Source organism: Variovorax sp. YR266 (assembly GCF_900107295.1).
Classification (GTDB): domain Bacteria; phylum Pseudomonadota; class Gammaproteobacteria; order Burkholderiales; family Burkholderiaceae_C; genus Variovorax.
This window is the reverse complement of the sequence record NZ_FNPM01000003.1, coordinates 554114-599553: the sequence shown is the minus strand read 5'-3', so window position 1 is coordinate 599553 and position 45440 is coordinate 554114. Positions and strand designations below refer to the sequence as shown.

45 protein-coding genes and 1 pseudogene (1 of these 46 cut by a window edge) are annotated in these 45440 nt (G+C 67.9%); 27 read left to right on the top strand and 19 right to left on the bottom strand.

Annotated features, from left to right (window positions below):
* Positions 1-213: 213 nt before the first annotated feature.
* Positions 214-756, bottom strand: a complete 543-nt coding sequence (locus BLW48_RS11970; protein ID WP_093056989.1) for a hypothetical protein — start codon at positions 754-756, stop codon at positions 214-216.
* A gap of 121 nt (positions 757-877) precedes the next feature.
* Between BLW48_RS11970 and BLW48_RS11965 the strand changes: the two genes are divergently transcribed.
* Positions 878-1858 (top strand): LysR family transcriptional regulator, encoded by a 981-nt coding sequence (locus BLW48_RS11965; protein WP_093056990.1) that lies wholly within the window; start codon positions 878-880, stop codon positions 1856-1858.
* Between the two features lie 10 nt (positions 1859-1868).
* On the opposite strand, the gene BLW48_RS34980 is transcribed toward BLW48_RS11965, so the two are convergent.
* Positions 1869-2087 carry a hypothetical protein gene (locus tag BLW48_RS34980; protein WP_093056991.1) on the bottom strand — a complete coding sequence of 73 codons (219 nt, stop codon included), beginning with the start codon at positions 2085-2087 and terminating at the stop codon, positions 1869-1871.
* 80 nt (positions 2088-2167) lie between these two features.
* On the opposite strand from BLW48_RS34980, the gene BLW48_RS11960 reads away from it, so the two are divergent.
* Together BLW48_RS11960 and BLW48_RS11955 are read left to right on the top strand one after the other, a co-directional pair.
* Positions 2168-2974, top strand: coding sequence for a metallophosphoesterase (locus BLW48_RS11960; RefSeq protein ID WP_093174887.1), 807 nt, complete (start codon positions 2168-2170; stop codon positions 2972-2974).
* Between the two features lie 99 nt (positions 2975-3073).
* Entirely contained in the window at positions 3074-4573 is a 1500-nt protein-coding gene (locus tag BLW48_RS11955; protein WP_093174886.1) for an amidase, read from the top strand.
* On the opposite strand, the gene BLW48_RS11950 is transcribed toward BLW48_RS11955, so the two are convergent.
* Positions 4570-5187 carry a TetR/AcrR family transcriptional regulator gene (locus BLW48_RS11950; RefSeq protein WP_093056993.1) on the bottom strand — a complete coding sequence of 206 codons (618 nt, stop codon included), beginning with the start codon at positions 5185-5187 and terminating at the stop codon, positions 4570-4572. The two genes, BLW48_RS11955 and BLW48_RS11950, sit on opposite strands and share 4 nt — an antisense overlap.
* A 92-nt stretch (positions 5188-5279) precedes the next feature.
* The gene (locus tag BLW48_RS11945; protein WP_093174884.1) at positions 5280-6014 is read right to left on the bottom strand and encodes a GntR family transcriptional regulator; all 735 of its coding nucleotides are present in this window, start codon (positions 6012-6014) and stop codon (positions 5280-5282) included.
* Between the two features lie 262 nt (positions 6015-6276).
* Between BLW48_RS11945 and BLW48_RS11940 the strand changes: the two genes are divergently transcribed.
* The 8 genes from BLW48_RS11940 to BLW48_RS11905 all read left to right on the top strand — a co-directional run bounded on the left by BLW48_RS11940 (position 6277) and on the right by BLW48_RS11905 (position 14036).
* Complete coding sequence (locus BLW48_RS11940; protein ID WP_093174881.1) at positions 6277-7611, top strand: aromatic ring-hydroxylating dioxygenase subunit alpha; 1335 nt, start codon at positions 6277-6279, stop codon at positions 7609-7611.
* An 11-nt stretch (positions 7612-7622) separates the two neighbouring features.
* A complete protein-coding gene (locus tag BLW48_RS11935; RefSeq protein ID WP_093174878.1) occupies positions 7623-9071 on the top strand; it encodes a glutamine synthetase family protein in 1449 nt (482 codons plus the stop codon).
* A 5-nt stretch (positions 9072-9076) separates the two neighbouring features.
* Positions 9077-9400, top strand: a complete 324-nt coding sequence (locus tag BLW48_RS11930) for a 2Fe-2S iron-sulfur cluster-binding protein (protein ID WP_093174876.1) — start codon at positions 9077-9079, stop codon at positions 9398-9400.
* 112 nt (positions 9401-9512) lie between these two features.
* Positions 9513-10703 carry an ABC transporter substrate-binding protein gene (locus BLW48_RS11925; RefSeq protein ID WP_093174873.1) on the top strand — a complete coding sequence of 397 codons (1191 nt, stop codon included), beginning with the start codon at positions 9513-9515 and terminating at the stop codon, positions 10701-10703.
* A 31-nt stretch (positions 10704-10734) separates the two neighbouring features.
* Complete coding sequence (locus BLW48_RS11920; RefSeq protein WP_093174871.1) at positions 10735-11595, top strand: branched-chain amino acid ABC transporter permease; 861 nt, start codon at positions 10735-10737, stop codon at positions 11593-11595.
* Positions 11592-12554, top strand: coding sequence for a branched-chain amino acid ABC transporter permease (locus BLW48_RS11915; RefSeq protein ID WP_093174868.1), 963 nt, complete (start codon positions 11592-11594; stop codon positions 12552-12554). The genes BLW48_RS11920 and BLW48_RS11915 overlap by 4 nt, the downstream gene beginning before the upstream one ends.
* The gene (locus BLW48_RS11910; protein ID WP_093057001.1) at positions 12551-13327 is read left to right on the top strand and encodes an ABC transporter ATP-binding protein; all 777 of its coding nucleotides are present in this window, start codon (positions 12551-12553) and stop codon (positions 13325-13327) included. The genes BLW48_RS11915 and BLW48_RS11910 overlap by 4 nt, the downstream gene beginning before the upstream one ends.
* Positions 13320-14036: an ABC transporter ATP-binding protein gene (locus BLW48_RS11905; RefSeq protein WP_093057002.1), complete on the top strand. Its 717-nt coding sequence runs from the start codon at positions 13320-13322 to the stop codon at positions 14034-14036. Before BLW48_RS11910 ends, BLW48_RS11905 begins: the two co-directional genes overlap by 8 nt.
* A 6-nt stretch (positions 14037-14042) precedes the next feature.
* Here the strand turns inward: BLW48_RS11905 and BLW48_RS11900 are convergent, their stop codons facing one another.
* Together BLW48_RS11900 and BLW48_RS11895 are read right to left on the bottom strand one after the other, a co-directional pair.
* A complete protein-coding gene (locus BLW48_RS11900; RefSeq protein WP_093076615.1) occupies positions 14043-15203 on the bottom strand; it encodes an ABC transporter substrate-binding protein in 1161 nt (386 codons plus the stop codon).
* Positions 15204-15308: 105 nt separating this feature from the next.
* Complete coding sequence (locus BLW48_RS11895) at positions 15309-16889, bottom strand: phospholipase D family protein (protein WP_093174866.1); 1581 nt, start codon at positions 16887-16889, stop codon at positions 15309-15311.
* A 72-nt stretch (positions 16890-16961) separates the two neighbouring features.
* Here BLW48_RS11895 and BLW48_RS11890 point away from each other — a divergent pair, with 72 nt between their 5' ends.
* Positions 16962-18191 carry a nucleoside recognition domain-containing protein gene (locus BLW48_RS11890; RefSeq protein ID WP_093174863.1) on the top strand — a complete coding sequence of 410 codons (1230 nt, stop codon included), beginning with the start codon at positions 16962-16964 and terminating at the stop codon, positions 18189-18191.
* A gap of 270 nt (positions 18192-18461) precedes the next feature.
* Here BLW48_RS11890 and BLW48_RS11885 read toward each other — a convergent pair whose 3' ends face one another.
* A complete protein-coding gene (locus BLW48_RS11885) occupies positions 18462-20438 on the bottom strand; it encodes an alkyl/aryl-sulfatase (RefSeq protein WP_093174861.1) in 1977 nt (658 codons plus the stop codon).
* Between the two features lie 61 nt (positions 20439-20499).
* Here BLW48_RS11885 and BLW48_RS11880 point away from each other — a divergent pair, with 61 nt between their 5' ends.
* From BLW48_RS11880 to BLW48_RS11870, 3 genes are read left to right on the top strand one after another with little or no spacing between them, the layout of a single operon-like run.
* On the top strand, positions 20500-21423 hold the full coding sequence (locus tag BLW48_RS11880) for a LysR family transcriptional regulator (protein ID WP_256330759.1): 924 nt from the start codon (positions 20500-20502) through the stop codon (positions 21421-21423).
* Between the two features lie 41 nt (positions 21424-21464).
* A complete protein-coding gene (locus BLW48_RS11875) occupies positions 21465-21974 on the top strand; it encodes a flavin reductase family protein (RefSeq protein ID WP_093174856.1) in 510 nt (169 codons plus the stop codon).
* Complete coding sequence (locus BLW48_RS11870; RefSeq protein WP_093174853.1) at positions 21974-22474, top strand: BON domain-containing protein; 501 nt, start codon at positions 21974-21976, stop codon at positions 22472-22474. Before BLW48_RS11875 ends, BLW48_RS11870 begins: the two co-directional genes overlap by 1 nt.
* 12 nt (positions 22475-22486) lie before the next feature.
* On the opposite strand, the gene BLW48_RS11865 is transcribed toward BLW48_RS11870, so the two are convergent.
* From BLW48_RS11865 to BLW48_RS11850, 4 genes are read right to left on the bottom strand one after another with little or no spacing between them, the layout of a single operon-like run.
* A complete protein-coding gene (locus tag BLW48_RS11865) occupies positions 22487-23296 on the bottom strand; it encodes an ABC transporter permease (RefSeq protein WP_256330758.1) in 810 nt (269 codons plus the stop codon).
* Between the two features lie 11 nt (positions 23297-23307).
* On the bottom strand, positions 23308-24063 hold the full coding sequence (locus BLW48_RS11860) for an ABC transporter ATP-binding protein (protein ID WP_093174848.1): 756 nt from the start codon (positions 24061-24063) through the stop codon (positions 23308-23310).
* A complete protein-coding gene (locus BLW48_RS11855; protein WP_093174846.1) occupies positions 24060-25025 on the bottom strand; it encodes an ABC transporter substrate-binding protein in 966 nt (321 codons plus the stop codon). The genes BLW48_RS11860 and BLW48_RS11855 overlap by 4 nt, the downstream gene beginning before the upstream one ends.
* Complete coding sequence (locus BLW48_RS11850; RefSeq protein ID WP_093174843.1) at positions 25022-26146, bottom strand: aryl-sulfate sulfotransferase; 1125 nt, start codon at positions 26144-26146, stop codon at positions 25022-25024. The genes BLW48_RS11855 and BLW48_RS11850 overlap by 4 nt, the downstream gene beginning before the upstream one ends.
* Before the next feature lie 114 nt (positions 26147-26260).
* Here BLW48_RS11850 and BLW48_RS11845 point away from each other — a divergent pair, with 114 nt between their 5' ends.
* From BLW48_RS11845 to BLW48_RS11835, 3 genes are all read left to right on the top strand, one after another.
* Positions 26261-27214: a LysR family transcriptional regulator gene (locus BLW48_RS11845; protein WP_093057013.1), complete on the top strand. Its 954-nt coding sequence runs from the start codon at positions 26261-26263 to the stop codon at positions 27212-27214.
* A gap of 66 nt (positions 27215-27280) precedes the next feature.
* Positions 27281-28189 (top strand): DMT family transporter, encoded by a 909-nt coding sequence (locus BLW48_RS11840; protein ID WP_093076603.1) that lies wholly within the window; start codon positions 27281-27283, stop codon positions 28187-28189.
* Positions 28186-29130: a glutaminase gene (locus tag BLW48_RS11835; protein ID WP_093174840.1), complete on the top strand. Its 945-nt coding sequence runs from the start codon at positions 28186-28188 to the stop codon at positions 29128-29130. Before BLW48_RS11840 ends, BLW48_RS11835 begins: the two co-directional genes overlap by 4 nt.
* Positions 29131-29134: 4 nt before the next feature.
* Here BLW48_RS11835 and BLW48_RS11830 read toward each other — a convergent pair whose 3' ends face one another.
* Complete coding sequence (locus tag BLW48_RS11830) at positions 29135-30121, bottom strand: NAD-dependent epimerase/dehydratase family protein (RefSeq protein WP_093174838.1); 987 nt, start codon at positions 30119-30121, stop codon at positions 29135-29137.
* A gap of 95 nt (positions 30122-30216) precedes the next feature.
* Between BLW48_RS11830 and BLW48_RS11825 the strand changes: the two genes are divergently transcribed.
* The 5 genes from BLW48_RS11825 (at position 30217) to BLW48_RS11805 (ending at position 35276) form a co-directional block, all read left to right on the top strand.
* The gene (locus BLW48_RS11825; RefSeq protein WP_093174835.1) at positions 30217-31155 is read left to right on the top strand and encodes a LysR family transcriptional regulator; all 939 of its coding nucleotides are present in this window, start codon (positions 30217-30219) and stop codon (positions 31153-31155) included.
* Positions 31152-31643 carry a hypothetical protein gene (locus tag BLW48_RS11820; protein ID WP_093174833.1) on the top strand — a complete coding sequence of 164 codons (492 nt, stop codon included), beginning with the start codon at positions 31152-31154 and terminating at the stop codon, positions 31641-31643. Before BLW48_RS11825 ends, BLW48_RS11820 begins: the two co-directional genes overlap by 4 nt.
* A 179-nt stretch (positions 31644-31822) precedes the next feature.
* Positions 31823-32860, top strand: coding sequence for an aliphatic amidase (locus tag BLW48_RS11815; protein WP_093174830.1), 1038 nt, complete (start codon positions 31823-31825; stop codon positions 32858-32860).
* Positions 32857-33675 (top strand): CbbQ/NirQ/NorQ/GpvN family protein, encoded by an 819-nt coding sequence (locus BLW48_RS11810; protein ID WP_093174828.1) that lies wholly within the window; start codon positions 32857-32859, stop codon positions 33673-33675. The genes BLW48_RS11815 and BLW48_RS11810 overlap by 4 nt, the downstream gene beginning before the upstream one ends.
* Positions 33672-35276, top strand: coding sequence for a nitric oxide reductase activation protein NorD (locus BLW48_RS11805; RefSeq protein ID WP_093174825.1), 1605 nt, complete (start codon positions 33672-33674; stop codon positions 35274-35276). The genes BLW48_RS11810 and BLW48_RS11805 overlap by 4 nt, the downstream gene beginning before the upstream one ends.
* Here the strand turns inward: BLW48_RS11805 and BLW48_RS11800 are convergent.
* Positions 35263-36153, bottom strand: a complete 891-nt coding sequence (locus tag BLW48_RS11800; RefSeq protein ID WP_093076592.1) for a LysR family transcriptional regulator — start codon at positions 36151-36153, stop codon at positions 35263-35265. The genes BLW48_RS11805 and BLW48_RS11800 overlap by 14 nt on opposite strands.
* Positions 36154-36259: 106 nt before the next feature.
* Here BLW48_RS11800 and BLW48_RS11795 point away from each other — a divergent pair, with 106 nt between their 5' ends.
* Complete coding sequence (locus BLW48_RS11795) at positions 36260-36454, top strand: YjiS-like domain-containing protein (RefSeq protein WP_093174824.1); 195 nt, start codon at positions 36260-36262, stop codon at positions 36452-36454.
* Between the two features lie 36 nt (positions 36455-36490).
* The gene (locus BLW48_RS11790; protein ID WP_093174949.1) at positions 36491-38146 is read left to right on the top strand and encodes a hypothetical protein; all 1656 of its coding nucleotides are present in this window, start codon (positions 36491-36493) and stop codon (positions 38144-38146) included.
* 28 nt (positions 38147-38174) lie between these two features.
* Here BLW48_RS11790 and BLW48_RS11785 read toward each other — a convergent pair.
* From BLW48_RS11785 to BLW48_RS11775, 3 genes and pseudogenes are all read right to left on the bottom strand, one after another.
* Positions 38175-38741 (bottom strand): annotated as a pseudogene (locus BLW48_RS11785) (uracil-DNA glycosylase family protein); the annotation flags it as partial.
* 6 nt (positions 38742-38747) lie between these two features.
* The gene (locus BLW48_RS11780) at positions 38748-39578 is read right to left on the bottom strand and encodes an isocitrate lyase/PEP mutase family protein (protein ID WP_093057024.1); all 831 of its coding nucleotides are present in this window, start codon (positions 39576-39578) and stop codon (positions 38748-38750) included.
* A gap of 49 nt (positions 39579-39627) precedes the next feature.
* Positions 39628-40545 carry a LysR substrate-binding domain-containing protein gene (locus tag BLW48_RS11775; RefSeq protein ID WP_093174821.1) on the bottom strand — a complete coding sequence of 306 codons (918 nt, stop codon included), beginning with the start codon at positions 40543-40545 and terminating at the stop codon, positions 39628-39630.
* A gap of 127 nt (positions 40546-40672) precedes the next feature.
* Between BLW48_RS11775 and BLW48_RS11770 the strand changes: the two genes are divergently transcribed.
* A complete protein-coding gene (locus BLW48_RS11770) occupies positions 40673-41539 on the top strand; it encodes a fumarylacetoacetate hydrolase family protein (RefSeq protein ID WP_093174819.1) in 867 nt (288 codons plus the stop codon).
* A gap of 33 nt (positions 41540-41572) precedes the next feature.
* On the top strand, positions 41573-42181 hold the full coding sequence (locus BLW48_RS11765; protein WP_093174816.1) for a VOC family protein: 609 nt from the start codon (positions 41573-41575) through the stop codon (positions 42179-42181).
* A gap of 12 nt (positions 42182-42193) precedes the next feature.
* Here BLW48_RS11765 and BLW48_RS11760 read toward each other — a convergent pair whose 3' ends face one another.
* The 3 genes in view from BLW48_RS11760 to BLW48_RS11750 are tightly spaced (at most 20 nt apart) and all read right to left on the bottom strand, a layout consistent with a single transcriptional unit that may run on beyond the window.
* Positions 42194-43579: an L-serine ammonia-lyase gene (locus BLW48_RS11760; protein ID WP_177142324.1), complete on the bottom strand. Its 1386-nt coding sequence runs from the start codon at positions 43577-43579 to the stop codon at positions 42194-42196.
* A 4-nt stretch (positions 43580-43583) separates the two neighbouring features.
* Positions 43584-44753, bottom strand: a complete 1170-nt coding sequence (locus BLW48_RS11755; RefSeq protein ID WP_093174811.1) for a M20 aminoacylase family protein — start codon at positions 44751-44753, stop codon at positions 43584-43586.
* Positions 44754-44773: 20 nt separating this feature from the next.
* A protein-coding gene (locus tag BLW48_RS11750; protein ID WP_093174809.1) for a DUF3100 domain-containing protein crosses the window boundary here: on the bottom strand, positions 44774-45440 show its end. It continues 674 nt past the right edge of the window; the window shows 667 of its 1341 coding nt (coding positions 675-1341); its start codon lies off the right edge, out of view — the gene reads right to left on this strand; the stop codon is at positions 44774-44776.

The window sequence follows — 45440 nt, the reverse complement described above, 5'->3', positions numbered from 1 at the left end:
ACCACCAACAATCAACGCCCCCAGAGAAGCACCAACTGCCTCGAACACCAGTGGCATTCATCAGCGAAGCCCACGAGTATATGACAGATTTGGGGTGCCATCAACCTCCACGAACTTTTTTCGCCCAAGTTCCGAGGCACCTCCTCGAAGACTACGCTCCCCCATAAAGAAAGCCGCCCGAGGGCGGCTTTCTTACATACAGCAAGTTGCTACTTAGTAATAGCGCGAGCTGTTCATGCGGCGCATCGCTTCATAGAGCGTGGGCATGCGCACTTCCTGCGAACGGGTGCTCATGCGGGCCAGCGCGTCGATCTTGGCGGCCTCAGCGGCAGGCACCGTGCCTTCCGATTGCTGGCGCCACATCGCAGCCTGCAGCTCTTGCATCACGCGCGGGTCGCTCTTGGCGGTTTCCAGGAAGCGGGCGTCGGCGCGGGCAGCGGCACGGCGTTCGGCTGCAGCGCGCCAGGCACCGGCGATGCTGCTTTGGCGCACCGAGCCTGCGAACAGCGCGAACAAGGCGATGGCTGCGACGCAGAACACAGTCCAGGCAGCGAGCAGACCGCCTTCGTTCCAGTTGGAAACGAGCGAGTCAGTCACCACCAGCACGGCCGCCGCGATGGCGACGATCAGCAGGGCAACGAGCGGACGGGCGCCATTGGCACCGGCGCGGGCGGCCTGGATCTGGCCGAACAGGACTTCGGCGCGACGCACGCCGGGGTGAACAGTAGGTTGGTCAACGTGAACGAAGCTAGTCATGATGCATCCCTCCTGGGACAGTGGTAATCAGTGGTGGCGAACAAGGCCGATGCAGTGATATTAGGGATTACCCCAGTGTTCGTCTACTTTATCTTTCTGATGTTTATCATTCACAGGACTGATGGACGTCAACTTTCGCACACTCGACCTCAACCTGCTTCGCGTCTTCGACGAGGTGATGGCGGAGCGCAACCTCACGCGCGCTGCCCGCAACCTCTCGATCACGCAACCGGCGGTAAGCAATGCGCTGCGGCGCTTACGTGAAGTACTGGGGGACGAGCTGGTGCGCCGCTCCGGCGCCGGCGTGGAGCCCACGCCACGGGCGCTGGCCCTCTGGCCGACCGTGCGCGATGCCCTGCGCCAGCTGCAGCACACACTGGCTCCCGGCGAGTTCGATGCAGGCACCGCCGACACCACCTTCCTATTAGCGATGGCCGACGCCACCGCAGCCGAACTCATCCCGGGCCTGGTGCAGATCGCCGAAAAGGAAGCGCCCGCCATTTCGTTGCGCGTGCTGCCGCTGACCACACGCGATCCGCGCCGCATGCTGGAGCTGGAAGAGGTCGACATGGCCGTCGGCTACTTCCCGGCGGTGATCGCCAGCCTCGCGGCGCGCGGGCAATCTGGGGTGGGGGTGCCGTTCGAGACCCAGCGGCTCTACCTGGGCCAATACGTATGCGTGATGCGGCGCGGCCATCCGCTGGCGAGTGCCCCCCTCACGCTCGATGACTACTGCGCAGCACGACACCTGCTGGTGAGTTTTTCGGGGAGGCCCTACGGCTTCATCGACCAGACGCTGGGCGCCTTGGGGCGCGAGCGGCGCATCGTGGTGACGGTGAACCAGTTCTTCACGGCCGGCCGGGTGGTCGCCAATTCAGACCTGCTGACCGTGCTGCCCCGTCACTTCGTGACGGTGACCGGCATCGACGATCAATTGGTGCTGCGCGACCTGCCCTTCGACCAGCCGCCGGTGCACGTGGATGCCATCTGGCATCGGCGCGCCCAGCATGGGCATTCGCACGAGTGGCTGCGCAATGCACTGTTGCGCTCGGCAGCCGCGGCTTTCGCCGGATCGGTCCTCGGGCAGAAAGTGCCCGGCTGACCGGGTTCGCTTAGCGGACGACGCTGAGCCAGGCGCTGGCTGCGGCGCGCAGTTCCTGCGCGTGGTGGGCTCCGCGGCCGGCGCGCATATCGGCGCTTTCCATCAGCGCTGCGGCGTGGCTGGCCGGAGCATTGGCGCTGGAAGAACGGAAGAAACGGGCCACTTGGGCAATGAGGCTGAACATGACGGTGCGCGGCTCGTGGCTGCGCTGGAGTGGTTGATGTTTCAAGAATAAGGGTTATCCCTAGTTAATCAAGCCAAACCTTATGCACTTCACGCATGGGGCAATTCACCTAGACTGGCCCGACGATGAAGCTGCAACTGCTCTCCGACCTGCATCTGGAGTCCCATCCCCGCTTCCATGCCGAGCCCGTGCCGGGCGCCGACATGCTGATCCTGGCGGGCGACATCGGCTCCTACCAGCAAGGCTCCCGCCTGACCGATACCGATTTCGGCCTGGGCCGCTTTTCGCCCCGCAACGGCTGGCCGGTGCCGGTTGTCTACGTGCCGGGCAACCACGAGTACGACAACGTCGACTTCGACGAGACCCACGACCGCCTGCGCACGCTCTGCGAAGAACTCGACATCCTCTGGCTGGAGCGCGAAACCCGGGTAATCAACGGCATCCGCTTCGTGGGCACCACGCTGTGGGCCGACTTCGACGCACTGGCCGAACCCACCGACAGCCTGGCCGAGGCGCTCAAGAAACGTGGCAAGGCCATGCGCGCGGCCGATTTCTATCTTGAAAAAGCAGCCACCATGCGTAACGGCGAACTCTTCCTCGCCGCGCAGCTGCGCGACCAGGCGCTGGCCTGCCAGACCTGGCTCACCCAGGCGCTGGCCGAACCTTTCGACGGGACCACGGTGGCCATCACCCACTTTGCGCCGAGCCTCGAAAGTGCTGACCCGCGTTACGGCCTGACACCCGGCACGGCCGGCTTCTGCAATGCGCTCGACGAGTTGCTGCCCCATGCGAAGCTGTGGCTGCACGGCCACCTGCACTGTCCGTCGGACTATGTGAAGAACGGTTGTCGCGTGGTGGCCAATCCGCTGGGCTACGCACGCAACGGCGAACAGGAAGGCTACAAGCCCCAGTTGCTTATCGACGTGCGCTGACCGGCCTCCCCGTCGCGCAGACGGTAACGGCCAGCAACGCGTTCGCCACCACGGCTGTGTAGACTGGCCGAGCCCATCTCACCGATGGAGGAGAGCGCCATGACGCAACAGCAACAACAACGACGCAACTTCCTGCAGCAGACCGCCGGCGCCGCCGCGGCCACTGGATTGCTCTCCTTGTGGCCCCGGGCCTTCGCCCAGGGACCGAACGAAACCGCCGGCAGGGCCATGGGCCAGCTGTCGATAGCCGAAATGTCGCGCCGCCTCGCCGCCGGCACCCTCAGCAGCAGCCAACTAGTAGAAGAAGCACTGGCCGCCATCCAGAACCCCGCGGGCGAAGGCGCGCGCACCTTCATCCGCGTGCACGCCGATACGGCCCGCGCCACCGCGGCACGGCTCGACGCCGAGCGCAAGAGCGGCCGCCCGGCCGCCTCGCCGATCGCCGGCATCCCGATCTCCCTGAAAGACCTGTTCGACGAAGCCGGCATCACCACGCTCGGCGGCTCGATGGTGCTGGCCGGCCAGCCGCCGGCGGCGCGCGATGCCCTCGTGGTCGAGCGGCTGCGACGCGCCGGCGCGATCATCATCGGGCGCACCAACACGGTCGAGTTCGCCTACACCGGCCTGGGCGTCAACCCGCACTACGGCACGCCGAAAAACGTCTACGACCGCGCAACAGGCCGCATCCCGGGCGGCTCGACCTCGGGCGGCGCGATCTCGGTGACCGATGGCATGGCGGCCGGCGCCATCGGCACGGACACCGGCGGATCGCTGCGCATCCCGGCGGCGCTCAACGGGCTGGTGGGCTTCAAGCCGACGCAGCGGCGCATTCCGCTCGACGGCGTGATGCCGCTGTCGACCTCCTTCGATTCGGCCGGGCCGATGGCTTGGACGGTGGAAGACTGCGCCCTGCTCGACGCCGTGCTGGCCGCCGAACTGCAGCGCCCGCTGCGTGTGCTGCCGCTGCGCGGCCTGCGCTTCGCGGTGCCCAAGACCTTCTTCCAGGACGATCTGTCGCCGCCCGTGGCCGCGGCATTCGCGTCGGCGCTGGCTAAGCTCTCGGCCGCCGGCGCCACGGTCACCGAACTGCCGATGACCGAGTTCGCGAAGGCGCCGACCATCAACCCGCGCGGCATGATCACCGCCGCCGAAGCCTTCACCTGGCACCGCGACTTCATCAAGACAGGTGCCGCCAAGTACGACCCGCGCGTGCTGGCCCGCATCAAGACCGGCGAAACCATCACCGCGCCCGACTATCTGCAGCTGCAGGCGCTGCGCCGCCAGTTCATCCGCTCGATCAACACCGCCGCCGTGGGCTACGACGCGATGCTGATGCCCACCACGCCCGACATCGCTCCGCCGATCGCCGAGGTTCTGAAGGACGACGACACCTACTACCGCATCAATGGCCGCATGCTGCGCAACCCCTCGGTGGTGAACCTGTTCGACGGCTGCGCGCTCTCGGTGCCCTGCCACGACGCGGGCACGGCGCCGGTCGGGCTGATGGTGGCCAGCATCGGCAACACCGATCACCGGCTGCTCGCGGTGGGCGCAGCGGTCGAAGCCGTGGTGACGCCGCGGCGCGCGCTCAGCAGCTAGCGCGCGGCCAGGCCGTCGAAGCAGGTTGCGAGCACAAGCTCGACGATCTGCTCGTCTGTCTGCAGCCCGCCGGCCTTCAGGAAACCGAGCACCGGATCGCAGGCGCGTGCGAACAACGTATAGAGCACGGCAATCGCCGGCAGCTTCGGGTTGAGCGAGCCGTCGGCCTGCGCCGCCTGGATCCAGCCGCCGAGCTGGTCGCTGATGGTGACCAGGCGGTCGAGATATCCCCGGTTGTTCATCAGCGCGGCGCGCAGGCTCGAGTTCTGGTGCGGCAGCGAAGGCATCTCGCCGGCCAGCTGCATCTGCATGGCCCAGCGCACCACGGCGCGCAGCTTGTCGACGGGCTTGTCCTCGGCCGGCACCGCGGCAAGGAAATCCAGCGTGCGCTGCATGATGCGCACCATCGCTGCGGCCGCCAGGTCTTCCTTGCTGGGAAAGTGCTTGTAGAGGCTGGCCTTGGCGATGCCGACCGTTGCGGCCACCTCGTCGACCGTCATCGATTCGAAGCCCTTCTCGGCGAGCAGGCGGTTCGCGGTCTGCACGATGGCCTCCTCACGGGCCTGCAGCATCTGTTCCTTGAACGAGGTCTTGGCGGGGGCGGTGGCACTCATGCCGGAAATTCTAGTCTCGCCCGTCGCTGGGCAGACGGCGTGGACGCCGAAATACCAGCCAGTCTTTTACAGACCCGCCGGTTTGCCCGATCTCAGGCGCCCCGGCCCTTGGATACCAGGCGGATGCCCGGCATCAGCTCGGCCGCCAGTTCCGGGCGCTCCAGCGCGTAGTCGAGGTTCATGCGCGCGATCTCGACGTGCTCCTCGCCCAGCGCCTGCGCCCGCGAGCCTTGCCCGCGCTCGATGGCCTGCACGATCGCGTGGTGCGTGCGGTGCGCCTGCCGCATCCATTGCTGGCCCTCTTCCATCGACGACTGCATCGGCAGCATCGCGCTCGGAGCGGCAAAGGGCTGGCCGCCCAGCATGTCCATCACCCGTTTGAGCGCGAGATTGCCGCAGCCTTCGACGATCAGCTTGTGGAAGCGGTCGTTCATTTCGACGTAGGCCGCGTAGTCGTCGATCTCCATGCTGGGCTTGTTCACGGCGCGGTCGCCGTCTTCCAGGCACTCTTTCAGGTCGCGCAGCAGCTGGCGCGATGCACCGTCTTCGGCCAGCAGACGCGCGGCGAAGCCTTCGATCACGCCGCGCACGCGGATGGCGTCGGCCACTTCCTGCGAGGTGAAGCGGCGCATCTGGTAGCCGCCGCTGGGCGATTGCTCGATCAGCCCTTCGTGCTCCAGGCTGGCCAGCGCGAGCCGCACCGGGGTGCGCGAGGCTTCGAGCTTCTCGGCGAGCGGGATCTCGGCCAGCCGCTCTCCGGGCACGAATTCGCCCTTGAGGATCAAGTCGCGCAGTTGCACGAGCACGCGGGATTGTTGGGAGTCCATCGGCGGATTCTAGGAGACGAGCCCGACACTGCACGCAGCATATTTAGCCTGGCTCGGTTGTTGCATGCATTGCGCCACAACAAGTGTCAAAAACTAACGAGCGGCTCAGCATTTACCCTGATTTTTGCCTCTTCAAGCCCCGAATCGGGGCGAAATCGCAGATGAAAGTTTGACCCGGATCGAGGATCACCAAGACAATGCATACAGTTGCATGCAATGGCTGCAAGCCTCTTTCCACAGTCCCCACGATGGAGCCCGCACGATGATCAGCGCAGAGCAGAACGATTTCATCACCCGCGTCGGACCCGGCGCGCCCGCCGGCAAGCTGCTGCGCCGCTACTGGCAGCCGGTGGCCCTGGCCGACGAACTGGCGGGCCCGCGCCCGGTCAAGCCCGTAAAGCTCATGGGGCAGGACTTCGTCCTGTTCCGTGACGAGAACGGCCAGCTCGGCATGCTCGACCGCGACTGCCCGCACCGAGGCGCCGACCTCGCCTTCGGCCGGCTCGAAAACGGCGGCCTGCGCTGCGCCTTCCACGGCTGGCTGTTCGACGCCAAGGGCAATTGCCTCGAAACCCCCGCCGAGCCCGCCACCAGCAAGCTGTGCAGCCGCATCAAGCAGTCGGCCTATCCGGTGGTCGAGAAAAGCGGCGTCGTCTTCGCGTACATCGGCGAGGGCGAGCCCCCCGCGTTCCCCGACTTCGACTGCTTCGTAGCGCCCGACAGCCACACCTTCGCGTTCAAGGGCCTGTTCGAATGCAACTGGCTGCAGGCGCTCGAAGTGGGCATCGACCCGGCACACGCCTCGTACCTGCACCGCTTCTTCGAGGACGAAGACACCTCCGGGAGCTACGGCAAACAGTTCCGCGGCGCGTCGGCCGACTCCGACATGCCCATCACCAAGGTGCTGCGCGAGTACGACCGTCCCGACATCAGCGTGGAGCCCACCGACTACGGCTTCCGCCTGAAGGCTCTGCGCAAGCTGTCCGAAGACACCACCCACGTGCGCGTGACCAACGTGGTGTTCCCGCAGGCCTTCGTGATCCCGATGAGCGCCGAGATGACCATCTCGCAATGGCACGTGCCGGTGGACGACACGCACTGCTACTGGTACGCCATCTTCACCAGCTTCACCGGCCCGGTCGACAAGCAGCAGATGCGCGACCAGCGCCTGAAGCTCTACGAGCTGCCCGACTACACCTCGCGCAAGAACAAGCGCAACAACTACGGCTACAGCATCGAAGAGCAGCTGACCGAAACCTACACCGGCATGGGCGACGACATCAACGTGCACGACCAGTGGGCGGTGGAGTCGCAAGGCGCCATCCAGGACCGCACGCGCGAGCACCTGGGCAGCACCGACAAGGGCATCATTGCCTACCGCCGCGTGCTGGTGAAGGCCATCGAAGCCACGCTGGCCGGCGAGAGTGCGCCGATGCTCATCGACGCCGCACAGGCCAGCGCAATGACCGGCCCGCCCTCCATCGACGGCATCGGCCGCAACGTCAGCGACGAGGCAGCCACCGAGGCCTACTGGCAGGACGCCGACCGCGCGCGCCGCCTGAAGTCCGACTGGGCCTCCGCACGGCTCGCCGCCTGAGCACGCACGCCATGAGCAGCAGCCACACATTCGTCGACCGCTTCGGCCTCTGGTCCGACGACCAGCATGCGCAGGCCAGGGAGCTGGTGCGCCGCATCGATAGCGGCGAGGTCGACCTCGTGCGCTTCGCCTGGCCCGACCAGCACGGCATCCTGCGCGGCAAGACGCTCGTCGCCACCGAGGCGCGCTCTGCCCTGTGGGAAGGCGTGAACCTCACCTCCACGCTGCTCGCCAAGGACACCTCGCACAAGACCGTGTTCCCGGTGTTCACGCAAGGCGGCGGCTTCGCCATCGAGGGCCTGCAGGGCGGCGCCGACTTCACCATCGTGGCCGACCCCGCCACCTTCAAGGTGCTGCCATGGTCGCCGCGCACCGGCTGGGTGATGTGCGACGCCTACATGGCCGACGGCAAGCCCTGCCCCTTTGCCACGCGGCAGATCCTGCAGCGCGCGGTGCGCCAGCTCGACGAGCTGGGGCTGGACTTCATCGCCGGCCTCGAGGTGGAGTTCCACGTCTTCAAGCTCGACGACGCGCGCATGGGCCTGGCCGATTCGGGCCAGCCCGGTGAGCCGCCGCGCGTGTCGCTGCTGTCGCACGGCCACCAGTACCTCACCGAGCTGCGCTACGACCGCGTCGACGGACTGATGGAACTGCTGCGCTCGAACCTCATCGCGCTCGGCCTGCCGCTGCGATCGCTCGAAATCGAATTCGGCCCGAGCCAGTTCGAGCTGACCTTCGGCCCTACCGCCGGCGTGATGCCGGCCGACACCATGGTGCTGCTGCGCAGCGCCATCAAGCAGATCTGCCAGCGCGCCGGGCTGCACGCCACTTTCATGTGCCGCCCGAAGATTCCGAACGTGATGTCCAGCGGCTGGCACCTGCACCAGTCGCTGCGCCGCAAGAGCGACGGCGTCAACGCGTTCATGCCCGAAGCCGAGGGCCAGACCCTCAGCGAGATCGGCATGCATTACCTCGGTGGCCTCAAGGCGCATGCCTGCGGCGCCGCGGCACTGGCGAGCCCCACCATCAATGGCTACCGCCGCTACCGCCCCTTCTCGCTCGCGCCCGACCGCGCGATCTGGGCCAAGGACAACCGCGGCGCGATGCTGCGCGTGCTCGGCGGCGTGGGCCAGAGCGCCTCGCGCATCGAGAACCGCGTGGGCGAGCCGACGGCCAACCCGTACCTGTACCTCGCGTCGCAATTGTTCTCGGGGCTCGACGGCATCCGCAACAAGACCGACCCCGGTCCTTCGGCCGATGCGCCGTACGAAACACCGGCAGAGCAACTACCTCGCTCTCTGAGCGACGCCCTCGCCTGCCTGCGCAAGGACGAGATGCTCAACACGCAGATGAGCAAAGTCTTCATCGACTACCTCTGCCACATCAAGGAAGCGGAAATCGCCCGCTTCAACCTCGAAGTCTCGGAGTGGGAACACCGCGAGTACTTCGACATGTTCTGAAAACCATGCCCACGATCCACTACATCCTCAAGGACGGCACCACCCGCGAAGTCGACGCCAAGGTCGGCGCCAGCGTGATGGAGACCGCCATTCGCGGCAACGTGCGCGGCATCGACGCCGAGTGCGGCGGCTGCTGTTCCTGCGCCACCTGCCACGTCTACGTGGACAACGCCTTCATCGACCTGCTGCCGCCGCCCGACGACATGGAGAGCGCGCTGCTCGACGCCGTCGCGTCCGAGCGCAGGTCCGGCTCGCGCCTGAGCTGCCAGCTCAGCGTGACCGCAGCCTTCGATGGCCTCAGGGTCCGCGTGCCCGATACCCAGATTTGAAGGACGGCTCGGGCATCATCGCCCGCTTTGTTTGCATATTCGGTTACATGACAGCGGCGCCCGACGTGGCGCATCCACTCCACCTGAAAGGCGTTTTCCCGTGAACCCAACGATGACCAAGAGAACCATCCTCTCGACCCTGCTGCTCGCCGGCCTCGGCCTGCTGGGCGCCACGGCGCACGCCGCCGACGAGCCGCTGCGCATCGGCCTCATCGCCACCTACTCGGGCCCGTACGCCGACTACGGCCGCCAGTTCGACGCCGGCATCGCGCTCTACCTGAAGGAGCACGGCGGCAAGGTGGGCGGCCGCACGGTCGAGATCATCAAGAAGGACACCGCAGGCCCCGCGCCCGACGCCGCCAAGCGCATCGCGCAGGAGCTCATCGTGCGCGACAAGGTGAACGTGCTCACCGGCCTGGACTTCAGTCCCAACGCGTACGCCGTGGGCGCCATCGCCACGCAGGCGAAGATTCCGACGATCGTGATGAACGCGGCATCGTCGGCCATCACCACCAGCTCGCCCTACGTGGCGCGCCTGTCGTTCACCGTGCAGCAGGTAACGGACCCGATGGCGCGCTACATGCTCAAGGAAGGCATCAAGGACGCCTACACCGTGGTCGCCGACTACGCCTCGGGCGTCGACGCCGAAACCGCGTTCAAGAAGACCTTCGCCGCTGGCGGCGGCAAGGTCTCGGGCGAAGTGCGCACGCCGATGAACAACCCCGACTTCTCCGCCTACGTGCAGCGCATCAAGGACGCCAAGCCCCAGGCCGTGTTCTTCTTCTTCCCCTCGGGCGTGATGCCGCCGGCCTTCCTGAAGGTGTGGAAGGAACGCGGCATGGAGCAGGCCGGCATCAAGCTCTACGCCACAGGTGAAGCCACCGACGACAGCTACCTCGACGCCACCGGCGACGTGGCGCTGGGCCTGGTCACCAGCCACCACTACTCGTTCGCGCACCCCTCGCCCAAGAACCAGAAGTTCGTGAAAGACTTCGCCGCCGACAACGGCGCCAAGCTGCGCCCGAGCTACTTCGCCGTGACAGCCTATGACGCGATGGCCGCCATCGACCTCGCACTGGCCAAGACCAAGGGCGACGCCAGCGGCGACAAGTTCATGGACGCCTTCAAGGGCCTGAGCTTCGAGAGCCCGCGCGGCCCCATCGAGATCGACCCCGCCACGCGCGACATCGTGCAGACCGTCTACATCCGCAAGACCGAGCGCGTGAACGGCCAGCTGGTGAACGTCGAGTTCGACAAGTTCGACCGCGTGAAGGACCCGGCCAAGGAAGCCGCAGCCAAGTAAGCCAGCCAGTTCGTCAGCCAGCAGGAAATTCATGGGCATCGTGATCTTCGATGGAGTGGCCTACGGCATGCTCCTTTTTCTCATCGGCGTGGGCTTGTCCATCACGATGGGGCTCATGAATTTCGTCAACCTCGCGCACGGCAGTTTCGCGATGGTGGGCGGCTACGCCGCGAGCGTGCTGATGAACCACTTCGGCCTGGGCTTCGGCCTCTCGCTGGCGGCGGCCTTCGTGGCGGCTGCCGTTGCGGGTGCGGTGCTGGAGTTCGTGTTCTACCGTCGGCTGTACCGCGCGCATCCGCTCGACCAGGTGCTGCTGTCGATCGGCGTGGTGTTCGTGTCGATCGCCGCCTTCACGTATTTCTTCGGCCCGACGATGCAGCCCTTCACGCTGCCGCCGGCGCTCGACGGGCAGATGTCGCTGCTGGGCCTCGAAGTGGGCCGCTACCGCCTGTTCCTGATCGTCTGCGGCGTGGCGGTGCTGGCCGCGCTGCTGTTGGGCCTGGGCAAGACGCGCTATGGCGCGATGGTGCGCGCGGCGGTCGACAACCAGCGTGTGGCGGGCGGCACCGGCATCAACGTGCAGCGGCTGTTCTTCCTGACCTTCTCTCTCGGCTGCGGCCTCGCGGGCCTCGGCGGTGCATTGAGCCTGGGCATGCTGGGGCTGGAGCCGTCGTTCCCGCTCAAGTACCTCGTCTACTTCCTGATGGTGGTGTGCGTGGGCGGTGCGGGCACCGTCACCGGGCCGTTCATTGCGGCGCTGCTGGTCGGCATCGTGGACGTGGCGGGCAAGTACTACCTGCCGGAAGCGGGCGCCTTTCTCATCTACGTTTTCATGATCGTCATGCTGCTGTTGCGGCCGAACGGCATCGTTGCGAAGAAGGGGCTCGCATGAAAGCCCTGCATCTTTCTCCCGCGCACCTGCGCATCGCCGAAATCGCTTTCTGGCTGGCACTCGCGTCGAGCTTCTTCCTGCTGCCCGACAAGCTCACGCTGATGAGCCAGATCATGATCTTCGGCCTGTTCGCCGTGTCGCTCGACATGGCGCTGGGCTACGCGGGCATCCTCACCGTGGGCCACGCGGCCTTCTTCGGCGCGGGCGCCTACGCGGCCGGATTGCTGGCCAAGTACGGCTGGAGCGAGCCCTTCACCGGCTTGCTGTTCGCACTCGCAGTGTGCGGCGTGCTCGGCTATGTATTGAGCTACCTCGTGGTGCGCGGCGCCGACCTCACGCGGCTGATGATCACCATCGGCGTGTGCGTGCTGCTGTACGAACTGGTCAACCGGCTCTCGGGCATCACCGGCGGTACCGATGGACTGCAGGGCGTAGTCATCGCACCGGTGCTCGGCCTCTTCGACTTCGACCTCTACGGCAAGACCGCATTCGGCTATGCCTTCGGCGTGGTGCTCGCGATGTTCCTGCTCGTGCGGCTCGTGCTGCGCTCGCCCTTCGGCCTGGCGCTGCGCGGCATTCACGACAGCCGCAAGCGCATGACGGCCATCGGCTCGCCGGTGGAGGCGCGGCTGCGCATGGCATACGCCTTCTCGGCCGCGGTGGCCGGCGTGGCGGGCGCGCTGCTGGCGCAGACCACGCAGTTCGTCGGCATTGAGTCGATCGGCTTTAACCGCTCGGCAGAGGTACTCATCATCCTGGTGCTGGGTGGTACAGGGCGGCTGTACGGCGGAATGATCGGCGCCATCGTCTACATGCTGGTGCACGACTGGTTCGCGGACATGAACCCGCAGTACTGGATGTTCTGGCTCGGCATCTTCCTTATTGCGGCCGTCATGCTGGGCCGCGGCGGCATCATGGGTGCGCTCTCGCGTTTCGTTCGCATAGGGAAGGCGCGATGAGTTCCACCACCACGCACACGCTGCGCACACACGGCCTGGGCATCCGCTTCGGCGCCTTCCAGGCCGTGAGCGATGTGAACCTCTCGCTCGAACCCGGCGCGCGGCAGGCACTGATCGGCCCCAACGGCGCGGGCAAGACCACGCTCATCAACCTGCTTACCGGCGTGTTCAAGCCCACCAGCGGATCGATCCATATGGGCGATCGCGACATCACGCGCCTGCCTGGCGACAAGCGCGCGCGCATGGGCCTGGCGCGCACCTTCCAGATCAACACGCTGTTCCCCAGCCTCACGCCGCTGTTGTCGGTCGTTCTGGCAATCAGCGAGCGCGAAGGGCTGGGCGCCACGTGGTGGCGGCCGCTGAAGGGCTGCACGGCAGTGTTCGACGAGGCGCATGCGCTGCTCGGCACGCTCCGGCTCGACAGCCTCGCCGACGTGCCCGTGGCCGAGCTGGCCTATGGCAAGCAGCGGCTGCTGGAGATCGCGCTCGCACTCGCGGCCAAGCCCCGCATCCTGCTGCTCGACGAACCCGCTGCCGGCGTGCCGGAGGACGAGAGCGGCGAGCTGTTCGAGGCCATCGCGGCGCTGCCGCCCGACATCAGCGTGCTGTTCATCGAGCACGACATGAAGCTCGTCTTCCGCTTCTCGCGCCGCATCTCGGTGCTGGTGGGCGGACGCATCCTGACCGAGGGCACGCCTTCGGAAATCGGCGCGGACCCGCGCGTACGCGAGGTCTATCTCGGAAGTTCACCCCGCCATCACCACCATGCCTGAAGCACTCGCCTTCGACCAGGTCACCGCCGGCTACGGCAACGCGGTCGTGCTCGACCGGCTCGACTTTTCGCTGCCGCAAGGCGAGAGCCTCGCCATCCTCGGGCGCAACGGCGTGGGCAAGACCACGCTGCTCGAAACGCTGATGGGCAACACCCGCGTGATGCAGGGCTCAATCCGCTGGCAAGGCGCCGACATCACGCGCTGGCCTTCGCACCAGCGCGTGCGCGCGGGGCTGGGCTGGGTGCCGCAGGAGCGCGAGGTGTTCCCTTCGCTCACCGTCGAAGAAAACCTCACGGTGATATCGCGGCTCGGCGGCTGGAACCTGAAGCGCGTCTACGACTTCTTCCCGCGCCTGCGCGAGCGGCGCGGCAACTACGGCAACCAGCTCTCCGGCGGCGAACAGCAGATGCTCGCCATCGGCCGCGCGCTGATGACCAACCCCAAGCTGCTGCTGCTCGACGAGCCGATGGAAGGCCTCGCGCCGATCATCGTGGAAGAGCTGGCTGCAGCGATCCGCCGGCTGTGCGAGTCGGAAGGACTGGCGTCGATCGTGGTCGAGCAGCATCCGGTGCTCGCGTTGGAGATGACGCACAAGGCGATCGTGCTGGAGCGCGGCACCGTGGTGCATGCGGGGCCAAGCGCGGAGCTCGCGGCCGACAGGAATCTGCTCGAAGGCTTGCTCGGCGTGGGAATCGCCGAGCAAGCCTGACGGCGTTCAGCTCAGCATCTGCCCGCGGCTGCCGATGACGGCCACGTCCACGAACTGCCCGCCTTCGCGGTTGGTCCGACCGTAGTTGATCTTCACCCCACCCAGGTCGAAGTTCTCGATGCTCGCCAGCCCCGACATCACCGACGCACGCGTGAGCGAACCACCGGCACGGCGCATGCCTTCAGCCAGCACTGCGGCGTTCAGATAGCCCTCCAGGCTCGTGAGCGAGAAGTCCTTGACGCCGTTGGCCACCATGTCGGCCTGATAGCGGCGCACGATCTCGAATTTGGTCGAGTACGGCGACGGCACCACGATCACGAAGCCCAGGCCCTTGGCCAGGTCGCCCATGGCCGACAGCGCGCTGGCCGTGATCGACAGGCCATAGGCCGAGCTGCTGTTGCCCGCCTCGCGCAGTGCCTTCAGGAATACCGGCGCCGTGCCGGCCAGCCCGACCACCACCACCTGCGGCTTGGCCTTGGCGATCGCCTCGGCGGCGGGGCCCACTTCCATGCTCGTGGTGTTGGGCGTGGTCGCGATCACCGCCGGCTCCAGCTTGGCCTTGGCCAGCGCGTTCTTGAAGGCCGCCAGCACCGACTGCCCCAGCGGGTCGTTCGAGTGCACGAGGCCGATGCGGCTCTGGCCCAGCACGGCGGCGGTGCTCACGAGCTTGTCGACTTCCTGGTCGTAGTTGGCGCGCACCCAGAAGGTGTTGGGCGAAGCCTTCTTGCGCAGCGCGATCGTGCCGGTGATCGGGCCGACCACGGCCATGCCGGGCACAGCGTCCATCACCTCGGCTGTCTGGCGCGTGCCCAGCGGATGCAGCAGCGCGAGCACGGAGCTGTCTTTCTCGAAGGCCAGCGCGTTGGCCTTGGCCACGTCGGGCTTGAAGGTGTCGTCGGCCATCACGAGCTCGACCTTGGTGCCGTTGATGCCGCCCGCCTTGTTCAGCGCATTGAAGAACGCGCTCGAACCCTGGAACAGCCCCTGCCCGTTGGCCTTCTCGACGCTGCTGTTGTCGAAGGTGGTGCCGATGCGCACCGGCCGGTTCTGCGCAAGCGCCGGAAAACCCAGGCCCGCGGCGGCGGTTGCTGCGGCCAGCCCGGTCAGCGCACGCCGACGGCTGGTGGAAGGCGGCGCAATCGACTCGCGCGGAACGGGAACGGTCATGGTCGAAGTCTCCAGGAGGTAATGCGTTAGTGACAAAAATTCACATTCTTTCAAGGAATGTAACGCACCCACTCTCCACCTGAGATGACAGCGGCAGCTACTTCGCTACAGCAGCTCTTCGCCCACGATGGGCAGCAGCAGCCAGTTCTTGAAGCGCAGCCAGAGGAATTCGCCGGGCTCGTCCTCGTGGACGATGTCGCCGCCGGCGTCGTCGTACTCCAGCCATTGCACGCGCCGGCCGTTGGGCCCGAGCCGCAGCCGGTAGCCGAGGTTCACGCGCTCGCCCGACATGAGCTTGTTGTAGTCCTGCACCAGCTCGGGACTGTCGATGACCAGGCCGATCTCGGTGTTGACGGCGGCCGAGCGGTGGTCGAGGTTCATCGAGCCGACGAAGAAGCGCTCGTTGTCGACGATTGCCAGCTTGGCGTGCAGCCGGCTGATCGACTTGCCGAAGTCGCCGAAGCGGCCCGAACTGCCGCTTAGCGTGGGCGCGATCTCGAAGATGGTGACGCCGATCTTCAGCATGTCGGCGCGGTAGCGCTCGTAGCCTGCATAGGCCAGCGGCTCGTCGGTCGCGCCCAGCGAGTTGGTCACGACCGTGATGCGCCCGCCCTTGGCGATGCACGCCCGCATCTCCTCCAGGCCCTTGGGGCCCGGAATGAAGTACGGCGAGGCAATGACGACCTCGCGCCGCGTGGCGTTGATCACGCTGAGCGCGCCTTCAGTCACGCTGCCGATGTAGGCCTCGTCGGCCTTGCGCGTGATCTTGTCGGGGTCGTCGATGAACAGCGTGGCCGGCGCCCAGTAGCGGTCGAGCTTGCCGGTAATGAGCTGCTCGCCCACGGGCGATTTGTTGAGCACGTCGCGCGGGCGAATGGGCACGTCGGGCACGGCCGTACGCGCAATTTCGTCGAAGCGCCGCTGCGCCGCCTCGCGCGTCATGCCGTGCAGCGGCGCGATGCGCTCGATGGGCCATGCGTGCGAGCTGTTCCAGTAGCGGTCGAAGCCTTCGGACATCTGCCGCACGACCGGGCCGCTGGAAATCACGTCCATGTCGATGAAGTTCGCGGCCGTGCTGCGCATGAAGTACTCGTTGCCGATGTTGCGGCCGCCCGACACGGCAAAGCTGTTGTCGGCCACCAGCAGCTTGTTGTGCATGCGGTGGTTGATGCGGCCGAAGTCGGTCAGCGACATGAGCAGCCGCGTGCCGAGCGAACTGGCGCGCGAAGGCAGCGGGTTGAACAGCCGCACCTCCACATTGGGAAAGGCCGCGAGCGTGCCGAACAGCTCGTCCTCGCCGCCGGTGTAGAGGTCGTCCACCAGCAGGCGCACCCGCACGCCGCGCGCCGCGGCCTCGCGCAGTTCGCGCAGGAACAGCAGGCCGATGTCGTCGCGCTGCACCAGGTAGTACTGCACGTCGAGCGACTTCTCGGCATGCCGAGCGAGCGAGATGCGGGCGTCGAAGGCAAACGCCGCCTCGGGCAGCAGCCGGAAACCCGACAGCGCGGTGGAATCGCCCGGCGCGCCCTTGGCCGCCAGCTGCCCCAGTTCTGTCTGCGCCACGTCGGTGAACGCCGTGACGTTTGCCTTCGGCTCGGGCGGCGGCAGGCTGACGCAGCCGGTGAGCCAAATGGCCGCCAGGACGCTCAGGCAGGCGGCAAAACGACGGACGATGAGGGCACGCATGGCCCGAACTGTAGCTCGCGGCGAGCCCGGATGGCGGCCCTATCATCGAAGCGAAACAAAAGGAAAAGAAGCGTGCTCAACGGCTTGTGGCTTGGTTTCTTCGGGGTGGCGGCACTGGCGGCGCTGGGGCGGTGGCTCATCGGCGGCGACCCGACCGTGTTCGCGGCACTGGTCGAGAGCCTGTTCGCGATGGCGCGGCTGGCGGTCGAGGTGATGGTGCTGCTGTTCGGCACGCTCACGCTGTGGCTGGGCTTTTTGCGCATCGCCGAAGCGGCGGGGCTGGTCGGCTGGCTCGCGCGGCTGCTGGGGCCGTTGTTCCGGCGGCTCATGCCGGGCGTGCCGGCGGGGCACCCGGCGCTCGGGCTCATCACAATGAACTTCGCGGCCAACGCGCTGGGGCTGGACAACGCCGCCACGCCCATCGGCCTGAAGGCGATGCGCGAACTGCAGCGGCTGAACCCCGACCCGGTGACGGCCACCAACGCGCAGATCCTCTTCCTGGTACTTAATGCCTCGTCGCTGACCTTGCTGCCGGTCACCATCTTCATGTACCGCACACAACAGGGCGCGGGCGACCCGACGCTGGTGTTCCTGCCGATCCTGCTGGCTACCAGTGCCTCGACGCTGGTCGGGCTGCTCTCGGTGGCGGTGGCGCAGCGCCTGCGGCTGTGGGACCCGGTGGTGCTGGCCTACCTGCTGCCGGGCGCGCTGCTGCTGGGCGGCTTCATGGCGCTGCTGGGCACGCTGTCGGCGGCGGCCATTGCGTCGCTGTCTTCGCTGCTGGGCAACCTCGTGCTCTTCGGCGTGATCGTCGTGTTCCTGCTGGCCGGGGCGATACGCCGCATCAAGGTGTACGAGTGTTTCATCGAAGGCGCAAAGGAAGGCTTCGACATCGCGAAGAACCTGCTGCCGTACCTCGTCGCGATGCTGTGCGCGGTCGGCGTACTGCGCGCTTCGGGCGCGCTCGACTTCGCGTTGAACGGCCTGCGCTGGCTGGTGAACGCCGGCGGCTTCGACGCTCGTTTCGTCGACGCCATGCCCACCGCGCTGGTCAAGCCCTTCTCGGGCAGCGCGGCGCGCGCGATGCTGATCGAGACCATGAAGAGCCAGGGCGTCGACAGCTTTCCCGCGCTGGTGGCCGCCACCATCCAGGGCAGCACCGAAACCACCTTCTACGTGCTGGCCGTGTACTTCGGCGCCGTTGGCATCCAGAGAGCGCGGCATGCGGTGGCCTGCGCGTTGCTGGCAGAGTTGGCCGGTGTTGTGGCGGCTGTCGCGGTCTGCTATTGGTTCTTTGGCTAGGACTCGGCGTTGTTTCGGGGCGCGATCACGCCGACGGGGTACCTTGCTCCGCGAATGTCCTCCGGCCTGCGGCCTCCCCCTTTATTTCGCTGCGCAAGGCACCCCATCGACGTGATCGTTCAGAGCACTTGTTGATAGGCCGGCATGAGCGCTGCGTCCATGTGCGAATGGCACCGGGTGCTCCCCGCAGCGAAATAAAGGAGGAGGCCGCAGGCCGGGGGACATTCGCGGAGGGGAGTACCCGGTGTCATTCGCACACCCCCCGAACCCTCACTTCCGCGGCTCGACAACAGGAAACATCGGCTCGAAGGTATCAAGCATCGAGAGCAGTTCACCCAGCTTCGCCCGGTCACCATCGATCTTCACCTTGCCCGCCAGCACCGCAGCAGGAAAGCTCGTCTCCTTCAGCGTGACTGCATCGAGCGTGGCGCGGCTCAGCGTGACCGTGGCATCGGCTCCCGGCTGCTGACCGGCGATGTGCGTGAGCGCGGAGTTCTCCAGCGTCAGCACGAACTGCTGGTTCGAATCGGTGAAGTTCCAGTTGATGACCATCTTCTTGCCCTCGGCTTTGGCCGCATCGAGCCGCACGCCGAGGAAGTCGAAGAACAGGTCGTTGCTCACCGCCTTCAGCGTGTCGGCGTTGGAACTGTTGCCGCCCGGAATCTTCGGCACGCCATTGCGCAGCTCCATCGCACCCACCAGATACGCGCTGCGCCAGGTGCCGGCCTCCGACTGGTAGCCCATCTGCTCGAGCGCGTCGGCGCCCAGCTCGCGGGCCGCGCGGTTGGCCGGGTCGGCGTACACCAGCTGGCTCATCGCGCTGGCCACCCAGCGGAACTCGCCCTTCTTGAAGTCTTCGCGCGCACGCGCCAGCACCGCGTCTGCGCCGCCCATGTACTCGACCGTCTTCTTCGCATAGGCCACCGGCGGCAGCGGGTTCAGGTTGGCGGGGTTGGCGTCGTACCAGCCCAGGTACTTCTGGTACACGGCCTTGGCGTTGTGCCGCAGCGTGCCGTAGTAGCCGCGCGCGGACCACTCCTGCTCCAGGCTCGCGGGCATGCGCAGCGTTTCTGCGATGTCGGCCGACGTGTAGCCCTGGTTGAGCAGGCGCAGCGACTGGTCGTTGATGAACTTGTACATGTCGCGCTGCTTCTTCAGCAGGTCGACGATGCGCCCGCCCCCGAAGGTGGGCCAGTGGTGCTGGGCGATGAGCACGTCTGTCTTGTCGCCGAAGGCCACGCGCGCCTCGTCGATGTACTTCGACCACAGGTTGCCGTCGCGCACCTCCGCGCCGCGGATGGTGTAGAGGTTGTGCATGTTGTGCGTCACGTCCTCCGCCATGTTGAGCACGCGGAACTGCGGCAGGTACATGATCATTTCCGACGGCGCCTCCGAGCCCGGCACGAGCTTGAAGACGAACTGCACGCCGTCGATGGTGCGCTCTTCGGTCGGCTTGTCGATTGTGGCCGTGGGCGCAATCAGCGAAATGGTGCCGCGCGCCAGCGCCTTGCCCAGGCCCGTGTCGACCTGCCCGCGCGCGCCCGGCGGCAGCAGCGTGCCGAACTGGTACTGCGAGCGCCGGCTCATCGCATTGCCCGCGAGGATGTTCTCGGCCACGGCCGTTTCCATGAAGCCCGCGGGCGCGAGCACCTGCACCTTGCCGGCCTTCACGTCGGCCTCGTCGATCACGCCCTTTACGCCGCCGAAGTGATCGGCATGGCCGTGCGTGTAGATCACCGTGCCCACCGGCTTGTGCGGGCGGTGCTGGTAGTACAGGGCAAGCGCGGCGCGTGCGGTTTCGGCGGCCAGCAGCGGGTCGATGACGATCAGCGAGCTGTCGCCTTCCACGATGGTCATGTTGGCGATGTCGAAGCCGCGCACCTGGTAGACGCGGTCGGTCACCTTGAACAGGCCATGGATCGCATTGAGCTGCGCCTGCCGCCACAGGCTCGGGTTGACGGTGTCGGCCGCTTCGTTTGCCTTCAGGAAGTCGTAGGGCTTCATGCTCCACACCGGCCGCGTGCCGCTGCCGGGCACCAGCGCATCGGGCACGGTGCCGACAAAGCCGCGCATCGCGTCCTCGAAGTCCTGCCGGTTGGCGAAAGGCAGCGTCTTCGCCATGTCGGCGTTGGCTTGCAGCGTGGAAGGCTCGGGCGCCTTGGGCGCGATCTGCGCGGAGATCGACGGGGCGCCGAGCGCGCAAGCCAGTGCGACGAATGCAGCTGTGGAGAAGGAAGAAGGGGTCATCCGGCAATTCTCCGAAGCGGCAGAAGCATTGGCAAATGCAAAATACGCGCTTCCTTTTTAAGTGAAACGCAAAATGCAGTTGCGCCAGCTCCAGCATCTTGTTGCCCTTGCCGAGCAGGGCAGCTTCGGCCGCGCAGCGCAGGCCGTGCACCTGTCGCAGCCCGCGCTCTCGCGCAGCATCGACACCCTGGAAGACAGCCTGCAGGCACGCCTGATCGACCGGGCCTATGGCACCGTGCGCTTCACGCAAGCCGGCGAGCTCGTGCTGGCGCGTGCCCGCGAACTGCTGGCCGATGCGCAGCAGATCCAGCGCGACGTGCTGCAGCTCGAAGGCCTGGCCATCGGCAGCCTCGCCGTGGGGCTCGGCCCCTTCGCCGCGAGCACGCTCGGGCGCATGGCCTTGTCGCTGATGACGCAGCGCCATCCGCAACTCCTGATGCGCATGGAAGTGGCCGACACCGCCACGCTCAGCGAGCGCCTGCACCGGCGCCAGCTCGACCTGTTCATCGCCGACACCCGCGACCTGAAGAAGCAGCCCGGTCTCAAGCTCGCGCGGCTGCCCGACCTGCCGGTCTCGTTCTTCGTGCAGCCGAAGCACCCGCTGCGCCGGCTGAAGCAGGTGACGCTGGAAAAAGCCATGCGCTATCCCGTGGCCGGCCCCAACCTCCCCGCCGAGGTGGCTGCGTATTTCGACAGCCAGATCCAGCGCGACGACCGCGGCGTGTTCAACGTCACCTGCGACGACGCCGGCACCCTGCGCCACCTGGCCCTGACCGCCAACGCGGTCATCCTCGCGCCCCACGCGCCGGCCCTGAACACCGACACCAACGCCCTCGTGCCCCTGCCGGTGGCCGGCTTTGCCCGCATGCAGACGCACTACAGCCTGGTGACGCTCGCGGGCCGAACGCCCTCGGCCGCCGCCACCGTCTATACCCGCCTGGTGACAGAGTTGATGGGCCCGGTCAGGCAGCCCGCCGGGCGCTGAGCCAAAATGGCCCTCCTGCCGACCACCGCCCAGCCTCTTTCGTGACCACTCCCCGCCGGGCCCAGCCGCCCTCCTTTTCGACCGACGAGTTTCGTGAATCGCTCGGCATGTTCGCCACCGGCGTCACCGTGGTCACTGCGCGCGCGGCCGACGGCACGCTGGTCGGCCTCACGGCCAACTCGTTCAACTCGGTGTCGCTGGCACCGCCGCTGGTGCTGTGGAGCCTTGCACGCGCGGCCGGCTCGATGCCCGCACTGAGCACCGGCTCGCACTACACGGTGAACATCCTGGCGGCCAACCAGAAGGCGCTGGCCGAGCGCTTCGCCACCAAGAACATCGACCGCTGGGCCGACGTGACCTTCACCGAGGGCCTCGGCGGTGCGCCGGTGCTGGTAGGCGCGGCGGCCAGCTTCGAGTGCTTCAACCGCAGCCGCTATGACGAAGGCGACCACGTGATCTTCGTGGGCGAGGTGGAGCGCTGCACGCACGACGCGGGCGCCTCGCCGCTGCTGTTCCACGGCGGGCGCTTCTACACCGAGCATCCCTTGTAATGAACCGCCCTGCGCTCCTGTCGTCTGTCTTGTTGCTTGCCGCACAGACCGGCATGGCGCAGGAAGCGAGCGGGCCGCTCAAGCAGAACTGGTTCGACGACCCGTTCTTCCAGGTGTCCGCGGGCCTGCCGGCCTGCGCCATGCCCGAGGGGCCGTTCTACACCGCCGAAGAGCGCCGCATGCAGACCCATTCGCGGCTGGAGCGCGGCACCAGCTGCTGGCTGGCCGGCAAATGCACCGACAGCAACGCCTACCGCTACGACAAGCCCCTCGCGCCCAAGGTGCGCGCCGCGCTGCTGGCCGTGCCCGGAGTGAACAAGGGCAGCGTGTGGGTCATGATCCAGCGCCGCTGGGTGTACCTGCAGGGCTGCGTGCCGAACGCGGCGCTGGCGAAGAAGCTGGAACGCGCGGCGCGTGCATTGCCCGATGTCGAGACGGTGGTGCCCGACCTGATGGTGGGCACGCGGGGCAAGCCGCCCTACCCGCTGGCCGCGAAATAAGGCCCCTGGCACTCAGCTTCCCAATGCCGATTCGTGCCAGTGCCGCAGCAGCAGCCGGCCGATCGCGCTCACCACCAGGAAGAACAGAAAGCCCAGCAGCGTCGCCGCGATCACCTCCGCGAACAGCAGTGCGGTGTACATGCGCCCCTGCGCGAACACGATCTGCACGCCCAGCCCGCCTTCGGCATTCCCCGAGCCGATGATGAATTCGCCCACGATGGCGCCGATCACCGACAACCCTGCCGAGATGCGCAGTCCCGCGAAGATGTGCGGCAGCGCACCCGGCAACCGCAGCTTCCAGAACGACACCAGCCCGCTCGCGCGGTGCAGCGCGAACAGCTCCGCAAGATTGCGCGAGGTCGAGCGCAGGCCCAGCATCGTGTTGTTGATGATGGGGAACAGCGACATGATGAAGCTGACGATCACCACCGACAGCTCGTTGTAGCCGAACCAGAGCACGATGAGCGGTGCGATCGCCACCACCGGTACGGTCTGCAGCAGCACCGCGTACGGGTACAGGCTGCGCTCCAGCAGCCGCGACTGCGCCAGCACTGCCGCACCCGCGATGCCGAGGAAGATGGCCAGCGCATAGCCCAGCAGCGCCTCCTTCAGCGTAGAGAGCGTCGCGCCCGCGAGCACTGCGGCGTTCTCGGCCGTGGCTGCCGCCACTTCCTGCGGCGACGGCAGCAGATAGCCCTTGCCTTCGTAGACGGTAGCGCTCAGCAGCCACCACAGGCCGATGGCGAGCAGCGCGACGACCAGCACGGGGGCGGCGTTGCGCACGAAGGCGGCGGCCGGAGAAGAAGAATCGGATCGGGTCATCGCCATCTCCCTCAAGCCACGGCTTGCGCATGGTGCTGCGCACGCAGCACCGCCGTCACCTGTCCCGTAAGCGCCGCAAAGCCCGCGCTGGCGCGCAACTCGGGCGCGCGCGGGAATTCGAAAGGCACGTCGATCACGTCGAGGATGCGCCCCGGCCGCGGCGACATGACCACCACCCGGTTCGACAGGTACACCGCCTCATGCACGTTGTGCGTCACCAGCGAGGCGGTAAAGCCGGCCCGGAGCCACAACGACGAGAGCTCTTCCTGCAGCACGTCGCGCGTGAGTTCGTCGACCGCCGCCAGTGGCTCGTCGAGCAGCAGCAGCCCCGGCCGCAACGCCAGCGCGCGCGCCAGCGACAGCCGCATGCGCATGCCGCCCGAAAGCTGGTGCGGGTACGACTTCTCGAAGCCCGCAAGCCCCACCAGCTTCAGCGCCTCGGCCGCACGCGCCCGGTAGCTCGCGGGCGCATGGCCTTCGAGCTCCATCAGCAGCTGCGCGTTGCGCTCCACGGTGCGCCAGGGCAACAGCGCGGCTTCCTGGAACACGAAGGCGGTCTCGATGCCGTCGGGCCGCGTGCAACGGCCCGTGCTCGGCGCGATGAGCCCCGCCATGATGCGCAGCAGCGTCGACTTGCCACAGCCCGAGGGCCCGACGATGGAGACGAATTCGCCGGGGCGCAGCGCGAGGTCGACCGTGCCCAGCGCCTGCAACCCGGAGTCGAAGCGCTTGGACACGCCCTCCAGCCCGACGGCCGCGCCGCTCATGGGTTGCAGCCCGGCACCAACGTGCGGTCGTAGCCCTGCTTCGCGTCGAAGTTCGCCGGCAGGAAGTTGACGCTGCGCAGCTGCCCCGCAAGCTCGCTCCAGCGCGCGTCGGTCATGCAGCCGATGCGGCCGAGGTCGTGCGAGATCAGCGTCTCGATCATTTCCTTGTTGGCCGCGTCGTAGATCTCGGGCGTCATCTGCTTGTTCATGCCGGTGATCAGCGGCTTCAGCCCCGAGGGGTTGCGCACGTAGTTGGCCCAGCCCTTCTGCACCGCCGCGATGGTGGCCTTCACCAGCGCGGGGTTCTTGCGGATCATGTCGTCGGTGGTGAAGAGCACGTCGTAGGGCCGGTAGCCCAGCGATGCCAGCGTGACCTGCTGCACCTGCACGCCGGCCGCGGCCATGCGCGCGGGCAGGAAGAGCGAGTAGCCCTGCTGCACCATCTTCGGGTCGTTGCGGAACAGGCTGAGGTCGCCGCTCACCGGGATCTCGCGCGTGCCGGTGAGCTTGTACTGCTTCTTCGTCCACTCCCAGTAGGCGTTGCCGATGTTCACCGCGAAGGTGCGGCCCTGCAGGTCGGCGATGGACTTCACGGCCGGGTCGGCGTGGTAGACCAGCGTGTAGGGCACGTAGTCGAGGTGCGCGAACACCGCACGCACCGGTGCGCCGCGCAGGCGGGCCAGCAGCACGTCGTCGGCATTGCCGATACCGAACTCGGCCTGGCCCGAGGCCACCTGCGGAATGGTCTGGATCTTCGGGCCGCCCTGCAGCACGCTGATCTCGATGCCGGCTTCCTTGCCGAGCTTGTCCTGCTGGGCCTGCCAGTAGCCGGCCTGGTCGGGCTGGGCGAACCAGTTGCTGAGGATGCGCACGGGCTTGGGAGCGTCGGCAGCCTGCGCGAGAAGAGGCAGCACCGCCGCCAGCGCCAACGGGAACGCAATGCGAAGGGCGGAAGAAATCATGATGCGGAAACCTTGAGCCATGGAAGTTGCGCCGCGGTGTAGCGGAAGGTCTGGAACACGCTGTTCTGCCGGCCGGGCACGTACTTGCGCGCGGCCTCGTCCGGGTATTCGGCGAACCAGGGAATCACGTACTCCCACACCACCTCGCCGGCCGGTGTGACCTCGAACAGGCGCCCCGTGGCCGACTCGGTGACGTGCGTGTTGCCGTTGGGCAGGCGCTGCGCGCTGCCCATGTAGGCGGTGTAGAACGCGTTGACCAGTTCGTCCGCGTACTGCCACACGACCTCGTTGGAGGCCGGGTCGATTTCGAGAACGCGCGAGAACGCCACATGCTTGCCGGTGCGGAAGTTGCCGTTGTCGAAAGCAAGAATGTGGCCGTTGGCCAGCGCGACGGGCGCGTGCTGGTGCGACAGCACCGACGGCGGAATGTGCAGCTTCACGCCTCCCGTGGCCTTGTCGACGCCGACGATGCCGGAGGTGGTGCGCAGGCTCATCAGCACCAGCCCCTCGCGCGTTACGTCGAGGCCGTTCACCAGCGGCCAGTGGGTCCGGCCGAAACCGGGGTGGATGGGGAAGTCTTCCGGCGCCAGGTGCTCCCAGGCCTTCCATTCCCACACCAGCTTGCCGTCGCGGTCGACCTCGCGGATCACGTCGCCGTACATCGCCTCGCCGGGGCCGTGGGCGGTGCCACCCGGCACGCGCTCGGCAAAGCCGGGCGGCACCGGCGCGCAGCCGGCGTACAGCAGGTGGCCGTTGTCGAGCCAGCGGGCGTCGTGGTGGTGCGTCGGGTCTTCGAAGCGCCAGACGATCTCGCCCCCGGGCGTGGCCTCGTAGAAATCGCCGCCGTGCCACAGCGACCAGGCGCCGTAGATCTCGGGCGAGTTCGCGTGGTTGCCGTTGTAGCCGAGGTTGCCGTTCTTCAGGATCACCGCCGCGCGGCCCGGGCGCACGGGCATCTTCCACTGGTGCGCGACGCGGCCCTCGATGTCGATCAGGTAGACGTTGCCGTCATCGGTCTGCGGCGCGATCAGGGTGTAGCCGCCGGCGCTGAGCGCCGGATCGTGGGCGATCAGGCCGGTGCCGCGGCGGCGCTGGGTGATCTGGTCGACGGTGGTGGTCACGGAAGCGAACCTCGGGAGTTTGAAGAGTGGTGCGAATCTAGGCCGCATCGCCCGTCAGGAAAATCTGTTTGTTTCGTACAGTGCGTATAGAAAATCCATACACTTCCCGCCACCATGCGCGCCATCTCCCAGACATTCCGCTGTTTCGACGAAGTGGCCCGCCGCGGCTCGGTGCGCAAGGCCGCCGAGGCGCTGCACCTCACGGCGGCCGCCGTGCACCAGCAGGTGCTCAACCTCGAGGAACAGGTGGGCACGCCGCTGTTCGACCGGCTGCCGCGCGGCATGCAGCTGACCACGGCCGGCGAGATCATGGTGGCCGCCGTGCGGCGCGGGCAGCGCGACTTCGACAACGCCATGGCGCAGGTGGAAGACCTGCGGTCGCTCAGGCGCGGGCACATCAACCTGGCGGTGTCGCATTCGTCGGCCGAACAGCTGGTGCCCGAGGTCATCGAGGCGGCCATGAAGAACTACCCGGGCGTGACCTACAGCGTGCGCTCGGGCAGCGGCGAGAACATCCTGAAGTGGGTGGCCAACGGCGAATCGGACATCGGCTTCTGCCTGCGCCGCAAGCCGCCGCCCGGCGTGGAAGAGATACGCGCGTTTCCGCAGCACCTGGGCCTGGTCACGCCGCCCGGCCATCCGCTGGCGGCGCTGGGCAAGCTGCCGCGGCTGCGCGACTGCCTGGACCACCCGCTGATCCTCATGACGCCAGACACCGAGCTGCGCGCCATGGTCGACCAGATCGACCACCGCGAGCACCGCAAGGTGCGCCCGCTGGTGGAGACCAGCTCGGTCGCGATGGTGCGGCGGCTGGTGGCCGGCGGCACGGGCATCGGCTTTCTCATTCCCGAGAACGTGGCCGAAGACGTGGAACGCGGCACGCTGGTGTGGACCGGCCTGGCCGACGCGGGGGCGCGCTCGTTCAGCTGCCTCTACCAGCGTGCGGGCCAGACCACGGCGGTGGCCATGGGCATGTTCCTGCAGTTCCTGGAGGCTGCGCTGCTGGCCATCGAAAAGCGCTTCGAGCAGCGCGCGCCGCTGCCTTCGCTGACCGGGTTCGCACAATAAACACGCTGGCACGATACGATCATCAGATGAATTACGCGGCAACCCGCCGCGACTGACCGGCCCCGAATGATCCAGCGCAAGACCCACCTCGACTCCCTCGCCATCGGCCTGCTCATTGCCTGCTGCGCCTTCTGGGGCCTGCAGCAGATCCTCATCAAGACCACCGTGGCCGAGGTGCCGCCGATGTGGCAGGCCTCGATCCGCATGATCGGCGCCACGGTGCTGCTGTGGCTGTGGTGTGTATCGCGAGGCGTGCCGCTGTTCGAGCGCGATGGCACGCTGTGGCCCGGCTTGCTGGCCGGCCTGCTGTTCTCTGGCGAGTTCGCCGGCATCTACCTGGGGCTGCAGCACACCAGCGCCTCGCGGCTCACGGTGTTTCTCTACACCGCGCCTTTCTGGGTGTCGCTGCTGCTGCCGCGCTGGGTGCCGGCCGAGCGGCTGCGGGGCTTCCAGTGGCTGGGGCTGTTCATTGCGTTCTCGGGCGTGGTGCTGGCTTTCAGCGAAGGCTTCGGCCACATGAGTTCGTCGCAGCTCATCGGCGACGGCATGGCGCTGGCGGCCGGCATGCTCTGGGGCCTGACCACGCTCACGCTGCGCACCACGCGCCTGGCCACGGCCAGCGCGGAGAAGACGCTGTTCTATCAAGTGGCGGTCACGGCGGCGGTGTGCCCGGTGCTGTCGCTGGCGCTCGGCGAGCACTGGGGCTTTTCGTATTCCGCGTGGGCCTGGACTTCCATCGGCCTGCAGACGGTGGTCGGCGCCTTCGCCAGCTATCTCGCGTGGATGTGGCTGCTGCGGCACTACCCAGCCACGCAAATGTCGTCCTTCACCTTTCTCACGCCGCTGTTCGCGCTGGTGTTCGGCGTGGTGCTGCTGAAGGAGCCGCTCACGGCGCAGCTGATCGTGGCGCTGGCCGGCGTGGCGCTGGGCATCGTGCTGGTGAACCGGCGGCCTGCGGTACAACGCTCGGCATGAGCAAGACCACAACGAACTTCCAGCCCGTTCTCGACGAAATCGTCGCCACGCTGCGCCCGCAGCTCGGCCAGGGTGGCACCGTCGCGAGCTACATCCCGGCGCTCGCCCGCGTGGACGCGCGGCAGTTCGGCATCGCGCTGCGCACCTGCCAGGGCGAAGAAGCCGGCGCGGGCGACTTCGAGACGCCCTTCTCCATCCAGAGCGTGTCGAAACTCTTCACGCTCACGCTCGCCATGCAGCGCATGGGCGACGCGCTGTGGGAGCGCATCGGGCGCGAGCCCTCGGGCAATCCGTTCAACTCGCTGGTGCAGCTCGAAAACGAACAGGGCAAGCCCCGCAACCCGTTCATCAATGCCGGCGCCATCGCAGTGGCCGACCGGCTGGTGAGCCAGGCGAAGGCCACCGGCGGCAGCGCGAAGGCAGACATCCTCGCGCTCATGGGCGGCCTGTGCGGCGAGTCCATCGGCTTCGACGACGAAGTGGCGCAGTCGGAGGCCGACACGGGTTTTCGCAACGTCGCGCTGGCCAACTTCATGAAGAGCTTCGGCAAGATCGACAACGACGTCGCGACCGTGCTCGACACCTACTTCCACCAGTGCTCGCTGCGCATGAGCTGCCGCCAGCTGGCGCGCGCCGCCGCCTTCCTGTGCCGCGACGGGGCGCACCCGATCGACGGCGAACCCGAGATCACGGGCGAGCGGCAGACGCGCCGCATCAACGCGCTGATGCTCACCTGCGGCACCTACGACGCGGCGGGCGACGTGGCCTTTTCCATCGGCCTGCCCTGCAAGAGCGGCGTGGGCGGCGGCATCGTGGCGGTGGTGCCCGACCGGCTCACGCTGTGCGTGTGGTCGCCCGCGCTCGATGCCACCGGCAATTCGCTGCTGGGCATGAAGGCACTGGAGCTCTTCGTCGCGCGCACGGGGCTGTCGGTCTTCTGATCGATCAGGCCGCCATGGCCATCGGCGCCGTGGCCAGGCTGCCCATGCCTTCCAGCGCGGCCTCCACTGCCTCGTCGAGCGCGGTGTGCGGCTCACGTCCCAGGAAGGCAACCAGCTTCGCGTTGTCCATGCCCACGGGCGTTTGCCACAGGTAGCGCATCTCGCGCATTTCGCGGAAGGTGGTGACGAAGGGCGAGGCCAGCGTCAGCAGCCACCACGGAAAGGCCGACACACTCACCTTGGCACCTGTGCGGCGAGCAACTACCTTGCGGATGGCATCGCTCATGCGCGTGCCGTCGGCGTCCCAATGGCCGGCCATGTGGAAGCGGGCGAAGGCTTCGAGCCGGTCACGCCGCGCCAGCAGCTCGACCATGGTGCGGGCCACGTCCGGCAGGTACGACCACTGGTGGCCAATGCCGGCGCGGCCAGGGTAGCTCACGCCCTTGACGGGCTGGCCCGCCTTCACCAACCCCTGCGAGAACCAGTTGTTGCCGGCCTTCGGTCCGAAGAAATCGCCGGCGCGCACGATCAGCACGCGGGCACCCTGGCGGCTGGCGTCTTCGAGGCGCCGTTCCATCTCGACGCGGATCGCGCCCTTGCGCGTGGCCGGATGCTGCGGCGAGTCTTCGGCCAGCAGCGGGAAGGCATCGGAGCCGAAGTTGTAGACCGTGCCGGGCAGCACGATGGTCGCGCCTTCGGCCTTCGCGGCGGCGATGGTGTTGTCGAGCATCGGCAGCACCAGCTCCGACCAGCGGCGGTAGCCCGGCGGGTTGACCGCATGCACGATGACCGAGCAGCCCTTCGCGGCCTGGCGCACGGCCTGCGCATCCATCGCGTCGCCGGCCAGCCAGGTGATGCCGTCCCTGCGTCCTTCGGTCGCGCCGCGCTTGAGCGCGCGCACCTCCCAGCCCGCATCGCGCAGCTGGCTGGCTACCTCGCCGCCGATGCCGCCCGTTGCGCCAAGAACCAGAACCGTGTCGTTGCGTGCCATGAAATGCTCCAGAACAGTTGTCGATGGAGGAATTCTGGGTTCGGCAGGGTTCAATTGGAATTGCCGAACATGAGCCATCGGCCATACATTTGTGTATGACTTCGAATATCGGCTGGGAGCTGTACCGCTCCTTCCTCGGCGTGCTGCGCGAGGGCTCTCTCTCGGGCGCGGCGCGCGCGCTCGGCATCACGCAGCCCACGGCCGGGCGCCACGTGGCAGCGCTCGAAGAGGCGCTGGGCGTGGTGCTCTTCACGCGCTCGCAGACAGGGCTGCTTCCCACCGAGGTGGCGCTGTCGCTGCGCGCGCACGCCGAGGCCATGGAAAGCACCGCCGCCTCGCTGGAGCGGGCCGCCAGCAGCCAGGGCGAAGGCGTGCGCGGCGTGGTGCGGGTGTCGGCCAGCGAGGTGGTCAGCGTCGAAGTGCTGCCGCCCATCGTGGCGCGGCTGCGCGAGGCGCACCCGGCGCTGAAGGTCGAGCTGGTGTCGACCAATCGCGTGCAGGACCTGCTTCAGCGCGAAGCCGACATCGCCGTGCGCATGGTGCGGCCCAGGCAAGAGCAGCTGCTGGCGCGCCGCATCGGCAACATCGAGTTGGGCTTCCATGCGCACCGCGACTACCTCGCCCGCCACGGCACGCCGCGCAAGCTCGAGGAGCTGGCCGCACATTCGGTGATCGGCTACGACCAGCCCTCGGCCTTCGTGCGCAACGCGGGCAAGTCGCTCAAGGTCTTCTCGCGCGATGGCTTTTCGCTGCGCACCGACAGCGACCTCGCGCAGCTGGCGCTGATCCGCGCGGGCGCGGGCGTCGGCATCTGCCAGGTGGCGCTGGCCAGGCGCAACGCCGCGCTGGTGCGGCTGATGCCGCGCACCTTCTCGCTGAAGCTCGACACCTGGGTCACGATGCACGAAGACCTGCGCAACAGCCCGCGCTGCCGCGCCGCCTTCGACGCACTGGTCGAAGGCCTCTCGCTCTACATCGGCGGCCCTGCGGCAGAGGCGAAAATACCCCGCGCCAGACCAACGACACCCGAATGACCGACCCGACAGACTCCGACACCCTCCCCCTGCAGGAAGACCGCCTCTGGCGCGACGACCGCTGGACCGCCCGCATCATCAAGAACGAGGAAGACGACGGCTGGGCCGTCGAGATGACCCGCCACGGCGACCCCGAGCCGGCACTGGTCGGCCCCTGGACCATGGGCCGCGACAAGAAGAACCCGAAGCCGCTCGACGGCCCCGCCTTCTCCACGCTGGTGAAGACCGCCGCCGAAGTCATCCGCCGCCACGAGCAGCAGCTGCACGCCACGCTCAACAAGAGCGTGACCGTCACCGCGCGCAACGACCAGCGCATTCGCGTGGCCCTGAGCATCGTGCCCGACGAGGACAACCCCTCGGCCACGCTCACCGCCTATGACGACGCCGACGACTCCGAGCTCGCCAGCGTCAACGTGTCGCCCGCCTTCAGGCTCACCGCCTCCAGCGCCACCGCCTGGATCGAATCCGGCTACGCGCGCCCCCGCTGAACACAGCACCCACCGCAATCAGCGAAATGACGTATGTGCAGCCCGCGCTGAGTTGAGAACAATCGGCTTCGACGACACGAACCCGTTGCACCGCAGACAGACAGGCCCGAACCGGCTGAACCCCGGTTCGGGCCTTTTTTGTTTGTTTTCTTTCTCAACCATCCTTCAGGAGCAGCGTCATGAGACATGGTGATATTTCGAGCAGCAACGATTGCGTTGGCGTCGCGGTCGTCAACTACAAGATGCCCCGCCTCCACACCAAGGCCGAGGTGCTGGACAACGCCCGAAAGATCGGCGAAATGCTGGTCGGCATGAAGAAGGGCCTGCCGGGCATGGACCTGGTGGTCTTTCCGGAGTATTCGACGCACGGGATCATGTACGACGCCAAGGAGATGTACGACACCGCGGCCACCGTGCCGGGCGAGGAGACCGCGATCTTTGCCGACGCCTGCCGCCGCGCCAACGTGTGGGGCGTGTTCTCGCTGACCGGCGAGCGCCATGAGGAGCACCCGAACAAGGCGCCCTACAACACGCTGATCCTGATGAACAACCAGGGCGAGATCGTCCAGAAGTACCGCAAGATCATGCCGTGGGTGCCCATCGAGGGCTGGTATCCGGGCGACTGCACCTACGTGAGCGATGGCCCCAAGGGCATGAAGATCAGCCTGATCATCTGCGACGACGGCAACTACCCCGAGATCTGGCGCGACTGCGCGATGCGCGGCGCCGAGCTCATCGTGCGCTGCCAGGGCTACATGTACCCGGCCAAGGAACAGCAGATCATGGTGTCGAAGGCCATGGCCTTCATGAACAACACCTACGTGGCGGTGGCCAATGCGGCGGGCTTCGACGGCGTGTACTCGTACTTCGGCCACTCGGCGCTGATCGGCTTCGACGGCCGCACGCTGGGCGAATGCGGCGAGGAAGAGATGGGCATCAACTACGCCGAGCTTTCGATGGGCCTGATCCGCGACGCGCGCAAGAACGGCCAGTCGCAGAACCACCTGTTCAAGCTGGTGCACCGCGGCTACACCGGCACCATCAACTCCGGCGACGGCGACAAGGGCGTGGCAGCCTGCCCGTACAACTTCTACACGAAGTGGATCAACGACCCAGAGGGCACGCGCGAAATGGTGGAGTCGTTCACGCGCAGCACGGTGGGCACGCCGGAGTGCCCCATCGAGGGCATTCCGAACGAGCCGGCCCAGCACCGATGAACGCGGCGGTTCCCGATCCGCTGGCTGCCTACCGCATCGAGACCGAGCCCTTCTACCGGCCCGTGGGCAACGAGGTGGCGCTGTACCGGCAGGCGTACCGCCACCGCATGCCGCTGATCCTCAAAGGCCCGACCGGCTGCGGCAAGACCCGCTTCGTGGAGCACATGGCGTGGTCGCTGGGCCGGCCGCTGGTCACGCTGGCCTGCAACGAGGACATGACGGCCTCCGACCTCGTCGGGCGCTACCTGCTCGACGCCAACGGCACGGCCTGGCACGACGGGCCGCTGACACTCGCCGTGCGGCACGGCGGCATCTGCTATCTCGACGAGGTGGTGGAGGCGCGGCAGGACACGACCGTGGTGATCCACCCGCTGACGGACGCGCGGCGCATCCTGCCGCTCGACAAGAAGGGCGAACTGGTGCGCGCGCACCCCGACTTTCAACTCGTGGTGTCATACAACCCCGGCTACCAGAGCAGCACGAAGGACATGAAGCCTTCGACGCGCCAGCGCTTCGCGGCGCTGGAATTCGACTACCCCGACAGCGCGCTCGAAGCGGAGATCGTGTCGCACGAAGCCGCCATCGAACTCGACCTCGCGACGAAGCTGGTGGCCATCGCGCGCTGCTCGCGCGAGCTGAAGCACCGGGGGCTCGACGAAGGCGTGTCGACGCGCATGCTGATCTATGCGGGCGTGCTGATCCGCGACGGCGTGACGCCGCGCGAGAGCTGCGAGATGACGATGACGCGCGCGCTGACCGACGACCCCGACATGGCGAGCGCGCTACAGGGCTTTGTCGAAGCGCAGTTCGGATGAACGCTGCGTTGTCGCTGCTGGCCCGTGGCCTTGCCGGCATCGATGTCGAAGTTCAGGCGCTGGCCGGACCACGCGCCGTGCTCGTCGGCAAGCGCCTGTTGCTGCCTGAAGGCACTGGCGAAGAACGCTTGCGCCGCGCCATGGTCGCGCATGCGGTCGCGCACCTGCGCCACTCCACGCCCGCCCGCCCGGCGCGCACCCTCAAGCCCATGGGCATCGCGGTGATCTCGGCCATCGAGGACGCGCGCGTCGAACGCCTGCTGTGCCGCGACTTCCCCGGCCTGCACGGCTGGTTCGCCGAATCGCTGGCGCCCGTGCCCGACCCGCTGGACCTGGGCTTCGCCGCGCTCGTCGCGCGCATGGACCGCATGCTGATGCTGCCCGCATGGCAGGACGACAACCACTGGGTCAACAAGGCTCGCCGCCTTTTCGACGAAACCGTCGCACGCACTGGCCTTGAAGACTGCGACGCCTTCCGCGCCGTCGCCTCCATCCTTGCCAACGACCTCGGCCAGATGCGCGTGCGCTTCGAGCCCCGGGACTACGCGGTGCCCGCGCCCTACCGCGACGACAACAGCTATCTCTGGGATTTCGGCGACGCCGATACACCGCCGGACGAGGCCATCGCGCTCCAGCAATCGGGTGCGCTTGGCGAAGGCAGCGGCCACCCGTCAGCCGGCGGCATGGATGAGATGGAGTTGGGCCGCTACACCTACCCCGAATGGGACCGCAAGCTGGAGCGCCTGCGCCCCGACTGGTGCACGGTGATCGAGAAGCTGCCCGCATGGCAAGGCCTCACCACACTGCGCGAGCAAGCCACGGCCGACAGCAAACGCATCCCTCCGCTCGCCCTGCCCCGCTCCCGCCATCTCGACCGCACGCACCGGCTGCGCCGCCAATGGGAAGGCGACGACATCGACCTGAACGCTGCCATTGAAGTACTGATCGACCGCCGCCTGCGCCTGCAGCCCGACCCCCGCCTGTTCATGCGCTCCGGCAAGGGCCCGCGCCCTTCGAGCCTGCTCGTGCTGCTCGACCTGTCGGCATCGGCGAACGATGCGGGCCCGCACACCGTCTCGCTGCTCGACATCGAAAAGCGGGCCGCGCTGCTGCTTGCCGCATCGAACACGCAAGGCATCGACCGCCTCGCGATCCACGGCTTTTCGTCGAACACGCGCGCCGAGGTCTATTACTACCGCCTGCTCGACTTCGGCCAGCCGCTCGATGCCGCATCGCGCGCCACCATCGGCGCGGTGCGCGGGCGCTACTCCACGCGCATAGGCGCCGCGCTTCGCCATGCCACCTCGCACCTGCGCGGCGAGCCCGCGGGCCAGCGCGCGATCCTGCTCGTGACCGACGGCGCGCCTTCCGACATCGACGTGCACGACCCCAGGTACTTGGTCGAAGACGCCCGCCAGGCCGTGGCCGAGGCGCGCGAAGCCGGCGTGCACACCGCCTGCATCGCGGTGGACGGTACGGCCGATGCCTATGTGCGCCGCATCTTCGGCTGGCGCAACCACGGCATTGCCGACGATGTGCGCGCGCTCCCCCAGCGCCTGGCGCGCATGAGCGCCCGGCTCGGGATGCTCAGGCCTGGCTGAACGCCGTCAGCACCTTCAGCACGCTCAGCGTCGCGCCGTCGAGCATCGCGTGCTGGCGATGCGCAATGCCCACGCGGCGCGTGAGCTTCGGGCTCACCGGCAGGATCTGCATGCGGTCGTTGCGCACCGTGTCGGTGGACTGCTGCAGCGGCAGCAGCGCGGCGCCATAGCCCGCCGCCACCAGGCTGCGCATGGCAGCGTCATAGTTGAGCTCGATGCGTGCGCGCGGCGCGAAGCCGGCATCTGCGAACCACTCCATCGTGAGCCGGTACATGTGCGTGGTCGCCTCGTTGAAGATCAGCGGCTGCGTCGCCAGCCAGGCCGGCGTGACGCGCCTGGGCGCCTTCCAGCGCTGCGGCACGAAGGCCATCATGGGCTGCTCGCACCACGGCGTGACGACGATGCCGCGCAGCGGCGGCTGCGGAATGGCGACCAGGCCAATGTCGAGCGTGCCTGCCGCCAGCCGTTCCATGGCCTCGTAGGAGCCGCGGATGCTCACTTCGACGTCGATGCCCGAATGCTCCTCCCCCAGCGCTTCGAGCACCTGCGGCAGCAGGTCGACCAGCACGCCGGTCGAAGTGCCCAGGCGCACGCGGCCCACGCGCCCTTCGGCCTGGCGCTTGACTGCTTCGACGGCGTCGTCGGTGTCGCGCAGCAGCTTGCGTCCGCGCTCGACCAGCGCCGCTCCGGCGGCCGTGGGCGTGATGCGCCGGTTGCCGCGCACCACCAGCGGCGCGTCGAGGCGCGATTCGAGTTCGCTGATGTGCAGGCTCACCGTGGGCTGCGCCAGGTGCAGCGCCCTGGCCGCCGCCGAGAAGGTGCCGAGATCGACGATGGCGATGAGGGTGCGCAGTTGATCGAGGTTGAGCTGTCGCATCGGGTCGCCTCAGTATCAGTAAAGATGATGGGAAGTGTCAGGAATCTCAACTTCCACAATAGCATGCACCGCCGGAAGATGAGCGCTCCCAACCAAGGAGCCCATCGTGACCGCGCCCAAGCCATCGTCTTTTCATCAACGCCTGATCCATGCCCTGCGCGGCTGGCGCCGCCGGGTGGTGAACAGCCGCCGCACGCACGCCGACTCGCGGCAACTGGCCGGCATGAGCGACCATGATCTGCGCGACCTGGGTATCGGGCGCAGCGAAGTGCCCGAGCTGCTGGACCGCCATCGGCACTGATCAGGTTCTGCGCCCGTTTTGAGGTTCAATTCGGGCGTGCCCAAGCCCGCTCTCCTTTCCATCGAACTCACCTCGCCGCAGTCGGTCAACGGCCGGCGCGCGGCCTTCCAATCGCTCTGGCTGCTGGTGCGCATGCAGCATGCGCACGATGCCGGCGCCGGCATCGTGCGGCTGGCCGACCTGCGCGGCGAAGTGTCCGATGCCAGCACCTTGCGCATGGTCGTGAGCCGCGCGTTCCGCGACTTCAAGGCCTGGAACATCGAGGTCGGCTGGGGCGAAGACACCCAGCGCGAGCCCCGCTTCCTGAATGCCGAGCGGCGCAGCCAGGGCCCGTTCTGGCTTCCCGCCGCCGAGGCGAAGCGCGTGCGCGTGCTGGTGCAAGGCCGCGCGGCCACGGCTGCCGAAGTGGCGTCGTTCCTCGGCCTGCGTTCGCGCAAAGCCCAAGCCGCCGGCTCGCCGCCGCCCGACGCGGTGCATCTGCAGGACGCAGCCTTCTGGAAGCAGCTTGTCGCCTCGCAGCAGGCGGCGCGGCAGGGCCGGCTGATGGCGCCGGTGGCGGGCGGGAACGGCAGTGGCAACGGGAGCGCGCTCGAATCGATCCGCCTCGCCGGCACGCTGGCAGCCACCGACTTCCAGCGCGCGCTGGTCACGCTCAACGAGGCCATGCTGTGGCGCCGGCTCGGCGACAACGAGCAGGCGCGTCGGCGGCTGCAGGCGTTGAAGAAGCAGCGGCTCGCGCACCACGTGGCGGGCAACGACTACCTCGGCGCGATGGAATGCATCGTCTCCGCATGGTGTGCCTACACCGCGCGCGACCTGCCGCTGGCGCAGTCGCTGTTGAGCGGCATGGCCGAAGATGCGGCGCGCGGGCTGGTGCTGCGGCACCACCCCGACGTGCGCTTCGAGTGGTGCAACCTGTGGGCGCTGGTATGCCGCTCGCGCGCGCTGGCGCTGTCGGCCGAAGACAAGCCTGCCTCGGCCGCGCTGGCCGAAGAATCGCTGCGCCGCTTCGGCGAGGCGCTGGCAGCCGCCTTCGAATCGCACTCCTTCGACGCGGCGCAGCACGTGGCCGCCAACATGGGCATGGCCGCATGGCTGTTCGATCGCGTGGGCTTGTCCGACCTGCCCGCGCTCGCACACGACGGCAAGGCCGACACCACGCGGCGCGCGGTGCAATGGATCGCCTTCAGCGAATGGCTCTGCGGCCACACCGACGGCCAGGGCCGCTCGGCGTGGAATGCGATCTACCTGATGCGCATCGCGCGCGGGCACTGCCGGCCAGAGAAGCAGCCCACGCTCGCGCAGTTCCGTGCGCAGAAGCCACTGGACCCGGCCGCCATCTCGAAGCTGGCCGGTCCGCTCGCCGATGCCTTCGATGCGACGAACTGGCCCGCGCGCTGGGTCGACGTGGCGCAGGCGCGGCTTGCCGACCACCAGGCGGGGCGCCGCCGCTACCCGGGGCTGCAGCATTGCAGCCTGCTGTTCGAGCACGCCTGGTATGCGGCGCACGCGGGCGACCTGAAGGCGGCGGAACAGTCGCTGGGCCTGCTGCGCGAAGCGCTGCCCCAGCTGGTGCCGAGCGACCGCGCCTACTTCACCGAGTCGTGGAACGACGCGCTGCCGGCCGAGCTGGTGCTGGAGGCGAAGCCGCCACGCCGGCCTGCGGCGCGGCGCGCGAAGTCAATGCCCTAGTTGCAGGCGGCGATGGCGTGGGCGAAAACAGCGCTTCCCGCACCCGCTCGCGCAGCACCGGCAGCACATCGCTCTCGAACCACGGGTGGTGCTTGAACCAGCCCGTGTTGCGCGGCGATGGATGCGGCAGCGGAACAAAGCGCGGCGCATAGTCGGCGAAGGCCTCCACGGTTTCGGTGACGCTGCCGCGCGCCGTCTTGCCGAGGAAGTGGCGCTGCGCGTACTGCCCGATGAGCAGCGTCAGTTCGATGCGCGACATCTGCGCGAGCAGCCGCTCGTGCCACAGCTCGGCGCATTCCTTGCGCGGCGGCAGGTCACCGCTGGCACCGCGCCCCGGGTAGCAATAGCCCATCGGCATGATCGCAATGCGCGTCGCGTCGTAGAACACGTCGCGGTCGATGCCGAGCCATCGGCGCAGCTGCTCGCCGCTCTTGTCGTCCCACGGCACGCCCGTGCGGTGCACGGTCATGCTGGGCGCCTGGCCGACGATCAGCAGCCGGGCGCTCGCGCTGGCCTGCACCACCGGCCGCGGGCCCAGCGGCAGATGCGCCTCGCATGCGCGGCAGGCGCGGATCTCGGCGAGCAGCGCATCCACGGTGCCTCAGCCGGCGAACGGGCGGAAGAAGGCGTTGAGCTCGGCGCCCGGTGCGGCATCTGCAAAGCCGTCGAAGCGCCCCTGGTCGGCCAGCGTGCGCGCAGCGCGGATGAAGCCGCCCCAGGCCGCGCGCGCCATGCCGCCGCCCACGCTCACGCGGCGCACGCCAAGCCCGGCGATGTCCTGCATCGTGAGCTCGCTGGCCGCGCCCACCAGCAGGTTGACCGGCTTGCCTCCTGCAGCAGCGACCACGGCGGCGATCTGCTCGCGGGTCTTGATGCCGGGCGCGTAGAGGCAATCGGCACCCGCGTTCGAATAGGCCTTGAGCCGCGCGATGGCGTCGGCCAGGTCGGGACGCCCGGCGAAGAAGTTCTCGGCGCGGCCGACCAGCAGCACGTCGGCGCCCGATGCATCGATGGCCTTGCGCGCGGCGCGCATGCGCTCGACCGCCACGTCGATGGAAAAGAGCGGGTCGGCGGCGTTGCCCGTCGAGTCTTCGATGGACAGACCCGCCACACCGGTCTCGATCGCGAGGCGCACGCTCTCGGCCACGCCCTGTGCATCGGCGGCAAAGCCGTTCTCGAAGTCGGCATTTACGGGCAGGTCGGTGGCTTCCACCAGCTCACGCAAGTGCGCCAGGATGAGTTCGCGCGACATCGCCCCGTCGGCCTGACCCTGCGACCACGCAAAGCCCGAGCTGGTGGTGGCCAGCGCCTTGAAGCCCAGGCCTTCGAGGAAGCGCGCGCTGCCCGTGTCCCAGGGGTTCGGAATGACGAAGCAGCCTTGTTCGTGAAGGGCGCGGAAGTCGGCGCGTTTCTCGGCGACGGTACGGGTCATTGCAGTGCCTCGGTTTGCTTTGCGGGAGTTGGAACGAAAGAAGGGCCGGTCAGGATAAGCCTGTCCGCGCGACAGCCTCGCCCGGCGGGTTTTGCAGCAGGTAGTCGATGAAGGCGCGCACCGCCGGCAGCATGCCGCGCCGGGAAGCGAACGCGGCCTGGATCTCGCTGGTCGCGCAGGCCCATTCGCCGCACACGCGCACCAGGCGGCCTTCGGCGAGCGCATCGCGGCACATGATTTCGGGCAGCAGCGCCAGGCCCATGCCCTGCTCGGCGAGGTGCCTGAGCGCGAACATGTCGTCGGTGACGAAGTGCGGCGTGAAGCCGAATTCCTGCACCTGCGCGCCGCGCTCCAGCGCCCAGCGGTAGCGGTCGTTCTCGGCGGGCAGCGACAGCACGGGCCATGCGGCCAGGTCGGCGAGCCCCTGCGGCGCGCCAAGCTGCGCCAGCAGCGCGGGGCTGGCCAGCAGCACGTCGACGGTGGAGCCCAGCGGCCGGGCGATGAGGCTGGAGTCCTCGAAGGGCGGGCGCCGCACGCGCAGCACCACGTCGATGTTCTCCTGCATCGGATCGACGCGCCGGTTGCTCACTTCCAGCTGCAGCCGCACGCCGGGGCAGGCACGCATGAAGGCCGGAATCAGCGGCGTGAGCCAGAACTGCGCGAGGGTGAACGGGCAGCTCACGCGCAGCAGGCCCTGCGGCTGCGAGGTGGCCTGGCGCAGCACGTCGAAGGCTTCGTCGCCCGCCGCCACCGTGGCCTGGCAGCGCTCGTAGAACTCCCGGCCCACGCCGGTGAGCAGCAGGCGGCGCGAACTGCGCTGCAGCAGTCGCACGCCCAGGCGCTCCTCGAGCTGCGAGATGCGGCGGCTCAGGCGCGACTTGGGAATGCCCAGGTGCCGGCTCGCTGCGCTGAAGCCCTGCTGCGTCACCACGTGGGCGAAGAGCGCCAGGTCGTTGAGGTCTTCCATGTCTCTCGTTCTGTTTTTCGTTCCACCGGCAGAACGATCCGTTCATGCCGGGCGAATTGTTCTGCGTTCGTTCCACCAGCATCATCGATCGCTCCCTCTCGGTCAACCACCCGTTCCAGCACACGCCATGAAACTCGCCAGCTTCCACCACCGCGACGCCCTTCGCTTCGGCGTGGTCCGAAATGAGGAAATCGCCGACCTGACGGACCAGCCCGGCGCGCCGCCCGGGCTGCGCGAGCTCCTTGCGCGCGGCGACGAAGGCATGGCGTGGCTGCACGCTGCGCTCGCGGAAGCACCCCGCGTGGCACTGGCCGGCGTGCGGCTGGCGGCGCCCATTCCCGCGCCGCAGAAGTTCCTGGGGCTCGGCGGCAACTACGCCTCGCATCTGGAGGAGGCCGCGAAGCTGGGGCTCGTTCGGCCACCGGGCCAGGTGTGGTTCAACAAGCAGGTGTCGTGCGTGGCGGGCCCCTTCGATGCGGTGCACAAGCCCCGCGTGTCCGACCAGTTCGACTACGAGGGCGAACTCGGCGTGGTCATCGGCAGGCGCTGCCGCCACGTGCGCGCGGAAGACGCGATGGCCATGGTCGCGGGCTACGTGGTGGTCAACGACATGAGCGTGCGCGACTGGCAGATGCGCGCGCCCACGCACACGCTGGGCAAGTCCTTCGACACGCACGGCCCCTTCGGGCCCTGGCTGGTGACGCGCGACGAGATTGCCGACCCGCACGCGCTGCGGCTGCGCACCTGGGTCAACGGCGAGCTGCGGCAGGACGGCAACACCGCGCAGATGATCCACCGCATCGAGGCCATGCTGGTCGAACTGAGCACCGCCTTCACGCTGGAGCCGGGCGACGTGCTGAGCACCGGCAGCCCCGCTGGAGTCGGCGGGCTGATGGACCCGCCGCGCTATCTGGTGCCGGGCGACGTGGTGCGCGTGGAGATCGAAGGCATCGGCCACATCGAGAACCGCGTGATTGCCGAACCCGCCGGCTGAGCGTTGCGCCCCCAAAGAAAGAAGGAGACACCCATGAACGACACTGCGACCCCGGTACGCCCGCTACCCGACTTCACGCGCACCTCGCTCAGCCCCGTCAAGCTGGCGCACGTAGTGCTGCGCGTGAGCGACCTGGCGCGTTCGCGTGCTTGGTACCTCGACGTGCTGCAGGCCCATGCCGCGTTCGAGAACGAGATGCTGTGCTTCCTGACCTACGACGACGAGCACCACCGCATCGGCCTGATCGCAGGACCGGAGCTGAAACACGAAGCCGACGCAAGCACGGGCCTGGAGCACATCGCCTTCACCTACGGCTCGCTCGGCGAATTGCTGGCCAACCATCGCCGCCTGGCCGCGCGCGGCATCCGGCCCTACTGGTGCATCAACCACGGGCCGACCATCTCGATGTACTACCGCGACCCCGACGGCCACCGGCTCGAGTTGCAGCACGACGTGTTCGAAACAGCCGAGGAAGTCAGCGCCTTCTTCGCCAGTGGCGCTTATGCCGAGAACTTCATGGGCGTGGTGTTCGACCCCGAAGCGCTGGCTGCGCGCTTCGAGGCCGGCGAGCCACTGGCTTCGCTCACCGAACGGCCCCGGCTGCCGGAGAGCAAGGGGCCGTGGGACATGTTCGTGCCCTGAGCTTCGGCGCGGTCAGCACTCGACCACGTTCACCGCGAGGCCGCCGAGCGAGGTTTCCTTGTACGTCGACTTCATGTCCTCGCCGGTCTGCTTCATGGTGCGGATCACCGCGTCGAGCGACACGTAGTGGCTGCCGTTGCCGCGCAGAGCCATGCGCGCCGCGTTGATGGCCTTCACGGCGCCCATCGCGTTGCGCTCCACGCAGGGGATCTGCACCATGCCGCCGACCGGGTCGCAGGTAAGGCCGAGGTTGTGCTCCATGCCGATCTCGGCGGCGTTCTCGACCTGCGCCGGCGTGGCGCCGAGCACCGCGGCCAGCGCGCCGGCCGCCATCGAGCAGGCCACGCCCACCTCGCCCTGGCAGCCGACTTCGGCGCCCGAGATGGAAGCGTTGGTCTTGTAGAGCATGCCGATGGCCGCCGCAGTGAGCAGGAAGTCGACGATGCCTTCGTCGCTCGCCTGCGGCACGAAGCGCTGGTAGTAGTGCATCACCGCGGGCACCACGCCTGCAGCGCCGTTGGTGGGTGCGGTGACCACGCGGCCGCCGGCTGCGTTCTCCTCGTTCACCGCCATCGCGAAGGCATTGACCCAGTCCATCACCGCGAGCGGGTCGGCCGCACCGGCTTGCGCCAGCAACTCGCGGTTCAGCTCAGGGGCGCGGCGGCGCATGCGCAGCGGGCCGGGCAACGCAAGCGCGGCCAACGGGTTGTCAATGCCGAAGCCGCGCTGCACGCACTGCTGCATCACGCCCCAGATGCGCAGCAGGCCGCTGCGCACTTCAGCCTCGGGCCGCCACACGCATTCGTTGCGCATGACCAGCGCGGCCACCGACAGGCCGTTGTCATGGCATTGCGCCATGAGTTCGTCGCCGGTGGTGAAGGGATGTGGCACGGCGGAAGCAGCCGCCACGGTTGCGGCCACGGCCTGCCCGCCTTCGACGACGAAGCCGCCGCCGACCGAGAAGTACGTGCCCTCGGCCAGCGTGCCGCCATCGGCCGCGAAGGCCGTGAAGCGCATGGCGTTGGGGTGTTCGGGCAGCGACTCTTCACCGCGAAAGGCGATGTCGCGCACGCGCTCGAAGGCAATGGGCGTGGTGCCCAGCAGGCTCAGCTGGCCGGTGCGGCGAAGCGCTTCCAGCCGCGGCTGCACGGTCTCGGGCTGCACCGTGTCGGGCGCGTCGCCGAAGAGCCCGAGGATCACGCCCTGGTCAGTCGCGTGGCCGTGCCCGGTGGCGCCGAGCGAACCGAACAGGTCAACATGCAGCCGCGCCACCTGCGCGAGCACGCCGCGCCGCTCGAGCGATTGCGCGAACAGCAGCGCCGCGCGCATCGGCCCGACGGTGTGCGAACTGGACGGGCCGATGCCGATCTTGAAGATGTCGAAGGCGGAGAGCATCAGCGCATCATGCGACGGGAAGCTGCTGTTTGACCAGCGCCACCCAGTAGGCGGCGCCCAGCGGCAGGATGGCGTCGTTGAAGTCGTAGTACGGGTTGTGCACGTTCGGATCGTTCGGGCCCTCGCCCGCGCCAATGCCGATGTAGGCACCCGGGCGCTTCTGCAGCATGAAGGCGAAGTCTTCCGAGCCCATGGCCGGCGGGATGTCGGTGTGCACCTGCTCGCGCTCGACCAGGCTGGCGGCGGCGGCGATGGCGGCGTCGGTCTCGGCGGGCGTGTTGACCACGCCGGGGTAGCCGCGGCGGTAGTCGAGCGCCACCCGGGCGCCGTGCGTGACTGCAACGCCGTCGCAGATCTGCTGCATCGCGGCCTGGGTCTGGTCTTGAATGACGGGGTCGAGCGTGCGCACGGTGCCGCGCAGCACCACGGTCTCGGGAATCACGTTCCAGGTATCGCCGCCGTGGATCTGCGTGACGCTCACCACCGCCGAATCGGTCGCGCCGGTGCGGCGGCTCACGATGGTTTGCAGCGCGTTCACCAGCTGGGCCGAGACGACCACCGAATCGATGCCGGTCTCGGGCATGGCGCCGTGGCTGCCCTTGCCGGTGATGACGATCTCGAAGGTGTCGAGAAAGGCCGTCATCGTGCCCTTGCGGATCGCGAACTGGCCGCGCGGCAGGGCCGGGAAGTTGTGCATGCCGTACACGGCATCGGCCGGGAACTGCTCGAACAGGCCCTCTTCCACCATCACGCGCCCGCCGCCCTCGTTCTCTTCGGCGGGCTGGAACACGAAGTGCACCGTGCCCTTGAAGGGCTTGTGGCGCGACAGGTGCTCGGCCGCGCCGAGCAGCATGGCGGTGTGGCCGTCGTGGCCGCAGGCGTGCATCTTGCCGGCGCACTTGGAGGCATGCGCCTGCGTGCCCAGCTCCTGCATGTTGAGCGCATCGAGGTCGGCGCGCAGCGCGATGCCCGGGCCCTCGCCATTCTTCAGCGTACCGACCACGCCAGTGCCGGCCAGGCCGCGATGCACCGTCAGGCCCATCAGCATCAGCGCATTGGCGACAACGTTGGCGGTGCGGTGTTCCTCGAAGGCGGTCTCGGGGTTGGCGTGGATGTCGCGGCGCCAGCTCAGCATGCGGGCGCGGGTGTCTTCGTCGATGTCGGGGTCGCGGTACATGGCAGTTCTCTCGTGGGTTGTCAGTGGAAGAATTCGGCGATCAGCGTGGCGCCGAGAAAGGTACCGGCCGTGGCGGTGAGCGACACCACCACGATGCGCCAGCCCAGCTGGCGGAACACGGGCAGATCTTTCGCGACGGAGAAGCCGGCCAGCGCGAGCACCGGCGTCGTGAAGGCAAGGAAGTTGAGCTTGGCGGTGAGCGCGATCAGCGCGTCGGAGAACGGGAACAGGCCCGGAATGCCGACCACGGTAGCCACCACCGACAGCACCAGCACCATCGGCAGGCGCGGCACGAGGCGCTTGATGCCCTCGACCACCAGCGCGATCGCCACCACCACAGCCATGCCTTCGAGCGAGACCAGCATCGGCACCTTGTAGGTCAGCGAATTGCCGATGAGCACGCCGCCACCCACCACCGCCCAGGCGATGAGCGTGTCGCGCAATGGCAAGGCACCGCCATGCGCCACGCTGACCTGCGACACGGCGCCCGTGCCTGCCGAGTCCTGCGCGCCGCGCTTCGAGAAGCGACCCAGCACCGGCTCCAGCTTGCCGTAGAGCCATGAGCACAACGGCAGCGACAGGAACAGCGTGAAGTAGAAGCCGGCCACGGTGGTCAGCAGGTTCGACGCGGCAGCGATGGCGGTGAGCTGCGGCAGCATCTCGGCCGGCTGCTGCGCGGCGATGGCG

Coding starts and splice junctions, on each gene's coding strand:
- BLW48_RS11970 (WP_093056989.1), bottom strand. CDS start 756: ATGACTAGCTTCGTTCACGTTGACCAACCTACTGTTCACCCCGGCGTG.
- BLW48_RS11965 (WP_093056990.1), top strand. CDS start 878: ATGGACGTCAACTTTCGCACACTCGACCTCAACCTGCTTCGCGTCTTC.
- BLW48_RS11960 (WP_093174887.1), top strand. CDS start 2,168: ATGAAGCTGCAACTGCTCTCCGACCTGCATCTGGAGTCCCATCCCCGC.
- BLW48_RS11955 (WP_093174886.1), top strand. CDS start 3,074: ATGACGCAACAGCAACAACAACGACGCAACTTCCTGCAGCAGACCGCC.
- BLW48_RS11950 (WP_093056993.1), bottom strand. CDS start 5,187: ATGAGTGCCACCGCCCCCGCCAAGACCTCGTTCAAGGAACAGATGCTG.
- BLW48_RS11945 (WP_093174884.1), bottom strand. CDS start 6,014: ATGGACTCCCAACAATCCCGCGTGCTCGTGCAACTGCGCGACTTGATC.
- BLW48_RS11940 (WP_093174881.1), top strand. CDS start 6,277: ATGATCAGCGCAGAGCAGAACGATTTCATCACCCGCGTCGGACCCGGC.
- BLW48_RS11935 (WP_093174878.1), top strand. CDS start 7,623: ATGAGCAGCAGCCACACATTCGTCGACCGCTTCGGCCTCTGGTCCGAC.
- BLW48_RS11930 (WP_093174876.1), top strand. CDS start 9,077: ATGCCCACGATCCACTACATCCTCAAGGACGGCACCACCCGCGAAGTC.
- BLW48_RS11925 (WP_093174873.1), top strand. CDS start 9,513: ATGACCAAGAGAACCATCCTCTCGACCCTGCTGCTCGCCGGCCTCGGC.
- BLW48_RS11920 (WP_093174871.1), top strand. CDS start 10,735: ATGGGCATCGTGATCTTCGATGGAGTGGCCTACGGCATGCTCCTTTTT.
- BLW48_RS11915 (WP_093174868.1), top strand. CDS start 11,592: ATGAAAGCCCTGCATCTTTCTCCCGCGCACCTGCGCATCGCCGAAATC.
- BLW48_RS11910 (WP_093057001.1), top strand. CDS start 12,551: ATGAGTTCCACCACCACGCACACGCTGCGCACACACGGCCTGGGCATC.
- BLW48_RS11905 (WP_093057002.1), top strand. CDS start 13,320: ATGCCTGAAGCACTCGCCTTCGACCAGGTCACCGCCGGCTACGGCAAC.
- BLW48_RS11900 (WP_093076615.1), bottom strand. CDS start 15,203: ATGACCGTTCCCGTTCCGCGCGAGTCGATTGCGCCGCCTTCCACCAGC.
- BLW48_RS11895 (WP_093174866.1), bottom strand. CDS start 16,889: ATGCGTGCCCTCATCGTCCGTCGTTTTGCCGCCTGCCTGAGCGTCCTG.
- BLW48_RS11885 (WP_093174861.1), bottom strand. CDS start 20,438: ATGACCCCTTCTTCCTTCTCCACAGCTGCATTCGTCGCACTGGCTTGC.
- BLW48_RS11870 (WP_093174853.1), top strand. CDS start 21,974: ATGAACCGCCCTGCGCTCCTGTCGTCTGTCTTGTTGCTTGCCGCACAG.
- BLW48_RS11865 (WP_256330758.1), bottom strand. CDS start 23,296: ATGACCCGATCCGATTCTTCTTCTCCGGCCGCCGCCTTCGTGCGCAAC.
- BLW48_RS11860 (WP_093174848.1), bottom strand. CDS start 24,063: ATGAGCGGCGCGGCCGTCGGGCTGGAGGGCGTGTCCAAGCGCTTCGAC.
- BLW48_RS11855 (WP_093174846.1), bottom strand. CDS start 25,025: ATGATTTCTTCCGCCCTTCGCATTGCGTTCCCGTTGGCGCTGGCGGCG.
- BLW48_RS11845 (WP_093057013.1), top strand. CDS start 26,261: ATGCGCGCCATCTCCCAGACATTCCGCTGTTTCGACGAAGTGGCCCGC.
- BLW48_RS11840 (WP_093076603.1), top strand. CDS start 27,281: ATGATCCAGCGCAAGACCCACCTCGACTCCCTCGCCATCGGCCTGCTC.
- BLW48_RS11835 (WP_093174840.1), top strand. CDS start 28,186: ATGAGCAAGACCACAACGAACTTCCAGCCCGTTCTCGACGAAATCGTC.
- BLW48_RS11830 (WP_093174838.1), bottom strand. CDS start 30,121: ATGGCACGCAACGACACGGTTCTGGTTCTTGGCGCAACGGGCGGCATC.
- BLW48_RS11825 (WP_093174835.1), top strand. CDS start 30,217: ATGACTTCGAATATCGGCTGGGAGCTGTACCGCTCCTTCCTCGGCGTG.
- BLW48_RS11820 (WP_093174833.1), top strand. CDS start 31,152: ATGACCGACCCGACAGACTCCGACACCCTCCCCCTGCAGGAAGACCGC.
- BLW48_RS11815 (WP_093174830.1), top strand. CDS start 31,823: ATGAGACATGGTGATATTTCGAGCAGCAACGATTGCGTTGGCGTCGCG.
- BLW48_RS11810 (WP_093174828.1), top strand. CDS start 32,857: ATGAACGCGGCGGTTCCCGATCCGCTGGCTGCCTACCGCATCGAGACC.
- BLW48_RS11805 (WP_093174825.1), top strand. CDS start 33,672: ATGAACGCTGCGTTGTCGCTGCTGGCCCGTGGCCTTGCCGGCATCGAT.
- BLW48_RS11800 (WP_093076592.1), bottom strand. CDS start 36,153: ATGCGACAGCTCAACCTCGATCAACTGCGCACCCTCATCGCCATCGTC.
- BLW48_RS11780 (WP_093057024.1), bottom strand. CDS start 39,578: ATGACCCGTACCGTCGCCGAGAAACGCGCCGACTTCCGCGCCCTTCAC.
- BLW48_RS11775 (WP_093174821.1), bottom strand. CDS start 40,545: ATGGAAGACCTCAACGACCTGGCGCTCTTCGCCCACGTGGTGACGCAG.
- BLW48_RS11770 (WP_093174819.1), top strand. CDS start 40,673: ATGAAACTCGCCAGCTTCCACCACCGCGACGCCCTTCGCTTCGGCGTG.
- BLW48_RS11765 (WP_093174816.1), top strand. CDS start 41,573: ATGAACGACACTGCGACCCCGGTACGCCCGCTACCCGACTTCACGCGC.
- BLW48_RS11755 (WP_093174811.1), bottom strand. CDS start 44,753: ATGTACCGCGACCCCGACATCGACGAAGACACCCGCGCCCGCATGCTG.